The following is a 57,671-nucleotide window of genomic DNA, read 5'->3' as shown; positions in this document are numbered from 1 at the left end:
TTCGTGCTCGGCCTGCTGGTAGGCGTCGGCCACGCAGGCGCAGTGCTCGTCGACGAACCCCCGCACGTCGGCGGCGAGATGGACCAGGAGGTGGGCGTCCTCGGGCCGCTGGACCGTGACCTCGTCGACCAGGGCCTGCCAGATCAGGGCGCCGCCGAGCCGGAAGGCGTGCAGGACGGCGTCCAGCGGCAGTCCGTCCGCGGCGCGTTCGGCACCGATCCGGGCCGAGCAGGCGCGGGCGGCGGCGCGCGAGCGGGCCGGGTCGAGGAGCGAGTCGACGCTGTGCCGCAGCGAGCGCCGCACCTCCCGGCGCACTTCGGCGGGGTCGGTCTCGATCGCGGCGCGGTAGGCCGGCTCCCGCTCCGCCAGTTCCGCCACCAGCCGGTCGGTGAGCGCGGGGAGCCGGCCGAGCAACGGGAGCGCCGCGCGGCGCAGTACTCCCACCGCGGCGGGCGTGGTGACGGGCTTGGGGCGTACGAGATGCGCGGGCATCGGTCCTCCACGGTTCGGCTCGCGCCGGGGCGCGGCCGCTCCGCCCCGGGCCCGCAGAATGACATACCGTCCAGTCGGTCTCCAGCCCCCGGAAGGAAACGATGCGGTACGGGGATGTGGTGCGGAACCTTGCGGACACGCCCTAGGAGGCGGTGGCGGGCCGTTCCGCGTGATGGACGAGCCGGGCCAGTTCGACGCGGGAGCGGACGCCGAGCTGCGCGAAGACGTTGCGCAGGTGGTGGTCCACGGTGCGCGGGCTCACCGAGAGACGGCGGGCGACCTCGCGGTTGGTGTCGCCCTCGGCGACGCAGTGTGCGATGCGCAGCTGCTGCGGGGTCAACTCGGCCAGCTCGGAGGGGGGTTGACGGTTGCCGGACGCCTCGCCGGTGGCCCTCAGTTCGGCCGCGGTCTGCGCGGCCCAGACCGCGGCTCCGCACCGCTCGAAGGCGACCAGGGCGTCGCGCAGCAGCACCCGGGCACGGGCCGGTCTGCGGGTGCGGCGCAGCCACTTGCCGTACAGGGCGGCGGTGCGGGCCCGCTCGAAGTCGCCGCCGCCGGCCCGGTCGTGGCGGGCCAGGGCCTCGCCGAAGCGGTCGTCGCAGGGGTCGAGCAGGGCCTGGCAGCGGGCGAGCTGGGCCGGGGCCTGCGGGTCGTACCCGCGCTCGGTCCACACGGCGAACTCCGCGACGGCCTCGCGCGCCCCGCCGGGCTCGCCCGCCGACGCCGCCGCCTCCACGAGACAGGGCACGGCGAGCATCCGCACCGCGAAGTGACCGCGGCGCGGCCCGGGGCCGGTCAGCGGGGCGAGCCGGGCCGTCGCCTCGGCGGCCCGGCCGCGCGCCAGGTCGGCCCGGGCGAGCGCCCATTGGGCGAGCGTCGCGGTCTGGACGAGGCCGTGCCGGTCGGCGATGTGCTGGGCGGCCGAGGCGTGCCGGGCGACGGTTGCGGTGTCGCTGTCCAGGGAGGCGGCCAGGGCGAGGACGGCGTGCTGGCACGCCACGAGGTTGCGCTGTCCGCCGGCGCGGGCGGTGCGCAGCCCCTCCTCGGCGTGGGCCCGGGCGCGGGCGTGCCGCCCCGAGCGCAGTTCGCCGTACGCGAGCAGTTCCAGGGCGCGGGGCACCTCGGGCGCCGCGTCCCGGGCGCGGGCGGCGGCGAGGGCCCTGCTGCCGATCCGGCAGGCGGCCTCGACCTGTCCGGCGACGAGGGCGGCGGCCCCGGCGCGCAGCAGGGCGTCCGGCTCCCCCTCCGAGCCGGACGCGGCCTGTTCGACGACGCGGGTCAGGGCGGCCCGGCCGGCCAGGAACCGCTCGCCGAGCGAGGCGGACATGCCGAGGCGGTAGTCGAGGACGGCGCCGGGCCCCGGCGGGATCCCCTGGACGCCGACGACCTCCCGGTACCCCTCCGCGTCGCCGAGCGCCCAGGCCGCCTCCGCGGCGGCGAGCCGGGCGTCGAGGGCGGGTCCCGGGGTCCCGTGCGCGGCGGCGAGCAGCAGCGACTCGCGGGCGTCGGCCACGGGTCCGTCGCGCAGCGCCAGCAGCCCCTGGACCAGCGCGGCCTGTCCGCGCACCGGTCCCGGGGCCGTGGAAGCCGCGGCCCGGTCGAGGAGTGCGCGGGCCCGCGCCGGGCGGCCCGCGCGCCGGTAGCGGTCGGCCGCCGCGACCAGTCGGGCGGCCCGCGTCGCCGGGTCGGATGCGAGCCCGGCGGCGAGGGCGAGGGCCGTGGCCCGCTCCCCCGCGGGCGGGCCCGGCTCCCCCGCCGCGGCGGCTAGGCGGGCGCCGAGCCGCTCGTCCGGGTACGGCGTCGCGAGCACCCGGTGCAGGAGGCCCGCCGGCCGCTGCCGCTCCCCCGTGGCGGCTGCGGCCAGCAGACGGTGCGCGGCCCTGCGCCGGGCGGGCGGCTCCGCCGCGTACCGGGCGCGTGGGTCCGGCAGCCGCAGCCGTCCGTCGGCGTCGCGGGTCAGGCCCGCGCGTCCGGCGGCGTCGAGGTCGTGCGCGCCGAGCCCGGCGGCGGCCGCGGCCCGCAGCACGAGATGCGCGTCGGCGCCGGGGCCCTCGGGGTCGGCCTCGTACGCGGCGGCGGTCAGCAACAGCACGGTCATGCCGGTCACCCGGACCACGCTAGGCGGGAACCGTGCCGTGCGTGGTGCCGGTTGGGCCCGGACCCAACCGGCACCGGGGGACACTGTGTCCCCGCACAGCACGCGCGGAACGTCAGGACGTGTGCGGGCAGTTGCCCCGGTACTCCGCGATCGTGAGGCTCGCGCTCGGCAGCGGGCAGAGGAACTGCTCGTACCGGGTGTCGTTGTCGACGAAGCGCTTCAGCCACGAGATCGAGTACTTGGCGATCGTGGTGTTGGAGGAGTTCGGGGTGAAGTGGGTGGCGCCCCGCAGCTCCAGGTACGCCTTGTCGAGCGAGCTGGGCAGGCTGGTGTAGAACGGCTCGGAGTGGGTGGCGACCGGCGCGATCGTGTCACCGTCGGCGCCCACCACGAGCGTGGGGGTCTGGATCTCGGGCCAGGTCTTGTCCGTGTTCCAGCCGGTCAGCGGGATGGCGGCCTGGAGCGACGGCCTGCTCTTGGCGGCCTCCAGCGTGCCGCCACCGCCCATGGAATGCCCCATGACACCGAGCCGGGTGCTGTCGATCCGGCCGCGGACGGAGCTCGACTGGGTCAAGTAGTCGAGTGCCGCGAGGAGTTGGCGGCCCCGGCTGTCGGGCTGGTCGAGCGTGGTGTTGGTGTCGATGGTGAACACGACGAAGCCCTGCGAGGCCAGGCGCGGGCCGAGCCAGGCGATCGACGACTGGTACGCGGTGTAGCCGGGCGAGATCGCTACGGCGCCGAAGGTGCCGTCGGCCGTCGACGTCGGGTAGTAGATGGTGCCGCCGCCGAAGCCGCTGACGCTCAGGGAGGAGACGGTGGTCTGGGAGACCGCGTAGCTGCCGCGGGAGGCCTCGATGCTCGACTGGGTCGGGGCCGGGCCGCGTTCGTAGGGGTTGTCCGCGGCCTGGGCGGTCACGGCCTGGGAGGTGGCGAGGCCGCCGAGCGCGAGCAGTGCGGCCAGGCCCGTGCGGATGAGGCGGTTTCGGAGCTTGTGCACGACGTGTTCCTCTCGGGGAGGCGGCACCGTCGTCCCGAGGCGCCGCCAGTGTCATGGACAGCACCAAATTCCCGCGGGAACGCTCCGCTCCGCATCGGCGAAATCACCGGTCGCTCGCAGTCCGCGGCCCGGTTCCCCGCGCCCCTGGGCGAGCGGAGCTCGTTTCAGGGGCGCGGGGAACTGCGCGACCAGCCACGACGAGAGCCGCACCCGACAGCTCAGCGCACCGGGCAGCCCGCGTCCCGCAAGGAGGACTTGACCTCTCCGATGCGCAGGTCCCCGAAATGGAAGACGGACGCGGCCAGCACGGCGTCGGCGCCCGCCTCGACGGCCGGCGCGAAATGCTCCAGTCGCCCGGCGCCGCCCGACGCGATCACCGGCACGGACACATGCTTGCGGACGGCCTCGATCATCTCGAGGTCGTACCCGTCCTTGGTGCCGTCGGCGTCCATCGAGTTGAGCAGAATCTCCCCGGCCCCCAGCTCGGCGGCCCGGTGCGCCCACTCGACGGCGTCGATCCCGGCGGACCGCCGCCCGCCGTGCGTCGTCACCTCGAAGGCCCCGGCCCCGGTGCGCCGGGCGTCGACCGAGAGGACGAGCACCTGCCGGCCGAAGCGCTCGGCGATCTCCCGGATCAGCTCCGGCCGGGCGATGGCGGCCGTGTTGACGCCCACCTTGTCGGCCCCGGCGCGCAGCAACTTGTCCACGTCGTCGGCGGTGCGCACACCGCCGCCCACGGTGAGCGGGATGAAGACCTGCTCGGCGGTGCGGCGCACCACGTCGTAGGTGGTCTCCCGGTTGCCGGACGAGGCGGTGATGTCCAGGAACGTCAGCTCGTCGGCGCCCTCGGCGTCGTACACCTTCGCCATCTCGACGGGGTCGCCCGCGTCGCGCAGGTTCTGGAAGTTGACGCCCTTGACGACCCGCCCGTTGTCCACGTCGAGACAGGGGATGACGCGTACCGCGAGGCTCACTGTGCTTCTCCTGCCTGCGGGCGGAACGCCTCGACCTCGACCTCGACGACCAGCGACGGGTCGACGAAGCCGGAGATGATCAGCATCGACGCGACGGGGCGGACGGTGTCGAACAGCTCCTTGTGGGCCCGGCCGACCTCGTCCACGTCCCGCGCGTGGGTGAGGTACATGCGGGTGCGGACGATGTCGTCGCGGCCGAGCCCCAGCTCGCCCAGCGCCTCGATCGCCACGTTGAAGGCGTTCTTCGTCTGCTCGTACGGACCGCCCTCGGCGATCACGCCGTTGACGACGGAGGTGCAGCCGGCGACCAGGACGAGACCGTTGGGGAGTTCGACGGTGCGGGCGTACCCGAAGTCCTCCTCCCAGGGGGCCCCGGACTGGGTCCGGCGGACGGCGCCGCTCATGCGGAGACCGCCTCCAGCGCTTCCTCCAGCGTGAACGCCTTGGCGTACAGCGCCTTGCCGACGATGGAGCCCTCGACGCCGAGCGGCACCAGCTCGGCGATGGCCCGCAGGTCGTCGAGGGAGGAGACGCCGCCGGAGGCGACGACCGGGCGGTCCGTGGCCGCGCAGACGTTCTTCAGCAGCTCCAGGTTCGGGCCCTGGAGCGTGCCGTCCTTGGCGATGTCGGTGACGACGTAGCGCGCGCAGCCCTCGGCGTTGAGGCGCTCCAGCGTCTCGTAGAGGTCGCCGCCGTCGCGGGTCCAGCCGCGGCCGCGCAGCGTCGTGCCGCGCACGTCGAGGCCGACCGCGATCTTGTCGCCGTGCTCGGCGATGACCTTGGCGACCCACTCGGGGGTCTCCAGGGCGGCGGTGCCGAGGTTGACGCGGGTGCAGCCGGTGGCGAGGGCCGCGGCGAGCGTGTCGTCGTCGCGGATGCCGCCGGACAGCTCGACCTTGATGTCCATGGCCTGGCTGACCTCGCGGATCAGCGCGCGGTTGTCGCCGGTGCCGAACGCGGCGTCGAGGTCGACCAGGTGCAGCCACTCGGCGCCGGAGGACTGCCAGGCGAGGGCGGCCTCCAGCGGGGAGCCGTAGGAGGTCTCGGAGCCGGACTCGCCGTGGACGAGCCGGACGGCCTGCCCGTCGCGGACGTCGACGGCGGGGAGGAGTTCGAGCCTGTTCAAGGTGCTCACAGCGTTCCGATCCAGTTCTTCAGCAGCTGGGCTCCGGCGTCGCCGGACTTCTCGGGGTGGAACTGCGTCGCCCACAGCGCGCCGTTCTCGACGGCGGCCACGAAGGGCTCGCCGTGGGTCGACCAGGTCACCTTGGGGGCACGGATGTGGGGGTTCTTGACCTCCATGTCCCAGTGCTGGACGGCGTAACTGTGCACGAAGTAGAAGCGCTCGTCGCCGCCGACGCCCGCGAACAGCTCACTGTCCTCGGGAGCGTCGACGGTGTTCCACCCCATGTGCGGGACGACGTCGGCCTTCAGCGGTTCGACGACGCCGGGCCATTCGTCGAGGCCCTCGGCCTCGACGCCGTGCTCGATGCCGCGCGCGAACAGGATCTGCATGCCGACGCAGATGCCCATCACGGGCCGCCCGCCGGACAGCCGGCGCCCGACGATCCAGTCGCCGCGCGCCTCCTTCAGCCCGTTCATGCACGCGGCGAAGGCGCCCACGCCGGGGACGAGGAGGCCGTCGGCGTTCATGGCCTTGTCGTAGTCGCGGGTGATCTCGACGTCGGCGCCCGCGCGGGCGAGGGCGCGCTCGGCGGAGCGCACGTTCCCGAAGCCGTAGTCGAAGACGACAACTTTCTTCTCTGTCATGGCCGTCAGTTCCAGTAGTCGAGGCGCAGCACACCCGCGACCAGACACAGGGCGGCGCTGATCGACAGCAGCGTGATGAGGCTCTTGCCCATGCCCTGCTTGGTGAACGAGATGATGCCGCCGACCAGGAAGAGGCCGACGAGGATGAGGACGGTCGCGAGGCCGTTCATGGCTACAGGGCACCCTTCGTCGAGGGGAGGATGCCGGCCGCGCGCGGGTCCCGCTCGGAGGCGTAGCGCAGCGCGCGGGCGAGGGCCTTGAACTGGCACTCCACGATGTGGTGGGCGTTGCGCCCGTACGGGACGTGGACGTGCAGGGCGATCTGCGCCTGCGCGACGAAGGACTCCAGGATGTGCCGGGTCATCGTCGTGTCGTACTCGCCGATCATCGGCGCCATCTTCTCGGGCTCGGTGTGCACGAGGTAGGGGCGGCCGGAGAGGTCGACGGTGACCTGGGCGAGGGACTCGTCCAGCGGGACGGTGCAGTTGCCGAAGCGGTAGATGCCGACCTTGTCGCCGAGCGCCTGCTTGAAGGCGGCGCCGAGGGCGAGGGCGGTGTCCTCGATGGTGTGGTGCGAGTCGATGTGCAGGTCGCCCTCGGTCTTGACCGTGAGGTCGAAGAGGCCGTGGCGGCCGAGCTGGTCGAGCATGTGGTCGTAGAAGCCGACCCCGGTCGACACGTCGACCTTGCCGCTGCCGTCGAGGTCGATCTCGACGAGAACGGACGTCTCCTTGGTGGTGCGCTCTACGCGTCCTACCCGGCTCATGCGCCGAACTCCTTCTTCACTTCACGGGCCGCGTCCAGGAACGCGTCGTTCTCTTCGGGGGTGCCGACCGACATCCGCAGCCGTCCCGGCACTCCGTTGTCCCGGATCAGGACGCCGCGGTCGAGGATGAACTGCCAGACCGCGTGGGGGTCTTCGAACACGCCGAACTGGATGAAGTTGGCGTCGGCGACGGTGACGTCGAAGCCGAGCCCCCTCAGCTCGTCGACGACCCGGTCGCGCTCGGCCTTCAGCTGCTCCACGTACTGGAGCAGGGTGTCGGTGTACTCCAGGGCGGCGAGCGCCGTCGCCTGGTTCACGGCCGACAGGTGGTAGGGCAGGCGCACCAGCTGGACCGCGTCGACCACGGCCGGGTCGGCGGCGAGGTAGCCGAGGCGCAGGCCCGCGGCGCCGAACGCCTTCGACATGGTGCGCGAGATGACGAGGTTCGGGCGTCCCTCGATCAGTTCGAGCAGGGACGCGCCGTGGCTGAACTCGGTGTACGCCTCGTCGACGATCACCATCGCGTCCCGGCCGGCCGCCTCGTACAGCGCGAGGACGTCCTCGCGTGCCACGGCGTTGCCGGTGGGGTTGTTGGGGCTGGTGATGAAGACGACGCTGGGGCGGTGGGTGCGGATCGCCTCGACGGCGCCGGGCACGTCCAGCGAGAAGTCGTCCTTGCGCGGAGCGCTCACCCAGCCGGTGTTGGTGCCGCGGGCGAGCAGCGGGTGCATCGAGTACGAGGGCTCGAAGCCGAGCGCGGTGCGGCCGGGGCCGCCGAACGCCTGGAGGAGCTGCTGGAGCACCTCGTTCGACCCGTTGGCCGCCCAGACCTGCTCGAAGGCGACCGGGTGGCCTGTGGTGCGGGTCAGGTACCGGGCCAGCTCGGTGCGCAGCTCGACGGCGTCGCGGTCCGGGTAGCGGTTGAGGGTGCGGGCCGCGTCCGCGACCCGCTCCGCGATGCGCGCGACGAGCGGCTCGGGCAGCGGGTACGGGTTCTCGTTCGTGTTCAGCCGGACGGCGACGTCGAGCTGGGGCGCGCCGTAGGGGGACTTGCCGCGCAGTTCGTCGCGGACGGGAAGGTCGTCGATGGTCGTCACTTGTCCGTCGGCACCTTCCACCCGAAGCGGGCCTTGACGGCGGCGCCGTGCGCGGGCAGGTCCTCGGCCTCGGCCAGCGTCACCACGGTGTGGGCGACCTCGGCGAGGGCGTCCTTCGTGTAGTCGACGATGTGGATGCCGCGCAGGAAGGACTGGACGGACAGGCCGGAGGAGTGGCAGGCGCAGCCGCCGGTCGGCAGCACGTGGTTCGACCCCGCGGCGTAGTCCCCGAGGGAGACCGGCGCCCACGGGCCGACGAAGACCGCCCCCGCGTTCTTCACGCGCTGGGCGACGGCGGCGGCGTCCGCGGTCTGGATCTCCAGGTGCTCGGCGCCGTACGCGTCGACGACCTTGAGGCCGTCGTCGATCGAGTCCACGAGGACGATCGCGGACTGCTCGCCCTTGAGGGCGGGCAGGATCCGGTCCTCGACGTGCTTGGTCGCGGCGACCTGCGGCTCCAGCTCGCGCTCGACGGCGGCGGCCAGCTCCTCGCTGTCGGTGACGAGGACGGCGGCGGCCAGCGGGTCGTGCTCGGCCTGGCTGATCAGGTCGGAGGCGACGTGCGCCGGGTCGGCGGTGGCGTCGGCGAGGACCGCGATCTCGGTCGGACCGGCCTCGGCGTCGATGCCGATCCGGCCGGTGAAGTAGCGCTTGGCGGCGGCGACCCAGATGTTGCCCGGGCCGGTCACCATGTTCGCGGGCGGGCAGGACTCGGTGCCGTACGCGAACATCGCGACGGCGGTGGCGCCGCCGGCCGCGTACACCTCGTCGACGCCGAGCAGCGCGCAGGCCGCCAGGATCGTCGGGTGCGGCAGGCCGCCGAACTCCTTCTGCGGCGGCGAGGCGAGCGCGATCGACTCGACGCCGGCCTCCTGCGCCGGTACGGCGTTCATGATCACGGACGACGGGTAGACGGACCGGCCGCCCGGCGCGTACAGGCCGACGCGCTCGACCGGCACCCACTTCTCGGTGACCGAGCCACCGGGCACGACCTGCGTGGTGTGGCCGGTGCGGCGCTGCTCGCGGTGGACGATGCGGGCCCGGCGGATGGACTCCTCAAGGGCCGCGCGGACGGCCGGGTCGAGGTCGGCGAGGGCCTTGGCCAGGGCCTCGGCCGGCACGCGCACCGACTCCAGCGTCACTCCGTCGAACTTCTCCCCGTACTCGATCAGCGCCGCGTCGCCGCGATGATGCACGTCCTCGCAGATCGGACGCACCTTCTCCAGGGCGGCCGAGACGTCGAAGTCGGCTCGGGGCAGCAGCGAGCGCAGGGCCTGGCCCTCGGGGAGGGCGGCGCCGCGCAGATCGATTCGAGAGATCACGCACCAATTCTCTCAGACGCGCATCGGCCGCCGGTGGCCCGTATCAGTGACTGATACACGTGCGGTTTCAGCCGTTGTTCCGGGACCGGAGGATGACCTTCACCCCTGGCGTTCAAGCTGTCACCCAGCGGGCATGACCGGTCGTACACAACCCGTGGGTAGCAGATGCCGGCGGGGCGGACGGGACGGGCGGAGCGCGACGGCACATCGAGAACATCGTGGGCGTACGGGGAGGCAGGACAGGCGTGGTCGACGGGACGACGACCGGCGGCGGCAATGGCGACGTGCCGGACGGGCTGACCGCAGCGGAGGTCGGGATGTGGCAGGCGTTCCGCAACGGAAGCGTCTACGACCTGCGGACGGGCGGCAGGGCCGTCGACGATCCGCACGGCGGGCACCCGTGGGGCCCCGACCGCAGCGTGCGGGCGCGGATCGTGGCGTGGCTGCTGCTCGCCGGGCCGCCGGCCCTGGACGGCCGGGTGTCCTCGCTGAAGCTCCAGGGCGTGCAGATCACGGACGTGCTCGATCTCGCGGGCGGCACGATCGAGCCGTACGTGGAGCTGAAGGACTGCCGCTTCGAGAAGGAGGTGCTGCTACCCGAGGCGCACTTCACGACGCTCCGGCTGGTGAACTGCTCGGTGCCGCGCCTGGAGGCCGCCCGGGTGCACACCGAGGGCGATCTGCATCTGCCCCGCTCGCGGTTCCACACCGGAGTCCGGCTCACCGACGCGCACATCGGCACGGACCTGCTGCTCAATCAGGCGGTGGCGTTCCGCGACCGGACCGGCAAGTCGATAGCCGGGGACGGGATGTCGGTCGGCCAGGACCTCCAGGCCGAGATGCTGGAGACGCACGGCGAGCTGAGCCTGCGCGGCGCGACGGTGGGCGTCTCGCTGTCCCTGCGCGGCAGCCGGCTGAGCAACACGCAGGGGCGGCGCGCGCTGAACGCCCCGCAGCTGACGGTCGAGCGCACCCTGTACCTGACCCCCGCGGGGGTGGGCAATCCGTTCCAGGCCGGTGGCACCCCGGCCCAGGGCACCCGGGTGCAGCGGTTCGAGTGCGTGGGCGGCCTCCGCCTCGACGACGGGCGCTTCGGCGACGCCATCGACCTGGACGCGGCCCGCTTCACGCTCCGGCACGACCAGGAGGTGTCCCTGCGCCGGGTGCAGACCCCCGAGCTGCGCTTCACCGGGGAGCGGCCGGAGCGCGGCCTCGTCGTGCTGAACGGCGCGAAGGTCGTCAACCTGGTCGACAAGGCGACGAGCTGGCCGGTCGCGGGGCAGTTCCGGGTCTTCGGCCTCACGTACGAGAACCTGATCCCGATCGGCGCCTTCCCGCTGCGCCGCAGGCTGTGCTGGCTCTCCGACGCCACCCCCGAGTACCGGCCCGAGCCGTACGAGCAGCTCGCCACCATCCTGCGCAACAGCGGGGAGGACGCCGACGCCCGCGAGGTGCTGCTCGCCAAGCAGCGGCGCCGCCGCGAGACGCTGCCGGTGGCGGCCAAGGTGTGGGGCTACATCCAGGACTGGACGGTCGCCTACGGGTACCGGCCGGGCCGGGCCGCCGTCTGGATGGCCGTGCTGTGGGCGGTCAGCACGGTCGCCTTCAGCCGTGCCGACCATCCGCCCCTGCACAAGGGAGAGGGCCCGAACTGGGATCCGGCCCTCTTCGCGCTCGACCTCCTGCTCCCGGTGATCGACCTGGGCCAGGCGGCCAGCTGGCAGCTGGCCGGCGGCTGGCAGTGGCTGGCGGCCGTCCTGATCATGCTCGGCTGGATCCTGGCGACAACAGTCGCAGCAGGCGCCACCCGCCTCCTCCGCCGCAACTGACCCCTCACCCCCCCAGCGCGGGGCAAGCGCTCAATCGGGCCCGAGCCCCGCCCCACCCGCCCAGCAGACTCACAGCTCGACCCGTGACCCCGACCCCGCCCCAAACCGTTACCGCTCCACAAGCAACCATGACCCCCCAGAGCCCGTCATCCCAGGGCAGCAACCAGGCCCGCCAAAGAGGAGGACGCGGACATGCCCCTGCTCCGCGCCCTCATCCGCACAGCCCGCATGATCCGCCACACGGCCTCCCTGGCCGAAGGCCTCCCCCCGGACGACGACATCCTCCTCGACGCCCCCGACGACCGCCTCGCCACAGCCCTGGCCGCGGCGGGCCACAGAGACCACGGCCCGGCGGCAGAACTCCTCGCCCACACCCGCGAGGCCGCCGAGTGGGAGAACCGCGACCGGTACGTCCAGCGCCTCGCCGCCTTCGCCGCCGCCCGCCCCGAGTGGTTCACGGCCTGGCAGTCGGCCGCCCCGCACGACCCCGACCTGCTCCTGGTCAAGGCGGAGGTCGCGGTCGCCCGCGCCTTCGGCTCCCCGGCCCGCGCCGAACTGCTCCGCGACGTCACCCCGCTGATCCTGGCCGCGGCCGACGCCGACCGCCGCGACCCGGTCCCCTGGCGCCTCGCCCTGGACCACGCCCGCGGCGCGAACGCCTCGCACACCGTCTTCGAGGAGCTGTGGACCCAGGCGGTGCGCCGCGCCACGCACCACTACGGCTGCCATGTCGCGGCCCTGCAGTACCTGTCGGCCGCCTGGTACGGCTCGCACGCGGAGTGCTTCGACTTCGCCGAGCGCGCCGCCGAGGACGCGCTGCCCGGCTCCCTGCTCCAGGCCCTCCCGGCCCGCGCCGCCTTCGCCTACCTCACCGCGCAGTCCCCGCAGGGCATCCCGCGGGCCCGCCTGGACGCGGCGGCCGATCTCGCCGTCGGGCTCTCGGCCACGTACGACGGCGCGGACCCCTGGCCCGCCGAGGTGCGCAATCTGCTGGCCTGCGTCCTGATCCACCTCGAGCGCTGGCCGGACGCCCTGGACCAGCTGCGTCTCATCGGCCCGTACGCGACCTCGTTCCCCTGGGACCGGCTCTCCGACGACCCGCTGGGCGAGTTCCTGCACCTGCGCGACGGCGTCCGTCTGGAGGTCGCGGCGGCGCTCCCGCTGCTCGGCGGACCGCGGACCTCCGACGACCATTACTCTTGACCGTCGTGACCACCGTCCGGCTTCCGCTCTTCCCGCTCAACTCGGTGCTGTTCCCCGGGCTCGTGCTCCCGCTGAACATCTTCGAGGAGCGTTATCGCGCCCTGATGCGCGACCTGTTGAAGGACTCCCCTTCCGGGCCCGCCGACCCCGACGACCCCGACGCCGATCCGGCCGTCTCCGACGAGCCGCGCAACTTCGTGGTCGTGGCGATCCGCGACGGCCACGAGGTCGCGCCGAGCGCCGCCGGCATGCCGGACGACCTCACCACGAAGGAGGCCGGCGCGGGCCCCGCGGCCGGCTTCGGCGACGACCCGATCAGCTCCTTCCACTCCGTCGGCTGCATCGCCGACGCGGCGACGATCCGCGAGCGCGCCGACGGCAGCTTCGAGGTGCTGGCGACCGGCACCCAGCGCGTCGCGCTGCACTCGGTGGACGCCTCGGGCCCGTACCTCACCGCGGAGGTGGAGGTGCTGCCGGACGACGACGGCGCCGAGGCGGGAGCCCTGGCCGAGGGCGTGCTGCGGGCGTTCCGCTCGTACCAGAAGCGGCTCGCGGGCGCCCGGGAGCGGACCCTGACCACGGGCGCGGAGCTGCCGGACGAGCCGTCGGTGGTGTCGTACCTGGTCGCCGCCGCCGCGGTGCTCGACGTACCGACGCGGCAGCGGCTCCTGGAGGCAGGTGACGTGGCGACCCGGCTGCGCGAGGAGCTGAAGCTGCTGCGCGCCGAGACGGCGATCATCCGGCATCTGCCGTCGCTGCCCGCGACGGACCTCACCAGACAGGCGACCAGCCTCAACTGACCTGAAGGACACGGCACGTTGGCGAAGAAGTCCAAGAAGCAGCAGCAGTCCGGCGGTACTCCGGCGACGGTCGCGCTGACGGCCGCGGGCACCGCCTTCACCGTGCACTCCTACGAGCACGACCCGGCCCATCCCAGTTACGGCGAGGAGGCGGCCGAGGCGATGGGCGTCTCCCCCGACCGGGTCTTCAAGACGCTCGTCGCGGATGTCGACGGCCGGCTCACGGTCGCCGTCGTGCCGGTGGCGGGCCAGCTCGATCTGAAGGCACTCGCCGCGGCGGTCGGCGGCAAGCGGGCCGCGATGGCCGACCCGGCGCTCGCCGAGCGCACCACCGGTTACGTACGCGGCGGCATCTCCCCGCTGGGCCAGCGCAAGCAGCTGCCGACGGTCATCGACGCGTCGGCGGCGGAGCACCCGACCATCTGTGTCTCGGGGGGCCGCCGCGGCCTGGAGGTCGAGCTGGCGGCCGCGGACCTGGCGGCGCTCACCGGCGCGGTGCTCGCGCCCGTCGGGCGTGCGTGACCCCTCGACGGATCCCGTCGCTTCGGCTAAGCACCAAGGACATGTCGAAGAGGACGCGCAAGCGCAAGTGGCGGATCAAGAAGGGCAAGGCCAATCACGGGCGCCGGCCCGCCTGACGTTCAGCGCGCACGAAAAAAGGCCGGGGACGCCGTCGAGCGACAGCGTTCCCGGCCGGGCACGAGGTCCCTACATCGGGGAGCCCTGGGCCCCCGGGTCCGGCTCCGGGCCCCGCGGCGCGTAGTACTCCGCGTACGGGTCGGGGTCGCGCGGCCCGAAGAGCCCGGTGAGCGCGAGGTGGACGACCGTCGCGGCCAGCGGCCACGCCAGCAGCGCGCCCTTGGCCTTCAGTTCGAGGGGCGCGTCGAACACGACGCCCTTGCCGACCTCCTTGGCGTGGGCGGCGACGTCCCGGGCCGGTCCGAGCCAGATCCCGAACCGCCAGGCGATCACCCCGCCGAGCAACGCGCCCAGCGCGAGCGCCACGACGATCCCGATGCCGCCGCGCCGTCGCCACAGGAAGACGAGCGGGGCGGTCACGGCGCCGAACGCGAGCCCGAGCAGCGCGAACGTGCCGTCGATCCCGATGGCCTGCTCGCCCTCGCTGTCCTTGAGGTAGACGGCCGAGCTGTCGGAGACCAGCGGCACGCGCGGCGCGAGCCACAGCCAGAGCACGCCGAGGAGCAGCCCGACCAGGGCGACACCGACGAACACGACGACGGCCTCGCGCAGCTCGGCCTTCAGTCCGGGCCCGTCCTCACGGGCCGGGGACGGCGCGGGCGGCGGCAGATGGCCGGCCATCGGGTCCGGGGCCTGCCACGGGTTCCCGTGCCCGTTGTCGTCCGGGGGTTGATGCGGCGGCGGTGTCAGCGGTGCGGTCACCCTGCCATCGTGCCAGGCGTGTCGGCCGGGCGCGTCACCGGACGGCCGCCCGACGGTACGCCCAGGTCGCCACGGCCAGCGAGGCGACGCCGACGGCGGCGCAGACGCCCAGGTCGAGCAGGACGGTGGGCCAGTCGGGGTGGTCGCCGAAGGTGCGGGCGAAGGCCTCGACACCGTACGTGGACGGCAGCAGATCGCGGGCCCAGCGCACCGCGTCGGGCATCCGGTCGGCGGGCAGCACGCCGAGCAGCAGTGCCGCCGACATGCCCAACTGGCCGAGCAGGGTGGCGAGTTCCGGCCGGGGCGCGAGCAGTCCGAGCGCGGCGCCGAGCCCGGCGAGGGCGGCTCCGGCGAGCGGGATCACGGCGGCGAGCACCCACAGATGGGCGAGCGGCAGATCGAACATCGCGCAGCCGACGACCGCGGTGACCACGGTGCCCGGCACGGTGAACGACGCGTAGGCGCCGGCCGCGCCCAGGACCACGGAGGCGGGCGGCACCGGCAGCGTCGCGTAGTGGTCGAGTCCGCCGGCCGCGCGCAACTGGCCGAAGTACTGGGCCAGCAGGTTCAGCGCGACGAACGCCACGACCAGCACGGCGGACCCGGCGACCACGGCCTGGGCCTCGCGGCCGCCCTGGTCGACGACGCCGCGCATCAGGATCATGATGCCGATGGACTGGAAGGTCGCCACGAAGAGCAGCGGGATCCGGGCGACTCTGGCCCGGGAGAGCTGGGCGCGGTAGACGGCGGCGAGCGACGGCAGGAACCGGGCCCGCGGCGCGAGCCCCTCCTCGCCGTGGCCGGCTCCCGGGTCCGCGGTGACGGCCGGTTCGACGGTCCGCATCGCGTCGGCGGATACGACACTCATGCCTTCACCAGGCCCTTCACGCCGCTGCGGCTGCCGCCGAGCGCCAAGTACACGTCCTCCAGGCTCGGGGTGGCGAGCGTGAAGTCGTCGAGGAAGTCGAAGGCCGGGCCGCCGGTGACGGCGGCGACGGCGCGGCGGGCCTCGTCGGGGGCGAGCCGCAGCGACCAGCGCCGCCCGGACTCGACGGCGTGCTCGCGCAGCCGCGCGACCTCTGCCAGGTCCATCGGCGCCTTCTCCCGCCAGACCAGTTCGACCCGCACCTCGCCCGCGACGCGTTCCTTCAGCCCGGCGGGCGTGTCGCAGGCGATGACGCGACCCTGGTCCATCACGGCGACCCGGTCGAGGACCGTCTCGGCCTCGATGACATTGTGGGTGACGAGGAGCACGGTGGTGCCGCGCTCGGCGCGTCTGCGGTCCACGGCCGCCCAGACGGCCCGCCGGGCGACGGGGTCCATGCCGGTGGTCGGCTCGTCGAGCACGAGCAGCGGCCGTTCACCGACCAGGACGGCGGCGAAGCAGGCGAGCCGCCGCTGTCCGCCGGACAGCTTCTTGAGCGGCCGTCCGGCGATCGCGGTGATGCCGAGTTCGTCGAGGACGTCGTCGCGCGCGGCCCGGGCCTCCTTGAGGCTGAGCCCGCGCAGCCGTCCGGTGGTCTCGGCGGCGAGGGAGACGGTCAGCTCGTCGAGGGCGGTCGACTCCTGGCCGAGGTAGGCGAGGATCCGCGAGGCCCGCTCGGGATGGCGCACGATGTCGTGCCCGAGGATCCGCACGCTTCCGGCGTCCGGCCGCATGAGCCCGGTCAGCTGTCGTACGAGGGTGGACTTCCCGGCGCCGTTCGGCCCGAGGAGGCCGAAGATCTCGCCGCGCGCGATGTCGAGCCGGACCTCGTCGGTGGCCCGCACCTCGGGCGTCCCGGGCACTCCGCGCCGCCCGCGCGAGGGCGGATAGGTCTTCCGCAGCCCCCGCACCGAGCACACGACGGCACCCCTGTCATGCTCCAGGGCGGGCTCACCGGTGCGCGTACTCACGAGGAACGAGAGTACGGGGTCGGGGCCCGCACATTGCGCGCGGGTGCGGCAAAAAGCACCCTGAAGGGGCGCGGGACTGTGCCATCGGCGGCTCCGCCGCGGGGCGCGACCAGCCACGACGCACCCGCAGACGCCACTCGGCAACAACACCGCAGACGGCACGGCGAACCCGGCGATCAGTCCCCCGCGGCAGCGTGCTCGGCCCCGGTCCGCACATCGACCTCCCGCCAGAACCCGGCCCGGATCGCGTACCGGTCGTGCTCGTCGATCTGGTCGTCCTTGTGGGCGAGGAGCCCGAACCGCGCGGCGTACCGCAGCAGCTCCCCGTCGATGCGGTGCGGCACCCGGGGGTACATGGTCGACAGTTTCTGCAGCTGTGTCTGATCACCCAGCCGGCCCATCCACCGCCGGGCGAAGACCTGCCCCACCTCGTACGGATCGCCGCCGACCGTGGTGATGTCCTCCTCGCGGTCGGCCCAGCGCTGCTCGGCGGTGGTGAGCTGCGCCAGGGTCGGCAGGGACGCGGACTCGGGGGGCTCGCCGCCCCCGCCGGGCCGCTCGACCCAGCCCTTGTCGGAGGACCAGCGCAGCGTCGCGTTGGCCGGGGCGGGATGCGGGGCGGGCTGGGTGCCGGGCGCGCGCAGGGCGGCCAGGTCCTTCGGGGTGGGCACGCCCCTGCCGGTGCCGGAGCGGTCCTCCGGGTCGCTCCCGGGCCGCTCGGCGCGCTCGGCGGGGGCGTGCTGGACGGGCGGCGCGTCGGCGTCCCGGTCGGCGAGGCGGCCGGTGGCGGCGGGCGCGGACTCGGGCAGCGGCGCGGAGAGGATGGCGGCGATCTCGGGGCGCGGCGCGGGCGGCGGGGCGCAGATGCCGCTGAGTTCCTTGGCGCGGACGGCCTTGGTGATCCAGGTCCGGTCGAGCACCCGGCGTTCGTCGGCCTCGGCGACGAGGTCCTCGGACTGGTTGTAGTCGCCGTCGGCGGCCTGGACGGCCCAGAGGTGGACGGCGACGCCGTGCTCCTTGGCGGCCATCATGCCGGGCAGCAGATCGCCGTCGCCGGTGACCAGGACGACGTCGGAGCAGGCGCGGTTGCGCGCCAGCTCGGTCAGCTCGGCGTGCATCGCGGCGTCGACGCCCTTCTGCGCCCAGCGTCCGTCGCTGCGGGTCAGGGCGCCGAGCCGCACGGTGACCCGGGGCATCACGCGCAGCCTGCGGTGCTCGGGCTGCGGGACCCGGTCGGGGGCGCCGTCGAACCAGTAGATGCGCAGCAACTGGCGCTCGGTCTCGGACTCGGCGCGTTCGCGCAGCCCCTGGATGAGGGCGGCGTGGTCGACATGGATCCGGGACCGGGACGGCTCACCCGCGAGAAGACTCGCGGCAGCGCCCAGCAGATACCCGGCGTCCACCAGGACGATGCAACGGTCCACGCGGTCCACCCTCTTTCGCCGACACGCCCGTGCGTTCGCTTCGGGTTTCCTTCGAGTCTGCCCGACGGCGCGGGGCTTAACGGCCCGAACTCGATCTTCGGCGTGGCGGAAGGCGTGAAGGTGGCGCGAACAGGACCCGAACCCTCTGCTACGCACGGTAATAATCCGAAATGCGGTCTTGTTCCCCCTATGTGAGTCTGAAACCGGCCCTGGCCCCTAGTTCCCCCGCAGGAGGCAATCACCATGGCCAAGAACCGCAAGCAGAACCGCAATCAGCAGCAGAAGTCGGCAGAGCCGCAGGAGCAGGCCCGGTCGTCCGCCATGGAGGCCGAGGCGAAGTCGGCCATCCAGGCCACACCGGGGGATGTGGCCCGCAAGCACCGCGAGCGCCGCTTCGGGCACAACTGACGTACGCCGCGACACGGTCGCGGCACGGCGAGGGCCGCACCCGGATGTCCGGGTGCGGCCCTCGCGCCGTGTCCGCCGCCCTGGGGGTCAGCCCGCCAGGCAGGACGGGCCGAGCAGCACCTTCAGGTCGCCGTAGAGCGCCGGGTCCGGCTTGACCCGGTGCCGGTCGAGCCGGAGGACCGTGGTCTTGCGCGGGCCCTGGAGCTTGATCCGCACCTCGCTGTCGCCCCGGTGGTTGGAGAGGATCTCGCCGAGGCGGCTGACCATCGGCGGGGTCACCTTCAGGGCGGGGATGGTGAGGATCACCGGTGCGTTCGTCCCCGCGTTCGACAGGTCGGGGACCTGCATCTCCATGGCGACCAGGCGCGGCACGTCCTCGCGCTTGTCGAGGCGGCCCTTGACGAAGACGACCGCGTCCTCGACGAGCTGGGTGGAGACCAGCTGGTAGGTGGCCGGGAAGAACATGCACTCGATGGAGCCGGCGAGGTCCTCGACGGTCGCGATCGCCCAGGCGTTGCCCTGCTTGGTCATCTTGCGCTGGAGGCCCGAGATGATGCCGCCGACCGTGACGACCGCGCCGTCGCCGAAGTCACCGCCGGTGAGCTGCCCGATGCCCGCGTCCGCCTTGTCGGACAGCACGTGCTCCAGGCCGAAGAGCGGGTGGTCGGAGACGTACAGGCCGAGCATCTCGCGCTCCTGGGCGAGCAGGTACGTCTTGTCCCACTCGTCGGTGGAGAACTCGACGTCGAGCCCGAAGCCCGGGGCGTCGCTCTCCTCGTCGGCGCCGCCGAAGAGGTCGAACTGCCCTTCCGCTTCCTTCCTCTTGACCGCCACGACGTTGTCGATCATCGGCTCGTACTGCGCGGTGAGGCCCTTGCGGGTGTGCCCCATCTCGTCGAAGGCACCCGCCTTGATGAGCGATTCGGTCGTCCTCTTGTTGCACGCGGCGGCCTCGACCTTGTCGAGGTAGTCGGGGAACGAGGAGTACTTCCCCTTGGCCTTGCGGGAGCGGATGATCGCGTCCACGACGTTCGTCCCGACGTTGCGGACCGCCTCCAGGCCGAAGAGGATCACGTCGTCGCCCTGGGCGGCGAAGTTGTGGACCGACTCGTTCACGTTCGGCGGGAGGACCTTGATCTTCATGCGCCGGCACTCGTTGAGATAGACGGCCGACTTGTCCTTGTCGTCCTTCACCGAGGTGAGCAGCGCCGCCATGTACTCGGCCGGGTAGTTCGCCTTCAGGTACGCGGTCCAGTAGGTGACCAGGCCGTACGCGGAGGAGTGCGCCTTGTTGAACGCGTAGCCGGCGAACGGCACCAGGACGTCCCACAGGGCCTGGATCGCCGCGTCGCTGAAGCCGTTCTTCCGGGCGCCCTCCTGGAAGATGGTGAAGTTCTTCGCCAGTTCCTCGGGCTTCTTCTTGCCCATCACGCGGCGCAGGATGTCGGCCTCGCCGAGCGAGTACCCGGCGACGATCTGGGCGGCCTTCTGCACCTGCTCCTGGTACACGATGAGGCCGTAGGTGAGGCCCAGCGTCTCCTTCAGGGGCTCTTCGAGCTCCGGGTGGATCGGCGTGATCTCCTGCCGGGCGTTCTTTCGCTCCGCGTAGTTCGTGTGCGAGTTCATGCCCATCGGGCCCGGCCGGTACAGGGCCGAGACGGCGGAGATGTCCTCGAAGTTGTCGGGCTGCATCTGGCGGAGCAGCGAGCGCATCGGGCCGCCGTCGAACTGGAAGACGCCGAGCGTGTCACCGCGGCAGAGCAGTTCGTACGTCTTGGGGTCGTCCAGGGGCACGGACAGAAGCTCCAGCTTCTTGCCCTTGTTGGCCTCCACCATCTTCACGGCGTCGTCCATGATCGTCAGGTTCCTGAGGCCCAGGAAGTCCATCTTGATCAGGCCGAGCGACTCGCACTGCGGGTAGTCCCACTGCGTGATGGTCACGCCGTCGGTGTGCCGGGTCCACAGCGGGGCGTGGTCGACGATCGGCTCGCTGGACATGATGACGCCGGCGGCGTGCACGCCCATCTGGCGGACCAGGCCCTCGACGCCCTTGGCGGTGTCGATGACCTTCTTGACGTCCGGCTCGTTCTCGTACATCCCCCGGATCTCGCCCGCCTCGCTGTAGCGCGGGTGCGTGGGGTTGGTGATGCCGTCGAGGTCGATGCCCTTGCCGAGGACGTCGGCGGGCATCGCCTTGGTGAGGCGGTCGCCCATCGCGTACGGGTAGCCGAGGACGCGCGCGGAGTCCTTGATCGCGTTCTTGGCCTTGATCTTGCCGTAGGTGCCGATCATGGCGACCTTGTCGGCGCCGTACTTCTCGGTCACGTACCTGATCACTTCGACGCGCCTGCGCTCGTCGAAGTCGATGTCGACGTCGGGCATGGAGACGCGCTCGGGGTTGAGGAACCGCTCGAAGATCAGTCCGTGCTCGATCGGGTCGAGGTCGGTGATGCCCATGGCGTACGAGACGATCGAGCCGGCCGCGGAGCCTCGGCCGGGGCCCACCGCGATGCCGTTGTTCTTGGCCCACATGATGAAGTCGGCGACCACGAGGAAGTAGCCCGGGAACCCCATCTGGATGATGATGTCCATCTCGTAGTCGGCCTGCTTCTGCCGGTCCTCGGGGACGCCACCGGGGAAGCGGCGGTTCATGCCGCGCCGCACTTCCTCCTTGAACCACGTGGTGTTGGTGTAGCCCTCTTCCGGAATGTCGAACTTCGGCATGAGGTCGCGCTTGTCGAACATGCCGGTCGTGTCGATCTGCTCGGCGACCAGCAGGGTGTTGCGGCAGCCCTCCTGCCAGGCGTCCGAGGAGTCGATGGCGTACATCTCGTCGGTCGACTTCAGGTAGTAACCCGTGCCGTCGAACCGGAAGCGGTCCGGGTCCGAGAGGTTCTTGCCGGTCTGGATGCAGAGCAGGGCGTCGTGGGCGACGGACTCGTGCGCGTACGTGTAGTGCGAGTCGTTCGTCACCAGGGGCGGGATGCCGAGCTTCTTGCCGATCTCCAGCAGGCCGTCGCGGACCCGGCGCTCGATCTCGATGCCGTGGTCCATCAGCTCCAGGAAGTACCGGTCCTTGCCGAAGATGTCCTGGTACTCGGAGGCCGCCTTCAGCGCCTCGTCGAACTGGCCGAGGCGCAGCCGGGTCTGCAGCTCACCCGAGGGGCAGCCGGTGGAGGCGATCAGGCCCTCGCTCCACTGGGAGAGGGTCTCCTTGTCCATGCGCGGCCACTTCTGCAGCCAGCCCTCGGCGTACGCGTCCGAGGAGAGCTTGAACAGGTTGTGCAGGCCCTTGCTGTTCGCCGCCCAGATCGTCTTGTGCGTGTAACCGCCCGAACCGGAGATGTCGTCGCGCTTCTGGTGCGGCTGGCCCCACTTGATCTTCCGCTTGTTGCGCCGCGACTCCGGGGCGACGTACGCCTCGATGCCGATGATCGGCGTGACGCCCGCCTTCTGGGCGGAGTGGAAGAAGTCGTACGCCCCGTGCAGGTTGCCGTGGTCGGACATCGCGATGTGCGTCATGCCCATCTCGTTGCACGCGTTGAACATGTCCTTCAGCCGCGCGGCACCGTCCAGCAGCGAGTACTGGGTGTGGACGTGCAGGTGCGTGAAGGGCGGCTTGGACACGGTGTGGGCCTCCTACGGCGAACGCGCGGCGACGGTCTGGGGACAGCTTGGAAGTCTACGACCGGTCTCTGACAATCGTCGGGCACTCCCGAGTACGGTCGGGCGTTGGACAGGTCAGAACACCTGCCCTGCGTGTCACACAGCTCACGCACCATCTGCACCAGGAGGCACCCCGCGATGTCGGACCAGCAGCCCACCGCTGAAGAGCGCGGGGAGCAGATCCTCGCCGTCTTCGACACCGCGTTCGGCGAGCTGCTCGCCGCGGACCCCGCCGCCTTCCGGGTCAAGTTCCGCAAGATGGCCGCCTCGGCCTTCGCCTTCTACCGCGGGACGGCCTGCCTGTTCTACCAGGACCTGGAGCGTGAGCAGCACGGCGGCCCGTACCTGGACGACCGCACCAGCCGGGTGTGGATCCACGGCGACCTGCACGCGGAGAACTTCGGCACGTACATGGATGCGAACGGCCGGCTGGTCTTCAATGTGAACGACTTCGACGAGGCGTACGTCGGCCCCTTCACCTGGGACCTCAAGCGCTTCGCCGCCTCGGTGGCCCTGATCGGCTACGCGAAGGCGTTCAGCGACGAGCAGATCACCGCCCTGGTGCGCACGTACGCGGCGGCCTACCGCGAGCGGGTCCACTCCCTGGCCACCGGCGCGAAGAACGACGAGGTGCCGCCCTTCACCCTGGACACGGCCGAGGGCCCGCTGCTCGGCGCGCTGCGCGACGCCCGCGCGCGGACCCGCTTCGAGCTGCTCGACTCCATGACGGAGATCCGCGACTTCGAGCGCCGCTTCGCCCCCGGCGGCGGCTCCATCGAGCTAGACGCGGCGACGCGCTACAAGGTGCTGGCGGCCTTCGACGGCTATCTGGAGACGCTGCCGGAGTCGTCGCTGACCCGCCCGGACTCGTACCGGGTGAAGGACGTGGTCGGGCGCCGCGGCATCGGGATCGGGTCGGCGGGCCTGCCCTCGTACAACATCCTCCTGGAGGGCAACAGCGACGCCCTGGAGAACGATGTGGTGATCTACGTGAAGCAGGCCCAGACCCCGGCCGTCTCGCGCCACATCACGGACCCGGCGATCCGGGACTACTTCCAGCACGAGGGGCACCGCACGGTCATCTCGCAGCGCGCGCTCCAGGCCCACGCGGACCCGTGGCTCGGCTGGACGGAGCTGAACGGCTCGGGCCAGCTGGTCGCCGAGGTCTCCCCGTACGCGGTGGACCTGGACTGGTCGGACATCGACGACCCGGAGGAGATCGACGCGGTCGTCGCCGACCTCGGCCGGGCCACGGCGACGATGCACGCGGCGGCCGACGACCAGTCCGGCGAGTCGCTGGTGCCGTTCTCCACGGAGCGCGCGATCGACGCGGCGATCGCCGCCGACGAGGACGGTTTCGCGGACCTCCTGGTCGACTTCGCGCACCTCTACGGCGCTCGCGCGCGGGAGGACCACCAGATCTTCGTGGACCTGTTCCGCAACGGCCGGATTCCCGGTCTCTGACGCACAGCCACCCTTTAGGCATCGTTTACCGTCGGCCATGACACACTCCTCGGCGATGGACGACATATCCGGGACCCAGCTCAGAGCCGTGCGCGCGGCGCTCTTCACGGCCGTGGCCGTGACGCTGTCCGCCGCGTCGCACGTGCTGCTGTCCCGGGCCCCGCTGCCGCTGACCACGGTCGGCGCGATCGCCGCCGCCGTGTTCGTGATCGCGTACGCGCTCGCCGGACGTGAGCGCGGCTTCGGGCGGATCGCGGCGCTGCTCGTCCCGCTCGAGCTGGCCGCGGACACGGTCTTCACCACCGGGCAGCACGTCTGTTACGGCGCGGCGGGCGGCCCGGTCGCGGGTCCCCTGCGCTCCTTCGGCTTCGACCTGCTGTGCGCGGGCAACGTGGGCACGCCCCTGGCCCGGATGACCGGCGGCGGCACCGACAGAACCATCGGCCTGCTCGCGCACCCCGGTCCTGCGGCCTCCTGGCTGCTGCTCGGCGCGCACGTCACGGTCGGGCTGCTCGCGGCCCTGTGGCTGCGCCGCGGTGAGCAGGCGCTGGCCCAGCTGCTGCGCGCGCTGGCCGCGTTCGCGTTCCGGCCGCTGATCGTCGCGTGGGCCACGGTCACCGCCCGGGTCGAGCCGGTGTCCGCCGGGCCCCGTCCGGCCACCGCCGTGCCGGCCGCCCGCGTCCGGATCTGGGTGCACTCCGTGGGGCGGCGCGGACCGCCGTGCGCGGCCCTGTAGCCCTCGCGCGAGCGAGAGCCACCACCGCTGCACGACAGTCCCCCGCATGAGTTCTTAAAGAGTCGACGGAGTACCCATCATGAGCAAGCGCAACAGCCAGCAGGCGAAGACGGCGGCCCGCGAGCGGCTGCGGATCGAGCGCGAGAAGCAGGCGAAGAAGGCGAAGGCGAAGCGGCAGGCGATCGTCGCGGGTTCCATCGTGGGTGTCCTCGCGATAGCCGGCGGCATCGGCTACTTCGCGGTGCAGGCCATGAAGCCCTCCCACTGGGAGACGGCGCTGGACGCGAAGAGCACCGCCGTCGTGGCGCCCAAGAACACCACCGGTACCGACGGCACGACCGTGGTGATCGGCAAGGACAGCGCGAAGAAGACCTTGAAGCTCTACGAGGACTCGCGCTGCCCGGTCTGCGCGTCGTTCGAGCAGACGGTCGGCTCGACCGTCCACAAGGACGTCGAGGACGGCAAGTTCAAGATCCAGTACATCGGCGCCACCTTCATCGACGGTGACGGCAGCGGCAAGATCGGCTCCAACGGCGAGGGCTCCAAGAACGCGCTGAGCGCGCTCGGCGCGGCCCTGAACGTCAGCCAGGACGCCTTCCTCGACTACAAGACCGCCCTGTACTCGAAGAAGTACCACCCGGACGAGACCAAGGACGAGTTCAAGAGCGACGACTACCTGATCAAGGTCGCGAACACCGTGGACGCCCTGAAGGACAACAAGGCGTTCCAGAAGGATGTCAAGGACGGCACCTACGACAACTGGGCCATGAAGATGTCCAAGACGTTCGACTCGAACAAGGACGAGGTCACCGGCACCCCGTCCCTCGTCATGGACGGCAAGAAGCTCGTGGGCTCCGACGGCCAGAACGCGCCCATGTCCGTGGCGGAGTTCAACACGGCGATCGAGAAGGCTCTCGCGGGCTGATCCGGCCGGAGCTCACCTGACGCACCGCTGAAGGGCGGGCGAACTCTTCGGAGTTCGCCCGCCCTTGGCGCGTACCGGTCAGTAGTGTGCTGCCCCGTGACCAGTCGACTCGCAGCAGAATCCTCAACTCCGCGCCGCCGCACGGTGGTCAAGGCCGCGGCCGCCGGCGCCGTCCTCGCCGCCCCGCTGCTCGCGGCCCCCGCCGCCGGGGCCGTCGAGGCGCCCGCCTTCCTGCACGGCGTGGCCTCGGGCGACCCGCTCCCCGACGGCGTCCTGCTGTGGACGCGGGTGACGCCGACCGCGGAGGCCGTGCCCGGCTCCGGCAAGGGGCCCGACACCCGGGTGGGCTGGGAGATCGCCGAGGACCGGGCGTTCCGTACGGTGGTGGGCCGCGGCACGACGACCGCGAGCGCCGCGTCCGACCACACCGTGAAGGCGGATGTAAGGGGCTTGCGCCCGGCGAGCGCCTATTACTTCCGCTTCTTCGCGGGCGACGCGTACTCGCCCGTCGGCCGGACCCGCACCGCGCCCGCCGCCGACGCCCGCGAGGAGCTGCGCTTCGGCGTCGTCTCGTGCGCGAACTGGGAGGCGGGCTGGTTCTCCGCCTACCGTCACCTGGCCGCCCGCGCCGACCTGGACGCGGTTCTGCACCTCGGCGACTACCTCTACGAGTACAGGACGGGCGAGTACCCGGCGGCGAAGTACACCGTGCGGCCGCACCAGCCGGCGCACGAGATCGTCTCGCTCGCCGACTACCGGATCCGGCACGGCGCGCACAAGACCGACGACGACGTCCGGGCGATGCACGCGGCGCATCCGCTGGTGGCCATCTGGGACGACCACGAGTTCGCCAACGACGCCTGGTCGGGCGGCGCCGAGAACCACTCTCCCGCCACCGAGGGCGCCTGGGCGGCCCGCCGGGACGCCGCCAAGCAGGCGTACTTCGAGTGGATGCCGGTGCGCCCGTCGATCGCGGGGACCGTCTACCGGCGGCTGCGCTTCGGCGCCCTGGCCGATCTGCACCTGCTGGACCTGAGATCGTTCCGCTCGCAGCAGGCGAGCGTCGGCAGCGGCGCCGTGGACGACGCCGGCCGCACGATCACCGGCCGCGCCCAGCTCGACTGGCTGAAGTCCGGGCTCGCCGCGTCCGACGCGCAGTGGAAGCTGGTCGGCACCTCGGTGATGATCTCGCCGGTCGCCTTCGGCTCGCTGCCCGCCCGTCTCCTCGCGCCGCTCGCCGAGTTGCTCGGGCTGCCCGAGGAGGGCCTGGCGATCAACGTCGACCAGTGGGACGGCTACACGCACGACCGCAAGGAGCTGATCTCCCACCTGCGCGAGCGCGGCATCGAGGACACCGTCTTCCTGACCGGCGACATCCACATGGCGTGGGCCAACGACGTCCCCGTGACCGCGGGCACCTACCCGCTCTCGCCGTCCGCCGCGACGGAGTTCGTGGTCACGTCGGTGACGTCGGACAACCTCGACGACATCCTGCACGTGGCGCCCGACACCCTCTCCACGGTGGCCGAGACCGCCGTCAAGGCGGCCAACCGGCACGTGAAGTGGCTGGACATGGACTCCCACGGCTACGGCGTCCTGGACGTCACCGCCGAACGGGCGCAGATGGACTACTACGTGATCTCGGACCGGACCGACAAGAACGCCACGTCCGCCTGGGAACGCTCGTACCGCACGCGCACCGGCACCCAGCGGGCCGAGCGCGCGGACGCACCCGTGAAGTGACCTCCGGCCGGGCCGCCTAGAGCGAGTCCAGGAAGCCGAGCGCCACCCGCCAGGTGGCCTCGGCGGCCTCCTCGTCGTAGTCCGGAAGACCGGGGTCGGTGTAGAGGTGGCCGGCCCCGGGATAGCGGTAGATCTCGACGTCGGCGCCCGTGCGGCCCATCTGGAGGTACCAGGTGTTCAGCCAGTCGTCCGTCTCGAAGGCGTCCGGCGAGGCGACGTGCAGCTGGACCGGCAGCTCGTCCACCGACGCGGTCTCCGCGATGTCCGACGTGCCGTGCATGAGCAGCAGCCCGCGGGCCTTCTCGTCGCCGAGGGCGAGGGTCTGCGCGACCGAGGCGCCCAGCGAGAAGCCCGCGTAGACCAGGCCGCGGTCGGAGTAGGGCGCGGCCGCGAGGACGGCACGCTTGAGCAGCTCGTCCTTGCCGATCTCCTCGTTGAACTCCATGCCCTCCTCGACGGTGTCGAAGGTGCGGCCCTCGAAGAGATCCGGGGTCCACACCTCGTGACCGGCGGCGCGCAGCCGGTCGGCCGCGTCCTTCACGGCGGGCCGCAGACCGAACGTCGAGTGGAACAGCATGATGTTCATGGTTTCCATGGTGCCAGGAACGTCACAGGTTAGGCGTGCCGGATCCCGGTTACGGTCCAGGGCATGGAGATGGAGAACGTATTGCGCCCGGTGATCGTGATCGGCGGCTCGGTCCTCATCACCCTTCTCGTCGGGTGGGCCGTGGACCGGCTGCTGCAGCGGGCCGACCGACGCCACCACGAGACACCCCTCTGGGGCCTGCTGCGCCGCTGCCGGCTGCCCCTCCAGTTCGTGCTCTGCGCGGCGCTGCTGCGCGGCTCGTACGACCAGACGAAGCTCGCGAAGGAGCACACCGCGGGGATCGGCCAGACCCTCAGTCTGGTGCTCATCGGCGCCACGGCCTGGCTGATCATCCGGGTCGCCGCGGTGATCGTCGAGTCCTCCTACGCCCGCTACGCCGCCGCCCACCGCGATCCCGCCCGGGTCCGCCGGGTGCGCACCCAGGTCGCCCTCATCCAGCGCGTCGTCACGGCCGTCGTCGGCGTGGTGGCGGTCGCGGCGATGCTGCTGACCTTCCCCGCGTTCCGCGCTGCGGGCGCCTCGCTGCTCGCCTCGGCCGGCATCCTCGGCATCGTCGCCGGTGTCGCCGCCCAGTCCACGCTCGGCAACCTCTTCGCCGGGCTGCAGATCGCCTTCGGCGACATGGTCCGTATAGGGGACACGGTCGTGGTGGACGGCGAGTGGGGCACGGTCGAGGAGATCACCCTCACCTTCCTCGCGGTCCGCACCTGGGACGAGCGCCGGATCACCATGCCGGTGTCGTACTTCACGTCGAAGCCGTTCGAGAACTGGTCGCGCGGCGGCGCCCAGATGACCGGCACCGTCTTCTTCCACCTCGACCACAGCGCGCCCCTGCACGAGATGCGCGAGCAGCTGCGCGACATCCTCGGCGAGTGCGCCGCCTGGGACGGTCGCGACTGGGGGCTGGCCGTCACCGACACCACGCCCTCCACGATGCAGGTCCGCGCCCTGGTCACGGCCAAGGACGCCGACGACATCTGGACGGTCCGGGTCACGGTCCGCGAGCAGATGCTGCGCTGGCTGACCGACAAGCACCCGTACGCGCTGCCCCGCATCAACACGGCGACGGCGCTGCTCGCCCCCGACGAGGCGATGGCGGCCTACTCGGAGCACGTCCTCACCCGCGACGGCCGGGCCCCACGCACCGGCCGCGGCTGACCTCCGGCCGACCTGGCCGCAAAGTTCCCCGCGCCCTTTTTTCAGCTCGTCTTCCACCCGCGCCCCGGCGGCCTCTTCCCGCGCAGTTCCCCGCGCCCCTGAGGCATGCGCTGACGCGCAGCCTCCCCCTGAGGCTGCGGCTGCCTGCCGACGTGTCTCAGGTGCCGCACGGGGCGCGCCTCTCCGCCGAGGTACCGCACCGGGCGCGCCTCTCTGATGAGATGCCGCACGAAGTGCGCATCTCAGGGGCGCGGGGAACTGCGCGAGAAGCGGCCACCGGCCCGCACGTGAACGACAACCCGACCGCGCGCCCCCTCCCACACACCAGCCCCGCTAGCGCAGACTCCGGACATCCAGCTGCCGCAGCACCCGATCGACGACCTCAGGATTGGCCCCGGGTTCGCTGCGCGCGGCCAGCACCTCGTGACGGGCCGCCGACATCATCTCGGCCTGAATCCGCCGAACCCGCTTGATCCGCTTGTAGCGCTTGGCCTGCGACTCCCGCCGCTCCTCGGCCCCCATCTCGGGATTGATGCGCAGCCCGATGTCGTACGCCCGCCGCAGCATCTGCTCCTGCACCTCGGCCGGCAGCTCCTCGACCTCCTCGATCTCCTTGTACCGGCGCTTGGCGGCCTTCGCGGCGCGCAGCGCCAGCTCCTTCTCGTACTCCTGCTCGGCCTCGGTGTCGGCCCGCACGTTCAGCTTCGTCACCAGCCAGGGCAGGCTCAGCCCCTGGAGCACGAGGGTCGCCATGATGACGCCGAAGGCGATGAAGACGATCTCGTCGCGGTCGGGGAAGGCCGAGCCGTCGTCCATCGTCAGCGGGATGGCGAGGGCCAGCGCCACCGACGCCACGCCGCGCATCCCCGACCACCACATGACGACGGTCTCCCGCCAGCTCACCGGGATGTCCTCGTCGAAGTCGCGGCGCGCGTGCATCCGTCGGGTCACCCAGGTCATGGGTGCCAGCCACAGCAGCCGTACGACGATGACGACCCCGACGACCGCGGCCGACCAGCCCAGCATCTCGCCCCAGCGGCCCTGCGCGGTCCTGATGACGTTGTGCACCTCCAGGCCGATGAGCCCGAAGGCGACCCCGGTGACGAGGGTGTCGACGACGTCCCAGAAGGCGCGGCCGGTGAGCCGGGTGAGCACGTCGTCGGCGTCGAAGGCGTGCTCGGCGAGGAAGATCGCCGTGGTCAGGACGGCGAGCACGCCCGAGCCCTTCAGCTCCTCGGCGAGGACGTAGGAGGCGTACGGGATGAGGAGGGTCATGCCGATCTGGAGCGTGGCGTCGCCGAGGTAGGACATCAGCTTGTTGGCCGCCCAGCCGAGCCCGAACCCGACGACGATCGCGACGACCGCGGACAGCACGAGGTCGAAGGCGGCCCGCGGCAGGGAGAAGGTGCCGCTGACGGCGGCGGCGATGGCGACGTGGTAGAGCACGATCGCCGTCACGTCGTTGAACAGCCCCTCGCCCTCCAGGATCGACACCATCCTTCGGGGCAGCCCGAGTTGGCCCGCGACGGCGGTCGCGGCGACCGGGTCGGGCGGCGCCACCAGCGCCCCGAGCGCGACCGCCGCGGCGAGCGACAGACCGGGCACCACGGCGTTCGCGACGAAGGCGACGGCGGCCGTGGTGACGAAGACGAGGGCGACGGCGAGCAGGAAGATGGGCCGCTTGTTGGCGGCGAACTGCCGCCAGGACGTGCGGTGCACGGCCGCGTAGAGCAGCGGCGGCAGGACGAGGGGCAGGATCAGGTCGGGGTCGATGTCGACGTTCGGCACGGCCCGGATCAGGGCGAGGACGATGCCGAGCAGGGTCATCAGGATCGGCGCGGGCAGCTTGAGCCGGTCGCCGAGCGGCACGCTCAGGACGGCCCCGAGCAGCAGCACGAACAGCAGGGCCAATTGATCCACGGATGCTCCGACCTGGCTCGACGATCATGTACCGCCGTCCAGGGTGCCACGCGATCCCGGGCAAAACGCCCCGACGACGGCGCGGAACACCCCGATTCGGGCGCCGGCGTCCACCGGCGTACGACCGCGGCCGCCCGGTCCGGAGCGGGACCGGGCGGTGTCGGGTCAGCGGATCGTCTTGCGCATCGCCAGGTGCGGGATCCCGGCGTCGGGGAACTCCGGCCCGTACGCCTCGTACCCGAGCCGCTCGTAGAAGCCCAACGCATGGGTCTGGGCGTGCAGATCGACGGCCGCGAGCCCGCGGTCCCGGGCGGCGTCCTCGATGGCGCCGACCAGGGCGGCGCCCACGCCGCGACCCCGCGCGACCTTGGCCACGGCGAGGCGGCCGAGGGCGCCGACGTCCTCGGCCCCGCCGTTCTTCACCGCGGCGGCGGCGCCGGTCAGCAGCCGACCGGTGCCGAGCGCGGTCCCGTCCTCGTCGACGGCCAGCACGTGCACGGCGTCCGTGTCGTACGCGTCGTACTCCAGCTCCTGCGGCACGCCCTGCTCGGTGACGAAGACGTCCCTGCGGACGGCGAAGCAGGCGGCCCGGTCCGCGTCCGCCTCGGCGACCCGGACCACGTACCCGGTGCTCACGCGCTCTCCGCCCGGACCCGGTCCAGCGCCGTCTGGAGGTCGTCGGGGTACTCGCTCGAGAACTCGACCCACTGCCCGTCCGACGGGTGCTCGAACCCGAGGCGCACCGCGTGCAGCCACTGCCGGGTGAGCCCGAGCCGCTTGGCGATCGTGGGGTCGGCGCCGTAGGTGAGGTCGCCGACGCAGGGGTGCCGGTGCGCGGACATGTGCACGCGGATCTGGTGGGTGCGGCCCGTCTCCAGCTTGATGTCGAGCAGGGAGGCGGCGCGGAACGCCTCGATGAGGTCGTAGTGCGTGACGGACGGCTTGCCCTCGGCCGTGACCGCCCACTTGTAGTCATGGTTCGGATGCCGCCCGATCGGGGCGTCGATCGTGCCGCTCATCGGGTCCGGGTGGCCCTGCACCAGCGCGTGGTAGCGCTTGTCCGGGACGCGCTCCTTGAACTGGCGCTTCAGCGACGTGTACGCCCGCTCGGACTTGGCGACGACCATCAGCCCGGAGGTGCCGACGTCGAGCCGGTGCACGATGCCCTGGCGCTCGGCGGCGCCCGAGGTCGAGATCCGGTACCCGGCGGCGGCGAGGCCGCCGATCACGGTGGTGCCGGTCCAGCCGGGGCTGGGGTGGGCGGCGACGCCCACCGGCTTCACGATGACGACGATGTCGTCGTCGTCGTGCACGATCTCCATGCCCTCGACGGGCTCGGCGACGATCTGCACCGGAGCGGGCGCCTGCGGCATCTCCACTTCCAGCCAGGCCCCGCCGTGCACCCGCTCGGACTTGCCCACAACCGAGCCGTCGACCATGACCTTGCCGGCGGCGGCGAGCTCGGCGGCCTTGGTGCGGGAGAAGCCGAACATGCGGGAGATGGCGGCGTCGACGCGCTCGCCCTCCAGGCCGTCGGGCACGGGCAGGGTTCGGATCTCGGGAATCGTGCTCACGCATCGAGTATGCAGGAGGGCACCGACAGCCCCGTACCGCAGCCCTGTCACCAGGGCCCCGGCTCAGTCCTTGTGGACGGTGCCGTCGGGGTCGATCCCGCGGAAGGACAGCAGCACGATCAGGATGCCGCCGCACACGATCGCGGAGTCGGCCAGATTGAAGACCGGGTAGTGCTTCGGCGCGATGAAGTCGACGACGGCGCCCTCGAACACACCGGGTGCCCGGAAGATCCGGTCGGTGAGATTGCCGAGCGCCCCGCCGAGCAGCAGCCCGAGCGCGATCGCCCACGGCGTGCTGTAGAGCTTCTTCGCGAGCCGCACGATGACGACGATCACCGCGGCCGCGATCACCGTGAAGACGATCGTGAAGGCCTCGCCCATGCCCCAGGCGGCGCCGGGGTTGCGGATCACTTCCAGCTGCAGCCAGTCGCCGAGGACCCGGATGGAGTCCTGGTGCTCCAGCTTCGCGACCACGATGAGCTTGCTCACGAGGTCCAGGGCGTACGCGAGCGCGGCCACGGCGAGCAGCACGACGAGCCGCCGCCTGCCCTTGGGCCGCTCGGCGGCGGCGGCCTGCTCGGGCTCGACCGCCCCCGTCTCAGAGGAATCCGGCGTACCGATGACGCGCTCCGCTTCTGCCACGTGAGTCCCTCAACCTAGTACCTGACTGGGGACGAGCGTACGGCACACGTGTGCGGCCGTACGAGGACGGTACGGCCACGACTCGGCTGCTTCTTCGACTGTGCGACGCGCCGACGCTCAGGAGCGCCGCTCCTGCTTCTGCTTGCACTCCACGCACAGGGTCGCCCGCGGGAAGGCCTGCATCCGCGCCTTGCCGATGGGGTTCCCGCAGTTCTCGCAGAGTCCGTAGGTGCCGGCGTCGAGCCGCTCCAGCGCCCGCTCGGTCTGGAGCAGCATCTCGCGCGCGTTGGCCGCCAACGCCATCTCGTGCTCGCGCGTGATGTTCTTCGTGCCCGTGTCGGCGTCGTCGTCGCCCGCTCCGTCCCCGGAGTCCCGCATCAGGCCGGCGAGGCCCTCCTCGGCCGTGTGGATCTCGCTGCCGAGCCGCAGCACCTCGCTCTGCAGCTCGGCGCGCGCCTCCGCGACCTCGTCCGGGGTCCAGGGGTCCTCGCCGGGCCGGACGGCCAGCTCGCCGGGTTCGGCGGCGGCCACCCGCGCCTTGGGAACCGCTTCGGGCTTCTTCGCCGCCGTGGCCGTCCCCTGAGTCTTCTTCGCAACCACTGTCGTGGCTCCCGTCGTCTTCGCGGCCTCGGCCGCGTCCTCGGCCGCGGAGGCGACCGTCTTCTTCGCCGCGCTCTTGCGCCCGGTGGCCTTCTTGGCGGTACCGGGCTTCGCCGTGCTCGCGGTGCCGTCCCCGGCACCCGCCTTGCCGCTCGTTCGGTGCGCGGCCGCCGACTCCTCGGCGGCGACGTCGGCCGCCGGGGCCTTCGCGGTCTTCTTCGCCGCGCTCGTGGTGCTCTTCGCGGCCTTCTTGGCGGGCGCGGCGCTCTTCGTGCTCCTGGCAGACGCGCTCTTCGCCGCCTTGGCCGCCTTCTTGGGTGCCGCGGCGTCCCCGGCCGGCTCCGCCCGGGCGCTCTTCTTGCCCCCCACGTCCTTCCCGGCACCGCCGGAGGCAGTGGCACGGGCCGCCCCGCCGGAGGCACCCGCACCCGTCGATCTGTCGGACGCCGACTGCTGAACGGCGGTCTTTTTCGCCACCATGGCCGCGGCCCCTTCACATATTGTGATCTTGCTCGCGAATCGTGCTGGGACGATAAATCGACTCCGGGCCCGCGGCAACGGGACATCCGCCCCGGCCCACCCCCTCCGCGACGGTCCGGCGACCGCCGCGCGACGAACCTGCAAGCGTTGTGCCCAGCTCCCCGCCTGGTAATCCGCCGGTCTCCCGCCCGCGCCGCGCCCGCCGACCGGCCCGCCGGGACCGGTCCGCGCGCGTGTCGCCATTCGGGTCACCGGGCCCGGACGGCGCGGCCCGCCGCCGGCCCCGGGAAAACCGGTCGGCCGCCCCGTCCCCGGCGCCGTACACTGGGCGCAGCGAGAAGCATGGATGGGGACGAGTAGCGGCGTACGCAGCCAGGAGCGACCCGGGGCCGGTGGAAGCCCGGGGGCGAGCGCGACGCGAAGATCACCCCGGAGCCGCCGGAAGAACGCCCAGGACGACGTCCACGGGCCGCTAGACCCGGCATCGCGACCCCAATGAGGGGGCTCGCCGGAGCGCACCACGCCCCGGAGGGCCAAGGAGGGTGGTACCGCGGGAGCGCGCCGCACACGGCGTACGTCGCACGGAAGTGGCGGCAGGCTCTCGTCCCTTCGACGGAAGAAGGCAGATCCGCCGGAGGAAGACTGATGACGCAGTACCGCCAGGTGCCCGCCCAGGTCGACCTGCCCGCCCTCGAGCACGCGGTGCTCGACTTCTGGGACGAGCAGAAGATCTTCGCCAAGAGCCTGGAGCAGTCCGAAGGGCGCCCCGAGTGGGTGTTCTACGAGGGCCCGCCCACGGCCAACGGCATGCCGGGTGCCCACCACATCGAGGCCCGCGTCTTCAAGGACGTCTTTCCCCGCTTCCGCACCATGCGCGGCTACCACGTGGCGCGCAAGGCGGGCTGGGACTGCCACGGTCTCCCCGTCGAGCTGGCGGTGGAGAAGGAGCTCGGCTTCACCGGCAAGAAGGACATCGAGGCGTACGGCATCGCCGAGTTCAACGCCAAGTGCCGCGAGTCCGTGACCCGGCACACCGACGCCTTCTCCGACCTGACGACCCGCATGGGCTACTGGGTCGACCTCGACGACGCGTACCGCACGATGGACCCCGCCTACGTCGAGTCGGTGTGGTGGTCCCTGAAGCAGATCTTCGACAAGGGCCTGCTGGTCCAGGACCACCGTGTCGCCCCCTGGTGCCCGCGCTGCGGCACGGGTCTGTCGGACCACGAGCTGGCGCAGGGCTACGAGACGGTCGTCGACCCCTCGGTCTATGTCCGTTTCCCCCTCACCTCCGGTCCCCTGGCCGGTCAGGCCGCGCTGCTGGTCTGGACGACGACCCCGTGGACGCTGGTGTCCAACACGGCGGTCGCCGCGCACCCCGAGGTCCGCTACGTCGTGGCGACCGACGGCACCGAGAAGGTGGTCGTCGCCGAGCCGCTCGTCGAGAAGGCGCTCGGCGAGGGCTGGGAGACGACCGGCGAGTCCTTCACCGGCGCCGAGATGGAGCGCTGGAAGTACCAACGCCCGTTCGAGCTGGTCGAGTTCCCGGCCGAGGCCCACTATGTGGTCAACGCCGAGTACGTGACGACCGAGGACGGTACGGGTCTGGTCCACCAGTCCCCCGCGTTCGGTGAGGACGACCTCAAGGTCTGCCGCGCGTACGGCCTCCCGGTCGTGAACCCGGTGCTGCCCGACGGCACCTTCACCCCCGATCTCCCCCTCGTGGGCGGCGTCTTCTTCAAGAAGGCGGACGAAGCGCTGACCGAGGACCTCAAGAACCGCGGCCTGCTCTTCCGGCACCTGCCGTACGAGCACAGCTACCCGCACTGCTGGCGCTGCCACACCGCGCTCCTCTACTACGCGCAGCCGTCCTGGTACATCCGCACCACGGCCGTCAAGGACCGCCTCCTCCAGGAGAACGAGAAGACCAACTGGTTCCCGGAGACGGTCAAGCACGGCCGCTTCGGCGACTGGCTGACCAACAACATCGACTGGGCGCTCTCCCGCAACCGCTACTGGGGCACCCCGCTGCCGATCTGGCGCTGCGAGGAGGGCCACCTCACCTGCGTCGGCTCGCGCGCGGAGCTGTCCGAGCTGTCCGGCACCGACCAGTCGCAGCTCGACCCGCACCGCCCGTACATCGACGACGTCACCTTCTCCTGCACCCACGAGGGCTGCTCGGCGACGGCGACGCGCGTGCCGGAGGTCATCGACGCCTGGTACGACTCGGGCTCGATGCCGTTCGCCCAGTGGGGCTACCCGTACCAGAACAAGGAACTGTTCGAGTCCCGCTACCCGGCGCAGTTCATCTCCGAGGCCATCGACCAGACCCGCGGCTGGTTCTACACCCTCATGGCGATCGGCACCCTGGTCTTCGACAAGTCGTCGTACGAGAACGTGGTGTGCCTCGGCCACATCCTCGCCGAGGACGGCCGCAAGATGTCCAAGCACCTGGGGAACACGCTGGACCCGATCCCGCTGATGGACCGGCACGGCGCGGACGCGGTGCGCTGGTTCATGGCGGCCGGCGGCTCCCCCTGGGCGGCCCGCCGGGTCGGCCACGGCACCATCCAGGAGGTCGTCCGCAAGACGCTCCTCACGTACTGGAACACGGTCGCCTTCCAGGCCCTGTACGCCCGTACGTCCGAGTGGGCGCCGAGCGAGGCGGACCCGGCCCCGGCCGACCGCACCGTCCTGGACCGCTGGCTGCTGTCCGAGCTGCACCAGCTCACCGACGAGGTCACCAAGGCCCTGGAGGCGTACGACACCCAGCGCGCCGGCAAGCTGCTGTCCGCGTTCGTCGACGACCTGTCGAACTGGTACGTGCGCCGCTCGCGCCGCCGCTTCTGGCAGGGCGACAAGGCCGCGCTGCGCACCCTGCACGAGGTGGTCGTCACGGTCACCCAGCTGATGGCGCCGCTCACGCCGTTCATCGCCGAGCGGGTCTGGCAGGACCTGGTCGTCCCGGTCACCCCGGGCGCCCCGGAGTCCGTGCACCTGTCCTCGTGGCCGGAGGCCGACCTGTCGGCGATCGACCCGGAGCTGTCCGTCCAGATGGCGCTGGTGCGCCGCCTGGTGGAGCTGGGCCGCGCCACGCGCGCGGAGTCGGGCGTCAAGACGCGTCAGCCGCTGTCCCGCGCGCTGGTGGCCGCCTCCGGCTTCGAGGCCCTCTCCCCCGAGCTGCACGCGCAGATCACGGAGGAGCTGAACGTCTCGTCGCTGGCCACGCTCTCCGAGGTGGGCGGCAGCCTGGTCGACACGACCGCCAAGGCAAACTTCCGGGCGCTCGGCAAGCGCTTCGGCAAGCGCGTCCAGGACGTCGCCAAGGCCGTGGCCGACGCGGACGCGGCGGCGCTCTCCCTCGCCCTGCGCGAGGGCACGGCCTCGGTGGAGGTCGACGGCGAGAAGGTCGATCTGGCCCCCGACGAGGTCATCATCACCGAGACCCCGCGCGAGGGCTGGTCGGTGGCCTCCGACTCGGGCGCCACGGTCGCCCTCGACCTGGAGCTCACCGAGGAGCTGCGCCAGGCGGGCCTGGCCCGTGACGCGATCCGCCTGATCCAGGAGGCCCGCAAGAACAGCGGCCTGGACGTCGCGGACCGGATCGCCCTGCGCTGGACGTCGACGGACCCGGCGGTGATCTCGGCGCTGTCCGAGCACTCCGGCCTGATCGCCGACGAGGTCCTGGCGACGGACTTCGCCCAGGGCGAGGCGGACGCCGCGTACGGCGACCCGTTCACGGACGAGGGCCTGAGCCTGGAGTTCCGCCTCCGCAAGGCGTAGTACCCGATCCGGAGGGGCCCGATGAATCCATCGGGCCCCTCCGGCATGTGCGGCCCCGGTCAAGCCCCTCCGGCGATTGAGGAGCGGGGCCCGGGGCGGAGCCCCGAGACGGCACCCCGTGGTCCCCGGAAAGCCGACTTCACCGGCACACCGGTACCCCCGCTCCAGCGAACCGCAAAGACCTCGGCCCGGATCGCAGAAACGATCCGGGCCGAGGCCTGAATGAACGCCGACGCCTCTAGGGCGCTACAGCCGGGGTCAGTTGTCGTCCTCGTCGATGAGGAAACCGCGCATCGGCGACGGAGCCTGTCCCATCGGCTGCGGGCCCTGGGGCCGCACCGGAGCCATCGGCTGCGTCATGGCGGGCGACATCTGCTGCTGGCCGCCGTACGACGGGCCACCGGCGGACGGGTTGCCACCCATGGTCTGGTTGCCACCGTAGGAGGGGGCACCGGCACCGGCGGGAGCCATCGACGGCGCCGGGGACGGCGGCAGCGAGGCGGTGGCCGGGGTGCGCGGCGGAGCCAGCGAGTCGTCGGACTGGGACTCCAGCTGACGCAGCTGGGACTCCAGGTACGACTTCAGACGCGTGCGGTACTCGCGCTCGAAGCCGCGCAGGTCCTCGACCTTGCGCTCCAGCGTGGCGCGGGCGGACTCCAGGGAGCCCATCGCGACGCGGTGCTTCTCCTGCGCGTCCCGCTCCAGGGCGTCGGCCTTGGCACGGGCGTCACGCTCGAGACCCTCGGCGCGGCTGCGGGCCTCGCCGACGATCTTGTTGGCCTCGGAGCGGGCCTCGGCGATCGCCTGGTCGGCGGTCTGCTGAGCCAGCGAGAGGACACGGGCGGCGCTGTCGCCACCGGGGCCCTGACCGGGCTGCGGCATCTGCGGAGGACCGCCCATCGGACCGCCACCACCCATGGGGCCGCCCATCGGGCCGCCGAGCTGCGGCTGCTGGCCCATCGGACCCTGACCCATCGGACCCTGGCCCATCGGGCCGGGACCCTGCGGGCCGCCCTGCGGACCGTGGCCACCCGGACCGGCCGGAAGCTGCGGGGCACCGCTCGGCAGCTGCGGCGGACCACCCATGGGGCCGCCCATCTGCTGCTGCGGCGGGCCCGATATCCCGGCGGGCACCGGGGCGCCCGGGCCCCGCATGCCCTGCGGGGGACCCTGCTGGTCCTGCGGACCACCGGGACCGTCGGGACCACCGGGGCCGCCGGGACCCTTGCGCATACCGCCCTGCTGCTGGTTCTGCGCGGCCGCGCGCGTCGCAGCGGCCAGCTTGGCGCGCAGGTCCTCGTTCTCACGCAGGAGACGGGTCAGTTCGGCTTCGACCTCATCGAGGAAGGCATCGACCTCGTCCTCGTCATAGCCTTCTCGGAGGCGGACGGTCGTGAACTGCTTGTTCCGCACGTCCTCGGGGGTCAGCGGCATCTCTTCACCTCAACGTTGTCGTCGGCATTCGGCAAGACCGTAGTTGACATCGCGCTCACAGCCCGCTCACGACAGTGATCAGGATATAGACGATGATCATCAGTACGAAGAAGGACAGGTCGAGCGCCACGCCCCCGAGACGCAGCGGCGGGATGACCCGCCGCAGAAGCTTGAGCGGTGGATCAGTGACAGTGTAGGTGGCCTCCAGAACGACCACCATCGCCTTGCCGGGTTGCCACGAGCGGGCGAACTGGAAGACATAGTCCATGACCAGCCGGAAGATCAGCACGATGAGGAAACACATCAGCGCGATGTAGACCACATCCAAAACCACGCCCATGTCGGTGGTTCCCTCTCCCCTGTATCTCGTGCCTCATGACTAGTACCTAGCTAGTCGTTGAACTAGTGCTGCGTCTCAGCTCTGGTTGAAGAACCCGCCCTCTGCGATGCGGGCCTTGTCCTCCGCCGTGACATCGACGTTAGCAGGCGACAACAGGAACACCTTCTGCGTCACCCGCTCGATGCTTCCGTGAAGACCGAAGACGAGACCGGCGGCAAAGTCGACAAGTCGCTTCGCGTCGGTGTCGTCCATCTCCGTCAGATTCATGATCACCGGAGTGCCCTCGCGGAAGTGTTCCCCGATGGTACGGGCCTCGTTGTAGGTCCGGGGGTGCAACGTGGTGATGCGGTAGGGCTCCCGCTCGGACACGACCTTGGGCATGATCACCGGTGCGTTCTTCTCCAGGCTCTGACGTTCAGGTGTGATGGATGCCACGGGGGCGATTCGTGCCGGACGTCCCGATTCAGCGCCGAGCGAAGCCGAAGGACGGACCGGCTCCCGCTGCGCGGGCGGCTGTACCACTCGTACCGGTTCGTCCTCTTCGATCACTGAACGCGCGCTGTGTGACTGATGCGGCGGCTCGTGCCGCCGGCGGTCACGCTCGGGCTCCGGATCGAGTTCGGGTTCGAAGTCGTCGTCGGGGTCGAACCCCCGGCCGTCGTAGCCATCGTCCTCCACGAGGCCGAGGTAGACCGCCATCTTGCGCATCGCGCCGGCCATGCTCTGAGTCCTCCGCTCTGTGGTGGATCGACTGACGTCAACCAAGTGCCCGCGATCCACGTGGCCTCCCCGCCCATCAGCGAGAATGACCATATTTTCTGCTGTGGTACGACTTCTTGGCGACGTTACCCGAGCCTCGGCCGGACACCGAGGACCGCCGTACCGACGCGCACATGTGTCGCTCCGGCCGCCACGGCCTGCTCGAGATCCGAACTCATCCCTGCCGAGACCATGTTCGCAGCCGGATGGGCCGCGCGCAGGGCAGTCGACAAATCCATGAGGCGCTCGAACGCCGCCTGTTGCCGGCCCGCGTAGTCCCCGGTGAGCGGCGCGACGGTCATCAGTCCGTCGAGCCGCAGCCCCGGCGCCTCGGCCACACGCGCCGCCAACTCCTGCACTCCGCCCACTCCCACGCCACCGCGCTCCCCCCGGCCGTCCTCGTCGGCGTCGAGGGCGACCTGGATCAGGCAGCCCAGCTCCCGCTCGACGCGCACCGCCTCCTTGGACAGCGCCGTGACCAGCTTCGCCCGGTCGACGGACTGCACCAGACCGGCGTAACCCACCACGGACCGCACCTTGTTGGTCTGCAACTGACCGACGAAGTGCCAGGTGAGAGGGAGGTCCGCGCACTCGGCCGCCTTGGGGGCGGCGTCCTGGTCGCGGTTCTCGGCCACGTGCCGCACACCGAGTCCGGACAGGATCCGGACGTCGCTCGCGGGGTAGGTCTTGGTGACCACGATGAGAGTGACGTCGTCGCGCTTGCGCCCGGCGGCGGCGCAGGCGGCGGCGATACGTTCCTCCACCCGGGCCAGGTTCGCGGCGAGTTCGTCCTTACGTCCCTGAAGGTCCGTCATGTCGTTTCAGTCCAGCCAGACATAGCTCGCGAGGCGCCCGGTGGTGCGCTCGCGGCGGTACGAGAAGTGGTCGTGCGACTCCAGCGTGCACACCGTCGACGCGCGCCGGTCGCTCACCCCGAGTCTTTCGAGTTGCGCGTGCACACCGGCGGTCACGTCGACGGCCGGAGTGCCCCAACTGGTCTCGGCGTACGCCGCCGGTTCGATCTCGGCGACCTCCGCGCGTATCCCGTCCGGGACCTCGTAGCAGCGTCCGCAGACCGCGGGCCCGGTGCGGGCGACGATCCGGCCCGGCTCCGCGCCGAGCTTCACCATCGCCCCGACCGCGGCGGGCACGACCCCCGCGACCATCCCGGGACGTCCCGCGTGTGCGGCGGCAACGACTCCGGCGACCGGATCGGCGAGCAGCACCGGGGTGCAGTCCGCGGTGAGCACGGCCAGGGCGAGGCCGGACCGCGCGGTGACCAGGGCGTCGACGCTCGGCACGTCGGCGTCCGTGGCCCAGGGCCCGTCCACCACCGCGACGTCGGGCCCGTGCACCTGGTTCATCCAGACGACCCGGGCCGGTTCGAGGCCGAGCTCCCGGGCGGCCAGCTCCCGGTTGCGGAGCACGGCGTCGCGGTCGTCGCCGACCGCCCCGCCGAGATTGAGCTCCTCGTACGGAGCGGCGCTCACCCCGCCCCACCGGTCGGTGAAGGCGAAGTGCGCGCCGCTTGCCGAGGACGCCGAGGGAACGGCGTCGAGCTGTCCTATCACTTCAGTGGTCCGAGCTTCCCGAGATCACTTCAGGAAGTCCGGGACGTCCAGCTCCTCGGCCTGGCTGTCCGGGTAGGACGGCCGGGGCACGTGGGGCGGGGCGACCGGCGTCGACGGGGCCTCGTTCACCGGGGCGGGCGTCTCGGCCGGCTCCGGCTTGAGCTCCTCGCGCGGCGTGACGCTGCCGAGGCTGCCGAAGGTCGGACGCGAGGGCTCGGGGGCCGACGCGGCACGGGCCGCCGCGGCCGGATCCTCGCGCTTGACCGACGACGAGCTGATGACGTTCTCCCGCTTGGCCGGCGGCTGTCCGCCGTCGAAGCCGGCGGCGATCACCGTGACCCGCACCTCGTCGCCGAGGGCGTCGTCGATGACGGCACCGAAGATGATGTTCGCCTCGGGGTGCGCGGCCTCGCTGACCAGCTGCGCGGCCTCGTTGATCTCGAAGAGACCGAGGTCCGAGCCGCCGGAGATGGAGAGCAGCACACCGCGGGCGCCGTCGATGGACGCCTCCAGGAGCGGCGAGGAGATCGCCATCTCGGCCGCCGCCACCGCACGGTCGTCGCCGCGGGCCGAGCCGATGCCCATGAGGGCGGAACCGGCTTCGGACATCACGGACTTGACGTCGGCGAAGTCGAGGTTGATCAGACCCGGGGTGGTGATCAGGTCGGTGATGCCCTGGACACCGGAGAGCAGGACCTGGTCCGCCGACTTGAACGCGTCGAGGACGGAGACCTGCCGGTCCGAGATGGACAGGAGCCGGTCGTTCGGAATGACGATGAGGGTGTCGACCTCTTCGCGGAGCTCGGCGATGCCGTCCTCCGCCTGGTTCGCCCGGCGCCGTCCCTCGAAGGTGAACGGGCGGGTGACCACGCCGATCGTGAGGGCGCCCAGCGAGCGTGCGATGTTGGCCACGACGGGTGCGCCGCCGGTGCCCGTGCCGCCACCTTCACCGGCGGTGACGAAGACCATGTCGGCCCCCTTGAGGACCTCCTCGATCTCCTCGCGGTGGTCCTCGGCCGCCTTGCGGCCGACGGCCGGATTGGCTCCGGCGCCGAGTCCGCGGGTGAGTTCACGGCCGACGTCGAGCTTGACGTCCGCGTCGCTCATCAACAGGGCTTGCGCGTCGGTGTTGATGGCGATGAACTCGACGCCCTTGAGACCGACCTCGATCATCCGGTTGATGGCATTGACACCACCGCCGCCGACACCGATGACTTTGATGACTGCGAGGTAGTTCTGCGGTGCTGCCACGTCGAAGGCCTCTCGCCTCGAGTTACGTGTCGTCGCTCGCCTTCTGCGCTGCGACGACTGATGCCGAATTGGGGCGGTCCGGACTACTAGTTGACTACTAGTCGGCTGCCGACCCGAACCCTAACGCTGAAGTTTAGGGTTACCAGTGTGTCTGTTCCCTGGACTCTTCCGAACCTGACACTAAGTCGACAAGTGGCGCCCGTTCAACGAACACGCCGAACCTCCCGTTTTTCTTTTCACCCTATGTGATCAGCCGTAGCGCTGCCCAACCAGGGTGCTGGCCTGCGCAGATGTGCGTCAACTCCCCACTGACGCAGGGGCGGTGGGAACACTCACGTCGAAGTGCCGTGCCTTCGGAGCGGCTTTCATGAGAGCGGTGAGAGCGTGTACCTTCTGCGCACTCTTCTCGCCGCTTCCCCAGACAACGATCCGCCCGCCGGTGAGTTCCAGCGAGATGTCGTCGTAGGAACGGACCTTGACGGTCCGGGTGTCGCGCGCCACCGCGGCGGGCAACCGGCCCGCGACCCGGACCGCTTCCCGGGTCAGCCGCTCGGGGCCGAAGCGGCGCAGGCTGGCCGCCGCGCCCTTCTGATCGGGCGTCAATTCCAGTCGGGGAACGCCCTTCGGGGCCTTGTCGACCGTCGCGAAACGCACGCCTTCATGGTCGACTTCGACGAACTTGCCCGAATTTCGCTCCTCGGCGGCAATCAGAACCGGCTTACGTTCCGTCACTTTCAGCCCGATTCCGTGCGGCCAGGAACGCACCACATCAACCGCGTCAATTCGGGGCAATTTCTGCCGCAGCCGGTCCGCAATGACATCCGTGTCGACGGAAATCAGCGGGGCCCCGACAGGAACGGCGGCCGCGTCGCGCACCTGGGCGGGTGTCAGGACCCCGGTTCCGGAGATCGTGACGCGCTCCACGCGCAGCCATTGCGAGCCGTAGAGCGACCAGGTGCCGCCCGCCCCGATCAGGACGAGCAGCACTCCGGCCACGATGAGCGTGCGGACGCTCGGACGGCGGAAGCGGGGCGGAGGCGGGCCGGCCTCGTGCGCCTCGGCGTCCTCTCGGTCCGTCACAGCCGATCCGGCCACGCTCGCTCCTTCTACGTCACTGGTGACGCGAGTTGATCGCCTCGTACACCATTCCGACGAGCAGATCGTCGGCATCCCTGCGGCCGAACTCCGATGCGGCGCGGGACATCTCGAACAGCCGGTGCGGATCGGCGAGCACGGGCAGCACGTTGCCCTGGATCCACTCCGGGGTCAGCTCCGCGTCGTCGACCAGCACGCCGCCGCCGGCCTTGACCACCGGCTGGGCGTTGAGCCGCTGTTCGCCGTTGCCGATGGGCAGCGGGACGTAGGCGGCCGGGAGCCCGACGGCGGAGAGTTCGGCGACGGTCATCGCGCCCGCGCGGCAGAGCATCATGTCGGCCGCGGCGTACGCGAGGTCCATCCGGTCCACGTACGGTACCGGGATATAGGGGGGCATACCCGGCATCTGCTGAACCTGCGGCAGTTCGTTCTTCGGACCGACCACGTGCAGGATCTGGATGCCGGACTGCTGGAGCAGCGGGGCGACGCGCTGGACGACCTCGTTCAGCCTGCGTGCGCCCTGCGAGCCGCCGGAGACCAGCAGCGTCGGCAGGTTCGGGTCGAGGCCGAACGCGGCGCGGGCCTCGGGGCGCACGGCGGCCCGGTCCAGCATGGCGATGGTGCGGCGCAGCGGGATGCCGATGTAGCGGGAGTTGCGCAGCTTGCTGTCCGGGCTGGAGACGGCGACCTGGGCCGCGTACCGCGAACCGATCTTGTTGGCCAGACCCGGCCGGGCGTTGGCCTCGTGCACGATGATCGGCACGCCGAGCCGCTTGGCGGCCAGGTAGCCGGGCAGCGCCACATAGCCGCCGAAGCCGACCACCGCGTCCGCCTTGGTCCGCTCCATGATCTGCTCGGCGGCCTTGATGGTGCCGCGCAGCCGCCCGGGGACGGTGATCAGCTCAGGGGTGGGCTTGCGGGGCAGCGGTACGGCGGGGATCAGCGCCAGTTCGTAGCCACGCTCGGGTACGAGCCGCGTCTCGAGGCCCCTCTCCGTGCCGAGGGCCGTGATGCCCACGGTCGGGTCCTGCCTGCGCAGGGCGTCCGCGAGGGCGAGCGCCGGCTCGATGTGGCCGGCGGTCCCCCCACCGGCGAGTACGACATGCACCGAAATTCACCGCTCTCCGGACGTACGCGCCGAGGCGCGCCGTCGCATCGTGTTCCATCTCATCCCACGCTCCCCCGAGGTTCGCCGCATGGCGAGGGCCGCCCGCGCCGCCGGCTCGTCCCGCGCGAACGCGATCAGAAGTCCCACGGCGAACATGGTCGGCAGCAGTGCGGAACCTCCGTACGAGAACAGCGGGAGCGGGACACCGGCGATCGGCAGCAGGCCGAGCACCGCACCGATGTTGACCACGGCCTGCGCCGTGATCCAGGTCGTCACGCCACCCGCGGCGTATCGAACGAAGGGGTCCTCCGTGCGTCCGGCCACGCGGATACCCGCATAGCCTAGAGCCGCGAAGAGGGCGAGCACCGACAGCGTCCCTGCCAGGCCCAGTTCCTCACCGGTGATGGCAAAGATGAAGTCGGTGTGCGCTTCGGGAAGTTGACCCCATTTTTCCACACTGGCGCCCAGGCCGGAACCGAAGAATCCGCCGGAGGCCAGGGCGTAGATCCCGTGCAGGCCCTGCCAGCACATGTCGTCGGGGCCCGCGTCGGCCCGGCCCAGACAGGCGAGGCGCGCCATCCGGTTCGGGCTGGTCTTGATGAGCATGACGCCGATGGCGCCCGCGACGGTGAGCACCCCGACGAAGAGCCGGGTGGGCGCTCCGGCCATCCAGAGAAGGCCGAAAAGGATGGCTGTGAGGAGGATCGCGGTGCCCATGTCGCCGCCGAGCATGATGAGGCCGAGCAGCAGGAAGGCGACCGGGACCAGCGGCACCAGCATGTGCTTCCACTGGTTCAGCAGCCGCTTGTCGTGCTTGCGGGCCAGCAGGTCGGCGCCCCAGAGGATCAGCGCCAGCTTGCCGAACTCGCTGGGCTGGAGCATGAAGGGGCCGCCGAGCGAGATCCAGTTCTGGTTGCCGTTGATCGACACCCCTATCCCCGGCACCTGCACGAGGGCCATCAGGAAGACGCTGACGGCGAGGATGGGATAGGCGAGCGCGCGGTGCAGCTTCACCGGCATCCGCATCGCGAGCACCAGCAGGATCGAGCCGAGGACGGCGGCGATGAACTGCTTGCGGAAGAAGTAGGAACCGGTCAGGCCCATCTGCAGGGCCGTGATCATCGACGCCGAGTACACCATCACCAGGCCGAGGCCCGTGATGAGCAGCGCGGAGCCGAGGATCAGGTAGTAGGCGGTGAGCGGCCGGTCCCAGGCGCGGCGCGCCTGGGCGTACAGGCGGCGCAGCGGATTGGCGCGGGCCCGGTAGACCTTGCTCGTCCTGCGCGGCGGAGCGGCGGGGCGCTTGGTGGCGCTACCGGCCATCACGGACCCCCGTTCCGCAATCGGTCTGCGCTGCCACGTCCCCTCCCGAAGGGTGCCCGGCGTCACCGGGCACCCGCGGGTCCCCTCAGACGCTGGTGGCGCCGAGTTCGCGGACTGCTTCCGCGAACGCCTCGCCACGCTTGTTGTAGTTGGTGAACATGTCCATCGACGCACAGGCCGGAGCCATCAGCACGGTGTCCCCCGGGCGGGCGAGCCGTGCTGCCTCCTGGACCGCCGCCGACATCGCCCCAGTGTCGGTCCGGTCGAGGTCGACGACGGGTACTTCCGGCGCGTGTCGCTCCAGGGCTTCACGGATCAGGCCACGGTCGGCACCGATCAGGACGGCGCCCCGCAGCCGCTTCGCGGCGCCCGCGACCAGCTCGTCGAAGGTGGCTCCCTTGGCGAGCCCGCCCGCGATCCACACGATGGACTCGTACGACGCCAACGATGCCTGAGCGGCATGGGTGTTGGTGGCCTTGGAGTCGTCGATGTAGGCGACCTCGTCCACATCGGCGACGTGCGCGATGCGGTGCGCGTCCGGGGTGAAGTTGCGCAGCCCGTCGCGTACGGCGGCGGGCTCGACGCCGAACGCGCGGGCGAGGGCGGCCGCCGCGAGGGCGTTGGCGATGTTGTGCGGGGCCGGCGGGTTCACGTCGGAGATCTCGGCGAGCTCCTGCGCGTTCTTCTGCCGGTCGTCGACGAAGGCGCGGTCGACCAGGATGCCGTCCACGACGCCGAGTTCGGAGGGGCCGGGCGTACCGAGGGTGAACCCGATGGCGCGGCAGCCCTCTTCGACGTCGGCCTCGCGGACCAGGTTCTCGGTGGTCCTGTCCGCGACGTTGTAGACGCAGGCGACCTGATTGCCCTCGTAGATACGGCCCTTGTCGGCGGCGTACGCCTCCATGGAGCCGTGCCAGTCGAGGTGGTCGGGCGCCAGGTTCAGGACGGCGCCGGAGTGGGCGCGCAGCGAGGGCGCCCAGTGCAGCTGGTAGGAGGACAGCTCCACGGCGAACACGTCGTAGGCGTCGTCGCCCTGGAGGACGACGTCGATGATCGGCGTGCCGATGTTGCCGACGGCGGCCGTGCGCAGGCCCGCGGCCTCCAGGATCGACGCGAGCATCTGCGTGGTCGTCGTCTTGCCGTTGGTGCCGGTGATGGCCAGCCAGGGCGCGGCGTCCGGGCCGCGCAGCCGCCAGGCGATCTCGACGTCGCCGACGACGTCGACGCCGGCCGCCGCGGCCTCCGCGAACAGGGGCGACGAGGGCTTCCAGCCGGGCGAGGTGACGACGAGGTCGGTGCCCTCGGGCAGCGTGGTCGAATCGCCGAGCTGTACGGCGATACCCGCCTCCCGGAGGAGAGCGGCCTTCTCGTGGTGGGCGGGGCTGTCGCCGCCGTCCACCACGGTCACCGACGCGCCGAGGCCGGCCAGGGCGCGGGCAGCGCTGACGCCGCTCACGCCGAGACCGGCGACGGTGATGTTCTTGCCGTCCCATGTGTCCTGGGGCGTGGTCACTTCTTGGCTGCCCATCCCGCGTAGAAGAGGCCGAGTCCGACGATCACGCACATGCCCTGGATGATCCAGAACCGGACCACGACAAGGACTTCGGACCACCCCTTGAGTTCGAAGTGGTGTTGCAGTGGCGCCATGCGGAAGACCCGCTTGCCGGTCATCTTGAAGGAGCCGACCTGGATGACCACGGACATGGTGATCATCACGAACAGGCCGCCCAGCAGGGCGATCAGCAGCTCGGTGCGCGAGCAGATCGCGAGACCCGCGAGGGCGCCGCCGAGGGCGAGCGAACCGGTGTCACCCATGAAGATCTTGGCCGGTGAGGTGTTCCACCACAGGAAGCCGAAGCAAGAACCCATGAGGGCCGATGCGACGACCGCCAGGTCGAGTGGGTCTCTCACTTCGAAACAGGCGCCCGGGTTGGTGAGGGTCTGCGCGTTGGCGCAGGACTCCTGGAACTGCCAGACACCGATGAAGGTGTAGGCGCCGAAGACCATCACGGAGGCGCCGGTGGCGAGTCCGTCGAGGCCGTCGGTCAGGTTCACGCCGTTCGACATCGCGAGGATCATGAACAGCGCCCAGACCACGAAGAGCACCGGGCCGATCGTCCAGCCGAAGTCCTCGACGAAGGAGAGCTTGGTGGAGGCCGGGGTGTTGCCGCGGACGTCCGCGAAGTTGATGGCGAGCAGCGCGAAGGCGATGCCGACGATCAGCTGTCCGGCCATCTTCGCCTTGGCCCGCAGACCGAGCGAACGCCGCTTGACGATCTTGATGTAGTCGTCCAGGAAGCCGACCAGGCCCATGCCCGCCATCAGGCCGAGGACGAGCAGGCCCGACAGGGTCGGGGCGGCGCCGGTGATCAGCTTGCTGACGAAGTACGCGATGAGGGTCGCCAGGATGAAGGCGATACCACCCATGGTCGGCGTACCGCGCTTGCTGGCGTGCTCGCGCGGGCCGTCGTCACGGATGTACTGGCCGTAGCCCTTGCGCGCAAGGAGCTTGATGAGCAACGGCGTCCCGGCCAGGGTCAGGAAGAGACCGATGACACCCGAGAAGAGAATCTGCTTCATCATCGGGCATCAGCCCCGCCCTGTACGTCGTCCAGCAGCGCCTGTGCGACGGTCTCCAGGCCCACCGACCTGGACGCCTTCACGAGCACGACGTCTCCCGGGCGCAGCTCGCTGCGCAACAGGTCGATCGCCGCCTGTGCGTCGGACACGTGCACCGACTCCTCACCCCACGAACCCTCGTTATAGGCGCCCAGTCGCAGCCAGGACGCTTCCCTGCCCCCGACTGCCACGAGCTTGCTGACGTTGAGCCGGACGGCGAGCCGTCCGACCGCGTCGTGCTCGGCCAGCGCGTCGTCCCCGAGCTCGGCCATCTGCCCGAGCACCGCCCACGTACGGCCCCCCTTGCCCATGGCCACCAAGGCGCGGAGAGCCGCGCGCATGGACTCGGGGTTCGCGTTGTAGGCGTCGTTGACGATCGTGACGCCGTCCGGGCGCTCGGTGACCTCCATCCGCCAGCGGGACAGGGTGCCCGCCTCGGAGAGCGCGAGGGCGATCTCCTCGACGGACATGCCAAGGTCGTGGGCGACGGCGGCCGCAGCGAGCGCGTTCGACACGTGGTGCTCACCGTACAGCCGCAAGGTCACTTCGCTGCACCCGGAGGGTGTGTGAAGGCTGAAGGAGGGGCGGCCGTTCTCCGTGAGACGGACATTCTCGGCACGAATGTCGGCTTCGGCGGCCTCTCCGAAGAAGAGCACCTTCGCCTTCGTGCGCGAGGCCATCGCCCTCACGAGCGGATCGTCGGCGTTCAGGATGGCGGTGCCGTCGGCGGGCAGGGCCTCGACCAGTTCACCCTTTGCCTGCGCGATCTGCTCGCGGCCGCCGAACTCGCCGATGTGCGCGGTCCCGACATTGAGGACGAGGCCGACCTTCGGGGGCGTCAGGTCCGTCAGGTAGCGGATGTGGCCGATGCCGCGGGCGCCCATCTCCAGGACGAGGAACTGCGTCTCGTCGGTGGCGGAGAGGGCGGTGAGCGGCAGCCCGATCTCGTTGTTGAGCGAGCCGGGCGTGAAGACCGTGGGGGCCTTGCTCCGCAACACCTGGGCGATCAGGTCCTTGGTGCTGGTCTTGCCGGCCGAGCCGGTCAGCGCGACGAGCGTGGCGCCGAGCCGGGCGACGACGTGCCGGGCGAGAGCGCCGAGCGCCGCCGTGACGTCGTCGACGACGATGGCGGGCACTCCGACCGGCCGGGTGGCCAGGACCGCGACGGCGCCTTTGGCGACCACGTCGGCGGCGTAGTCGTGGCCGTCCACGCGTTCACCGGCGAAGGCGGCGAACAGGCTGCCGGACTCCACCTCACGGGAGTCCCTGACCACCGGTCCGGTGACCCGGACCTGCGGATCCGGTATGTCGTACGTCTGCCCGCCGACGACTGTGGCGATCTCGGCGAGGGAGAGGGCGATCACAACTTCATCCCTGGGTTTGCTCGATGGCTTCGCGAAGCACCAGGCGGTCGTCGAAGGGACGCACCACCCCGGCGATGTCCTGTCCCTGCTCGTGGCCCTTGCCGGCGACGAGCACCGTGTCGCCGGGCTCGGCACGCGCGACGGCGGCACGGATGGCGGCCGCCCGGTCCTCGAAGACGGCGACGTCCCCGCGCTCGTGGGCCGGCACGTCGGCGGCGCCGGCGAGCATCGTCGCGAGGATCGCGAGGGGGTCCTCGGAGCGGGGGTTGTCGGAGGTGAGGATGGCCGTGTCGGCGAACCGCGCGGCGGCGGCGCCCATCGGCATCCGCTTGGTCCTGTCCCGGTCGCCGCCGCAGCCGAGCACGATGTGCAGCTTGTTCTCGGTGACCTTGCGCAGCGCCTTGAGGACGGACTCGACGGCGTCGGTCTTGTGCGCGTAGTCGACGACGGCGAGGTAGTCCTGACCGGCGTCCACGCGCTCCAGGCGGCCGGGGACGCCCGGCACGGCGGCGACGCCGTCGGCCGCGGTCTGCGGGTCGATCCCGGCGACGGCGAGGGTGACGATCGCGGCGAGGGTGTTCGCGACGTTGAAGGGGCCGGGCAGCGGCGCCTCGGCGGTGATCCGCTCGCCCTTGGGGCCGACGACGGTCAGCGTCGAGCCGAGCTGGCCGACCTCGACGTCCTCGGCGCGCCAGTCGGCGTCGGGGTGACCCTCGGCGGAGAAGGAGACGACCGGATACCCCGAGGACGCGGACTCGTCGATGAGGCGACGGCCGTACTCGTCGTCGTAGTTCACGACGCCCTGTTTGCTGCGCGCACGCGTGAACAGCTGCGCCTTCGCCTGGAAGTAGTCCTCCATGTCCCGGTGGAACTCCATGTGCTCCGGGCTGAGGTTGTTGAAGACGGCGACGTCGAAGACGCAGCCGTCGACCCGGCCGAGCACGAGGGCGTGGCTGGAGACCTCCATGGCGACGGCGTCGACGCCGCGCTCGCGCATGACGGCGAACAGCGCCTGGAGATCGGTGGCTTCGGGGGTGGTCCGCTCGGACTTGATCCGCTCGTCGCCGATGCGCATCTCGACCGTGCCGATGAGCCCGGTGGAGCGGACCTTCTTCAGTCCGCCCTCGACCAGGTACGCGGTCGTGGTCTTCCCGGACGTGCCGGTGATGCCGATCTGCAGCAGGTCGCGGCCGGGGTGGCCGTAGATGGTGGCGGCCAGCTCGCCCATGCGTCCGCGCGGATTCTCGACGACCAGCGCGGCGAGCCCGGCGGCGGTGACGCGCTCGGCGCCCGCCGGGTCGGTGAGCGCGGCGACGGCGCCGAGCGTCGCGGCCTGCGCGGCGAAGTCGGCGCCGTGGGCGCGGGCTCCGGGCAGGGCCGCGTACAGATCGCCGGGGCGAACGGCACGGGAGTCATGGGTGATGCCGGTGACCTCGACCGTGGCCTGGGGTGCGGCGACGCCCAGCTGACCGGCCAGTTCCGCGAGGGGTGCGGCGGTGACGGCGGCCGGTCGCGGCGGCCCGGGATATGTCACGGGTGCGCCCTTCTGGGTGGTTTGGGACTGATCAGCGTGTGGCACGGCGGTGAGCGTACCGGGCCCGGCCCGCCCTGAGCGAAGCGAGGGGCGTGGCGCGGGCTGGTTCCCCGGATCGGGGGTGATGGTTGTCACGGGGTCTTCAGGCTGTCTTCACTGGGTGGAGTGATCATGGTCACGGCAGGTCCGGCCGGTTCCGATCGTCATGGCTTGAAAGAGACGGGCAGCTTCGCGGACTTGGCGCCCGTGGGCGGGACTTGGAGGGTCTTGAGGGCGAACTCCATGACCTTCTTGTAGATGGGACCGCAGATCTGGCCGCCGAAGTAGCTGCCCTTCGTGGCGTTCTGGATGGCGCAGTAGACGGTGACGCGCGGCTTGTCGGCGGGCGCGAACCCGGCGAACGACGACGTGTAGCCCTTGTAGCGGCCGGTGGCCGGATCCACACGGTTGGCCGTGCCCGTCTTGCCCGCGACGCGGTAGCCGGGGATCCGGGCCGCGGTGCCGGTGCCCTCGACGTCGTCGACGACGGACTCCAGCATCTGCGCGACCGTCCGTGCCGTCTTCGCGCTGACGACGCGGGTCTGCTTCGGCTTGGGCGCGGCGACGAACTTGCCGTCGGCGCCGGTGGAGCCGCGCACCAGGGTGGGCTCGACCCGTACGCCGCCGTTGGCGATCGTCGAGTAGACGGAGGCCGCCTGCATCGCGTTGATGGAGAAGCCCTGGCCGAACGGGATCGTGTACTGCTGCGACGTCGACCACTTGTCCGCGGGCGCGAGGATGCCGGGCGTCTCGCCGGGGAAACCGAGCCCGCTCGCCGAGCCGATGCCGAACTTGCGCAGGTACGAGGAGAGCGTCCGGTTGGCCTCGGGCTGCGTCTTGCCGAGCTGGCCGGTGGCGAGGATGGTGCCGATGTTGCTGGACTTGGCGAGCACGCCGTTGAGCGTGAGGTGCCAGGTCTCGTGGTCGACGTCGTCCTGGAAGAGGCGGTCGCCGCGGTGCAGCCGGTTGGGCACTGTGACATGGGTCAGCGGCGTCGCCGCGTTCTCCTCGAGCACCGCCGCCATCGACATCACCTTGGCGGTGGAGCCGGGCTCGTAGGCGTCCTGGAGCGCGGCGTTGCCGAGCGCCGCCGAGTTCGCCTTCGAGAGGTCGTTGGGGTCGAAGCCGGGCGCGTTGGCCATGGCCAGGACCTCGCCGGTCTGCGTGTCCTGCACTATCACGTAGCCGCGGTCGGCCCCGGACTTCTTGACCTGCTCGGTGATCGCGTCCTGCGCGGCCCACTGGATGTCCCGGTCGATGGTCAGCTCGACGTTGGACCCGGAGACCGCGGGCTGCTCGGTGCTGCCGGCCGTCGGCACCTGGCGGCCGCCGGACTGCGCGTACCGGATCTTGCCGTCCTTGCCCGACAGCTGCTTGTTGAGCTGCTGTTCGACCCCGCCGCCGCCCTTGCCGTCGGCGTTGACCCAGCCCAGTATCCCGGCGGCGAGGTCGCCGTTCGGATACACGCGCTTGCTGCTGGGGTCGGCGAGGACGCCGGAGAGCACGCTCGCCTCCCGGCCCTCGGCGTTGGCCTTGTCGTTCAGGGTGGACCTGAGGTCCTTGATCTGCTTCCAGACCTGCGGCGTCTGGCGCGCGGCCAGCCGCACGTAGCGGGTCTTCTCGGTCTTCAGCCGCTTGGTCAGGGTGGCGGTGTCGACCCCGACGATCGGCGAGAGGAGCGCGGCCGCCTGCTCGGGGGCGTCGGCCACCTTCGTGACCTTCTTGGTGAACATCGTCGGGTCGGCCGTGATGTCGTACGCGTCCACGCTCGTGGCCAGCGCGACACCGCCGCGGTCGGTGATCTGCCCGCGCTCGGCGGCGATCGTGTGGCTGACGTAGCGGTTCAGCTCGGCCTTGGCCGCGTACGCGCTCGCGTCGACGCCCTGCACCTGGAGGAGCCGCACGGTGAAGACCATGAGGACGAGCGTGAGGCCCAGGCTCACCATCCGCAGGCGGGGCCGTGGGCTGCCCAGGCGCAGTGGGGTGGAGCCCTTGGGCCCGCCGGGGCGCGGGCGCCGTGCGGCGGGGCGCGCGCCGGGGGCGGAGCGCCGCTGGGCTCCGGGCCTGGCGGTCCTGACCGGGCGCGCGGGTCCCGGGACGCGACGGCGCGGAGGCTGCCTGTCGGTCATGACGTCACCTGCCGGAGCTGGAAGGGGCGGGGGCGGTGGGCGTGGGAGGCGGCACGGACGAGGTGCCCGGTGCCGGCTGCCCGGACTGCTGGGCCGCGGCGGAGGCACTGGGAGTCGGGCTGCCGGACGGGGTGGCGCTCGCGGCGGGGGACGTGGGCTCGGCCTCGGGCGGGCGGGGCGGCTGCTGCCGGACCGGCTCGGGCAGCGAGGCCGGGCTCGGCAGGCCGCGGACGGTGCCGTCGGGGTTCAGGAACGCGGGGTCGCCGCCGGGGACCATGCCGAGTTCACGGGCGCGGCGCTGGAGGGCGTCGGGCGCGGAGTAGGAGTCGACCTCGCGCTGGAGCTCCTGCTCGTCGTCGGTCAGCTCGGTGGTCTGCTTCCTGAGCTTGGTGAGCTTGAACGATCCTTCGTTGAGCGAGGAGTTCAGCATCAGCAGCGTGATGAGCCCGCCGCCGAGCAGCAGCACGACGAGGAGGACGAACGGGGTGCGGGCGGCCTGCGAGCCGCCGGAGGGCGCGACGGGGAGGAAGCGCGCAAGCCGCGCCGCTCGTCCGCGTGGTCCCCCGGAGGGGCCGCCGGAACTCCGGGAGCCCTTGGCTCCTTTGGAGTTCTTGGTTCCTTGCGCGTCATTTCTGGCGCTCATGACCACCCCTCCACGCGCGCGTGTCTCACTCGACCGTCATCCGTTCACGTCCTCGCGGATCCGCTGCGCACCCCGCAGCCGTGCCGGGGCGGCCCGGCGGTTCTCGGCGACCTCTTCCTCCGTGGGGAGTTCGGCGCCGCGCGTGAGCAGTTGCAGGCGGGGCTGGTACTGCTCGGGGACGACGGGCAGTCCGGGCGGCGCCGTGGTGGCCGCGCCGGCCGAGAGGACCTGCTTGACCAGGCGGTCCTCGAGCGACTGGTAGGACAGCACGGCGATCCGTCCGCCGACGGCCAGGGCCTTCACCGCGGCCGGGATCGCCCGCTCCAGGACGCTCAGCTCGCCGTTGACCTCGATGCGCAGGGCCTGGAAGGTGCGCTTGGCCGGGTTGCCGCCGGTGCGCTTGGCGGCCTGCGGCAGCGCGTCCCTGATCAGCTCGACGAGCCGCGCGCTGTTGCTGAACGGCTCCTTCTCGCGCTCGCGCACGACGGCCGAGACGATCCGCTTGGCCTGCTTCTCCTCGCCGTACTGGCGCAGGATGCGCACCAGTTCGCCCGCCGGGTAGGTGTTGAGGACCTCCGCGGCGCTCATCCCCGTCGTCTGGTCCATGCGCATGTCGAGCGGCGCGTCCTGCGCGTAGGCGAAGCCGCGGTCGGCCTCGTCGAGCTGCATGGAGGAGACCCCGAGGTCGAACAGGACGCCCTGGACGCGCGGGATGTCCAAACGGTCCAGGACCTCGGGCAGTTCGTCGTAGACGGCGTGCACCAGCGTGGCCCGGTCCCCGAAGGGGGCCAGCCGCTCACCCGACAGGCGCAGCGCCTCCTTGTCCCGGTCCAGCGCGACGAGACGGCAGGCGGGGAACGTGGAGAGCAGGGCCTCGCTGTGGCCGCCGAGGCCGAGCGTGCAGTCGACGACGACCGCGCCCGGCTGCGCCAGCGCGGGGGCCAACATGTCCAGGCAGCGCTGGAGCATGACCGGGACGTGTCGCTGACTCAAGAGGCCCTCTCAGGTCCGGCGGGCCGGCGCGGACGCACTGCCGGGTCCCCGCCCGCTCGTGAAGGGGATGGTGGTCCGTCGGCGCCGGGGAAGTGACGCCGGCCGACCGGAGCGGGAGGAGGCCGAGCCGTACGTGCGCGCCGCGCACGCGGGGAGCGTCCGGCAGCGCCGGGATCTCCGTGTTGCTTCGTTAATGGGGTTCGGCGTCACTTTAGTCCACGGTGACCCTCGGTCAATCAACCGGCCTGCGCGTCGCGGACCGCTTCCCGAGGAAGCCGTAACTCCGTCGAATTCACCTGTTCGGAGGAGGCGCGCACGCCCTGTGGGTTAGCTCACAACAAGGCTCGATGATGTTCTTTGTCCCCTCTCACAGCAGGCCACGCACCAGGGCGCCCAGTAACGTCGACTCCATGACGACTTCCGCATCCCTCCCCTCCGAAGGCGCCATATCGGCCGACGGCACCGTGACGGACCGCCTGGTCGAGGCGAACGGGCAGTACGCCGAGGCGTTCACCGACCCCGGCATGGACGCGCGCCCCGTGTTGCGCGTCGCGGTGGTGGCGTGCATGGACGCGCGCCTCGACCTGCACAAGGCCCTCGGCCTCCAGCTGGGCGACTGCCACACGATCCGCAACGCGGGCGGCGTGGTGACCGACGACGTGATCCGCTCGCTCACCATCAGCCAGCGCGCCCTCGGCACCCGCAGCGTGGTCCTCATCCACCACACGACGTGCGGCCTCGAGTCGCTGACCGAGGAGTTCCGCCACGAGCTGGAGCTGGAGGTCGGCCAGCGCCCGAGCTGGGCCGTCGAGGGCTTCCGCGATGTCGACCAGGACGTGCGGCAGTCGATAGAGAAGGTGCGCACCTCGCCCTTCCTTCTGCACACCGACGACATTCGCGGTTTCGTGTTCGACGTGAAGACCGGGCGGCTGCGGGAAATCACCCCGGCCTGAGCGGGCGAAGGAGCGGACGGCCGGTCGGCCGTCCGCTCAAAAGGTCGTAAGCCCCGACATATCGCGGCCAGTTATCCACAGGCGAGTGACACGAACCGGTAACGGCAACAAGAATGCGGGGGTGACACCTCGCGCGAGGGCCGGAACTCTTCGCGCGTGGTGTCCGTGTTTCGGGGTGGGCCGGTCCGCGTCACAGAGCGTCGGCCCGGAAAGTACGGGCCGAGGAGGGCCGGGTGACGACCTATGACGATCGAGCGAGCCTCACTGATCTGACCACCACTGCGGAGCGGGTCCGCAGGTCGGTGGAGGGTGTGATCGAGGGCAAGCCGGAGGTCGTACGGCTTTCGCTGACGGTGCTCCTCGCCGAGGGGCACCTGCTCATCGAGGATGTACCGGGCGTCGGCAAGACGATGCTCGCCAAGGCGCTCGCGCGGTCCATCGACTGCTCGGTGCGCCGCATCCAGTTCACTCCCGACCTGCTGCCGTCGGACATCACCGGTGTGTCGATCTTCGACCAGCAGCGGCGGGACTTCGAGTTCAAGCCGGGCGCGATCTTCGCCCAGATCGTGATCGGCGACGAGATCAACCGCGCGTCGCCGAAGACCCAGTCCGCGCTCCTGGAGTCCATGGAGGAGCGCCAGGTCACCATCGACGGCAAGACCTACGAACTGCCCAGCCCCTTCATGGTGGTGGCGACGCAGAACCCGGTCGAGATGGAGGGCACCTATCCGCTGCCCGAGG

Annotated in this window: 51 protein-coding genes (2 of these 51 running past the window's edge); 13 read left to right on the top strand and 38 right to left on the bottom strand. The window is 71.4% G+C overall.

The genetic code is table 11. The annotated features are described in order from the left end of the window. The 11 genes from ABZ930_RS17505 to hisD all read right to left on the bottom strand — a co-directional run. Window positions 1–492 carry the beginning of a helix-turn-helix domain-containing protein gene (locus ABZ930_RS17505; RefSeq protein ID WP_361548520.1) on the bottom strand. 717 nt of this gene lie to the left of the window's left edge, so the window shows 492 of its 1,209 coding nt (coding positions 1–492); the start codon lies at window positions 490–492; the stop codon falls past the left edge of the window. Window positions 493–634: 142 nt separating this feature from the next. Continuing rightward, complete coding sequence (locus ABZ930_RS17500) at window positions 635–2,590, bottom strand: LuxR C-terminal-related transcriptional regulator (protein WP_361548596.1); 1,956 nt, start codon at window positions 2,588–2,590, stop codon at window positions 635–637. Window positions 2,591–2,702: 112 nt separating this feature from the next. Further along, window positions 2,703–3,551, bottom strand: a complete 849-nt coding sequence (locus ABZ930_RS17495) for an alpha/beta hydrolase (protein ID WP_361548593.1) — start codon at window positions 3,549–3,551, stop codon at window positions 2,703–2,705. 254 nt (window positions 3,552–3,805) lie between these two features. After that, window positions 3,806–4,561, bottom strand: a complete 756-nt coding sequence (hisF, locus tag ABZ930_RS17490; RefSeq protein ID WP_361548517.1) for an imidazole glycerol phosphate synthase subunit HisF — start codon at window positions 4,559–4,561, stop codon at window positions 3,806–3,808. Then, window positions 4,558–4,965 carry a RidA family protein gene (locus ABZ930_RS17485; RefSeq protein ID WP_361548514.1) on the bottom strand — a complete coding sequence of 136 codons (408 nt, stop codon included), beginning with the start codon at window positions 4,963–4,965 and terminating at the stop codon, window positions 4,558–4,560. The genes hisF and ABZ930_RS17485 overlap by 4 nt, the downstream gene beginning before the upstream one ends. Beyond that, window positions 4,962–5,687 (bottom strand): bifunctional 1-(5-phosphoribosyl)-5-((5-phosphoribosylamino)methylideneamino)imidazole-4-carboxamide isomerase/phosphoribosylanthranilate isomerase PriA, encoded by a 726-nt coding sequence (gene priA / locus ABZ930_RS17480; protein WP_361548590.1) that lies wholly within the window; start codon window positions 5,685–5,687, stop codon window positions 4,962–4,964. The genes ABZ930_RS17485 and priA overlap by 4 nt, the downstream gene beginning before the upstream one ends. 5 nt (window positions 5,688–5,692) lie before the next feature. Next, the gene (gene hisH, locus ABZ930_RS17475; protein ID WP_361548511.1) at window positions 5,693–6,331 is read right to left on the bottom strand and encodes an imidazole glycerol phosphate synthase subunit HisH; all 639 of its coding nucleotides are present in this window, start codon (window positions 6,329–6,331) and stop codon (window positions 5,693–5,695) included. Window positions 6,332–6,336: 5 nt separating this feature from the next. Then, entirely contained in the window at window positions 6,337–6,501 is a 165-nt protein-coding gene (locus ABZ930_RS17470; protein WP_361548508.1) for a hypothetical protein, read from the bottom strand. A 2-nt stretch (window positions 6,502–6,503) separates the two neighbouring features. Then, complete coding sequence (gene hisB, locus ABZ930_RS17465; RefSeq protein ID WP_351443705.1) at window positions 6,504–7,097, bottom strand: imidazoleglycerol-phosphate dehydratase HisB; 594 nt, start codon at window positions 7,095–7,097, stop codon at window positions 6,504–6,506. Continuing rightward, entirely contained in the window at window positions 7,094–8,194 is a 1,101-nt protein-coding gene (locus ABZ930_RS17460) for a histidinol-phosphate transaminase (RefSeq protein WP_361548505.1), read from the bottom strand. Before ABZ930_RS17460 ends, hisB begins: the two co-directional genes overlap by 4 nt. Continuing rightward, entirely contained in the window at window positions 8,191–9,516 is a 1,326-nt protein-coding gene (gene hisD / locus ABZ930_RS17455; protein ID WP_361548502.1) for a histidinol dehydrogenase, read from the bottom strand. Before hisD ends, ABZ930_RS17460 begins: the two co-directional genes overlap by 4 nt. Window positions 9,517–9,833: 317 nt before the next feature. Here hisD and ABZ930_RS17450 point away from each other — a divergent pair, with 317 nt between their 5' ends. From ABZ930_RS17450 to ybaK, 4 genes are all read left to right on the top strand, one after another. Further along, window positions 9,834–11,345, top strand: coding sequence for an oxidoreductase (locus ABZ930_RS17450; protein WP_361548587.1), 1,512 nt, complete (start codon window positions 9,834–9,836; stop codon window positions 11,343–11,345). Window positions 11,346–11,537: 192 nt separating this feature from the next. Continuing rightward, a complete protein-coding gene (locus tag ABZ930_RS17445; protein WP_361548499.1) occupies window positions 11,538–12,548 on the top strand; it encodes a hypothetical protein in 1,011 nt (336 codons plus the stop codon). Window positions 12,549–12,553: 5 nt separating this feature from the next. After that, a complete protein-coding gene (locus ABZ930_RS17440) occupies window positions 12,554–13,348 on the top strand; it encodes an LON peptidase substrate-binding domain-containing protein (protein WP_361548496.1) in 795 nt (264 codons plus the stop codon). Window positions 13,349–13,366: 18 nt separating this feature from the next. Then, a complete protein-coding gene (ybaK, locus tag ABZ930_RS17435; RefSeq protein ID WP_361548493.1) occupies window positions 13,367–13,870 on the top strand; it encodes a Cys-tRNA(Pro) deacylase in 504 nt (167 codons plus the stop codon). A 186-nt stretch (window positions 13,871–14,056) separates the two neighbouring features. On the opposite strand, the gene ABZ930_RS17430 is transcribed toward ybaK, so the two are convergent. The 4 genes from ABZ930_RS17430 to ABZ930_RS17415 all read right to left on the bottom strand — a co-directional run bounded on the left by ABZ930_RS17430 (window position 14,057) and on the right by ABZ930_RS17415 (window position 18,069). After that, window positions 14,057–14,749: a DUF2567 domain-containing protein gene (locus ABZ930_RS17430; protein WP_361548490.1), complete on the bottom strand. Its 693-nt coding sequence runs from the start codon at window positions 14,747–14,749 to the stop codon at window positions 14,057–14,059. A gap of 34 nt (window positions 14,750–14,783) precedes the next feature. Next, window positions 14,784–15,617, bottom strand: coding sequence for an ABC transporter permease (locus tag ABZ930_RS17425; RefSeq protein ID WP_361548488.1), 834 nt, complete (start codon window positions 15,615–15,617; stop codon window positions 14,784–14,786). After that, entirely contained in the window at window positions 15,614–16,594 is a 981-nt protein-coding gene (locus ABZ930_RS17420; RefSeq protein ID WP_361548584.1) for an ABC transporter ATP-binding protein, read from the bottom strand. Before ABZ930_RS17420 ends, ABZ930_RS17425 begins: the two co-directional genes overlap by 4 nt. A gap of 227 nt (window positions 16,595–16,821) precedes the next feature. After that, entirely contained in the window at window positions 16,822–18,069 is a 1,248-nt protein-coding gene (locus ABZ930_RS17415) for an NYN domain-containing protein (RefSeq protein ID WP_361548485.1), read from the bottom strand. Between the two features lie 243 nt (window positions 18,070–18,312). On the opposite strand from ABZ930_RS17415, the gene ABZ930_RS17410 reads away from it, so the two are divergent. Further along, window positions 18,313–18,477 carry a hypothetical protein gene (locus tag ABZ930_RS17410; RefSeq protein WP_361548482.1) on the top strand — a complete coding sequence of 55 codons (165 nt, stop codon included), beginning with the start codon at window positions 18,313–18,315 and terminating at the stop codon, window positions 18,475–18,477. 87 nt (window positions 18,478–18,564) lie between these two features. On the opposite strand, the gene dnaE is transcribed toward ABZ930_RS17410, so the two are convergent. After that, window positions 18,565–22,104 carry a DNA polymerase III subunit alpha gene (dnaE, locus tag ABZ930_RS17405; RefSeq protein ID WP_361548479.1) on the bottom strand — a complete coding sequence of 1,180 codons (3,540 nt, stop codon included), beginning with the start codon at window positions 22,102–22,104 and terminating at the stop codon, window positions 18,565–18,567. 177 nt (window positions 22,105–22,281) lie between these two features. Here dnaE and ABZ930_RS17400 point away from each other — a divergent pair, with 177 nt between their 5' ends. From ABZ930_RS17400 to ABZ930_RS17385, 4 genes are all read left to right on the top strand, one after another. After that, the gene (locus ABZ930_RS17400) at window positions 22,282–23,607 is read left to right on the top strand and encodes a DUF2252 domain-containing protein (RefSeq protein WP_361548476.1); all 1,326 of its coding nucleotides are present in this window, start codon (window positions 22,282–22,284) and stop codon (window positions 23,605–23,607) included. A gap of 37 nt (window positions 23,608–23,644) precedes the next feature. Next, a complete protein-coding gene (locus ABZ930_RS17395; protein ID WP_361548473.1) occupies window positions 23,645–24,343 on the top strand; it encodes a hypothetical protein in 699 nt (232 codons plus the stop codon). 79 nt (window positions 24,344–24,422) lie between these two features. Continuing rightward, a complete protein-coding gene (locus ABZ930_RS17390; protein WP_361548470.1) occupies window positions 24,423–25,268 on the top strand; it encodes a thioredoxin domain-containing protein in 846 nt (281 codons plus the stop codon). A 96-nt stretch (window positions 25,269–25,364) separates the two neighbouring features. Beyond that, the gene (locus tag ABZ930_RS17385) at window positions 25,365–27,011 is read left to right on the top strand and encodes an alkaline phosphatase D family protein (RefSeq protein ID WP_361548467.1); all 1,647 of its coding nucleotides are present in this window, start codon (window positions 25,365–25,367) and stop codon (window positions 27,009–27,011) included. Between the two features lie 16 nt (window positions 27,012–27,027). Here the strand turns inward: ABZ930_RS17385 and ABZ930_RS17380 are convergent, their stop codons facing one another. Then, complete coding sequence (locus ABZ930_RS17380) at window positions 27,028–27,597, bottom strand: dienelactone hydrolase family protein (RefSeq protein ID WP_361548464.1); 570 nt, start codon at window positions 27,595–27,597, stop codon at window positions 27,028–27,030. Window positions 27,598–27,666: 69 nt separating this feature from the next. Between ABZ930_RS17380 and ABZ930_RS17375 the strand changes: the two genes are divergently transcribed. After that, entirely contained in the window at window positions 27,667–28,776 is a 1,110-nt protein-coding gene (locus ABZ930_RS17375; RefSeq protein WP_361548581.1) for a mechanosensitive ion channel domain-containing protein, read from the top strand. Window positions 28,777–29,109: 333 nt separating this feature from the next. On the opposite strand, the gene ABZ930_RS17370 is transcribed toward ABZ930_RS17375, so the two are convergent. The 5 genes from ABZ930_RS17370 to ABZ930_RS17350 all read right to left on the bottom strand — a co-directional run bounded on the left by ABZ930_RS17370 (window position 29,110) and on the right by ABZ930_RS17350 (window position 33,992). Next, the gene (locus tag ABZ930_RS17370) at window positions 29,110–30,696 is read right to left on the bottom strand and encodes a Na+/H+ antiporter (protein WP_361548461.1); all 1,587 of its coding nucleotides are present in this window, start codon (window positions 30,694–30,696) and stop codon (window positions 29,110–29,112) included. Window positions 30,697–30,861: 165 nt separating this feature from the next. Further along, complete coding sequence (locus tag ABZ930_RS17365; RefSeq protein WP_361548458.1) at window positions 30,862–31,332, bottom strand: GNAT family N-acetyltransferase; 471 nt, start codon at window positions 31,330–31,332, stop codon at window positions 30,862–30,864. Then, window positions 31,329–32,270: an RluA family pseudouridine synthase gene (locus ABZ930_RS17360; RefSeq protein WP_361548455.1), complete on the bottom strand. Its 942-nt coding sequence runs from the start codon at window positions 32,268–32,270 to the stop codon at window positions 31,329–31,331. Before ABZ930_RS17360 ends, ABZ930_RS17365 begins: the two co-directional genes overlap by 4 nt. Before the next feature lie 63 nt (window positions 32,271–32,333). Next, complete coding sequence (lspA, locus tag ABZ930_RS17355; RefSeq protein ID WP_353942044.1) at window positions 32,334–32,912, bottom strand: signal peptidase II; 579 nt, start codon at window positions 32,910–32,912, stop codon at window positions 32,334–32,336. Between the two features lie 117 nt (window positions 32,913–33,029). Continuing rightward, window positions 33,030–33,992, bottom strand: a complete 963-nt coding sequence (locus ABZ930_RS17350; protein WP_361548451.1) for a TraR/DksA C4-type zinc finger protein — start codon at window positions 33,990–33,992, stop codon at window positions 33,030–33,032. 645 nt (window positions 33,993–34,637) lie between these two features. Between ABZ930_RS17350 and ileS the strand changes: the two genes are divergently transcribed. Then, window positions 34,638–37,775 (top strand): isoleucine--tRNA ligase, encoded by a 3,138-nt coding sequence (gene ileS / locus ABZ930_RS17345; protein ID WP_361548448.1) that lies wholly within the window; start codon window positions 34,638–34,640, stop codon window positions 37,773–37,775. A gap of 258 nt (window positions 37,776–38,033) precedes the next feature. Here the strand turns inward: ileS and ABZ930_RS17340 are convergent, their stop codons facing one another. The 16 genes from ABZ930_RS17340 to rsmH all read right to left on the bottom strand — a co-directional run bounded on the left by ABZ930_RS17340 (window position 38,034) and on the right by rsmH (window position 55,977). Continuing rightward, window positions 38,034–39,209, bottom strand: coding sequence for a DivIVA domain-containing protein (locus tag ABZ930_RS17340; protein WP_361548445.1), 1,176 nt, complete (start codon window positions 39,207–39,209; stop codon window positions 38,034–38,036). Window positions 39,210–39,264: 55 nt separating this feature from the next. Next, the gene (locus ABZ930_RS17335; protein WP_324768338.1) at window positions 39,265–39,549 is read right to left on the bottom strand and encodes a YggT family protein; all 285 of its coding nucleotides are present in this window, start codon (window positions 39,547–39,549) and stop codon (window positions 39,265–39,267) included. Between the two features lie 75 nt (window positions 39,550–39,624). Beyond that, on the bottom strand, window positions 39,625–40,269 hold the full coding sequence (gene sepF / locus ABZ930_RS17330) for a cell division protein SepF (protein WP_361548442.1): 645 nt from the start codon (window positions 40,267–40,269) through the stop codon (window positions 39,625–39,627). A 125-nt stretch (window positions 40,270–40,394) separates the two neighbouring features. After that, window positions 40,395–41,123 carry a YggS family pyridoxal phosphate-dependent enzyme gene (locus ABZ930_RS17325; RefSeq protein WP_361548439.1) on the bottom strand — a complete coding sequence of 243 codons (729 nt, stop codon included), beginning with the start codon at window positions 41,121–41,123 and terminating at the stop codon, window positions 40,395–40,397. A gap of 6 nt (window positions 41,124–41,129) precedes the next feature. Further along, window positions 41,130–41,879 carry a peptidoglycan editing factor PgeF gene (gene pgeF / locus ABZ930_RS17320; RefSeq protein WP_361548436.1) on the bottom strand — a complete coding sequence of 250 codons (750 nt, stop codon included), beginning with the start codon at window positions 41,877–41,879 and terminating at the stop codon, window positions 41,130–41,132. Between the two features lie 24 nt (window positions 41,880–41,903). Beyond that, complete coding sequence (gene ftsZ, locus ABZ930_RS17315; protein ID WP_361548431.1) at window positions 41,904–43,130, bottom strand: cell division protein FtsZ; 1,227 nt, start codon at window positions 43,128–43,130, stop codon at window positions 41,904–41,906. A 297-nt stretch (window positions 43,131–43,427) separates the two neighbouring features. After that, on the bottom strand, window positions 43,428–44,225 hold the full coding sequence (locus tag ABZ930_RS17310; protein WP_361548429.1) for an FtsQ-type POTRA domain-containing protein: 798 nt from the start codon (window positions 44,223–44,225) through the stop codon (window positions 43,428–43,430). 16 nt (window positions 44,226–44,241) lie between these two features. After that, window positions 44,242–45,333, bottom strand: a complete 1,092-nt coding sequence (murG, locus tag ABZ930_RS17305; protein WP_361548426.1) for an undecaprenyldiphospho-muramoylpentapeptide beta-N-acetylglucosaminyltransferase — start codon at window positions 45,331–45,333, stop codon at window positions 44,242–44,244. Between the two features lie 6 nt (window positions 45,334–45,339). Next, window positions 45,340–46,656 carry a putative lipid II flippase FtsW gene (ftsW, locus tag ABZ930_RS17300; RefSeq protein ID WP_361548423.1) on the bottom strand — a complete coding sequence of 439 codons (1,317 nt, stop codon included), beginning with the start codon at window positions 46,654–46,656 and terminating at the stop codon, window positions 45,340–45,342. Between the two features lie 85 nt (window positions 46,657–46,741). Beyond that, complete coding sequence (gene murD / locus ABZ930_RS17295; protein WP_361548420.1) at window positions 46,742–48,184, bottom strand: UDP-N-acetylmuramoyl-L-alanine--D-glutamate ligase; 1,443 nt, start codon at window positions 48,182–48,184, stop codon at window positions 46,742–46,744. Further along, window positions 48,166–49,239: a phospho-N-acetylmuramoyl-pentapeptide-transferase gene (gene mraY / locus ABZ930_RS17290; RefSeq protein ID WP_361548417.1), complete on the bottom strand. Its 1,074-nt coding sequence runs from the start codon at window positions 49,237–49,239 to the stop codon at window positions 48,166–48,168. Before mraY ends, murD begins: the two co-directional genes overlap by 19 nt. Beyond that, complete coding sequence (gene murF / locus ABZ930_RS17285; protein ID WP_361548414.1) at window positions 49,236–50,639, bottom strand: UDP-N-acetylmuramoyl-tripeptide--D-alanyl-D-alanine ligase; 1,404 nt, start codon at window positions 50,637–50,639, stop codon at window positions 49,236–49,238. The genes mraY and murF overlap by 4 nt, the downstream gene beginning before the upstream one ends. A 4-nt stretch (window positions 50,640–50,643) precedes the next feature. Next, on the bottom strand, window positions 50,644–52,308 hold the full coding sequence (locus ABZ930_RS17280) for a UDP-N-acetylmuramoyl-L-alanyl-D-glutamate--2,6-diaminopimelate ligase (protein WP_361548411.1): 1,665 nt from the start codon (window positions 52,306–52,308) through the stop codon (window positions 50,644–50,646). 68 nt (window positions 52,309–52,376) lie between these two features. Then, complete coding sequence (locus ABZ930_RS17275; RefSeq protein ID WP_361548408.1) at window positions 52,377–54,341, bottom strand: penicillin-binding protein 2; 1,965 nt, start codon at window positions 54,339–54,341, stop codon at window positions 52,377–52,379. A 4-nt stretch (window positions 54,342–54,345) separates the two neighbouring features. Next, window positions 54,346–54,984 carry a septum formation initiator family protein gene (locus tag ABZ930_RS17270; RefSeq protein WP_361548406.1) on the bottom strand — a complete coding sequence of 213 codons (639 nt, stop codon included), beginning with the start codon at window positions 54,982–54,984 and terminating at the stop codon, window positions 54,346–54,348. A 36-nt stretch (window positions 54,985–55,020) separates the two neighbouring features. Continuing rightward, window positions 55,021–55,977 carry a 16S rRNA (cytosine(1402)-N(4))-methyltransferase RsmH gene (gene rsmH / locus ABZ930_RS17265; RefSeq protein WP_351443742.1) on the bottom strand — a complete coding sequence of 319 codons (957 nt, stop codon included), beginning with the start codon at window positions 55,975–55,977 and terminating at the stop codon, window positions 55,021–55,023. A gap of 410 nt (window positions 55,978–56,387) precedes the next feature. On the opposite strand from rsmH, the gene ABZ930_RS17260 reads away from it, so the two are divergent. Next, complete coding sequence (locus tag ABZ930_RS17260) at window positions 56,388–56,930, top strand: carbonic anhydrase (protein ID WP_361548403.1); 543 nt, start codon at window positions 56,388–56,390, stop codon at window positions 56,928–56,930. A gap of 233 nt (window positions 56,931–57,163) precedes the next feature. Continuing rightward, on the top strand, window positions 57,164–57,671 hold the 5' portion of the coding sequence (locus ABZ930_RS17255) for a MoxR family ATPase (RefSeq protein ID WP_361548400.1). 539 nt of this gene lie beyond the right edge of the window; 508 of the gene's 1,047 nt are visible here — the first part of the coding sequence; the start codon lies at window positions 57,164–57,166; its stop codon lies beyond the right edge, outside the window.

This window comes from Streptomyces sp. NPDC046716, from assembly GCF_040645755.1.
Taxonomy (GTDB): Bacteria; Actinomycetota; Actinomycetes; order Streptomycetales; family Streptomycetaceae; genus Streptomyces.
The sequence above is the reverse complement of the archived record's forward strand: the minus strand, read 5'-3'. Positions and strand labels throughout refer to the sequence as shown.

Coding starts and splice junctions, on each gene's coding strand:
- ABZ930_RS17500 (WP_361548596.1), bottom strand. CDS start 2,590: ATGACCGTGCTGTTGCTGACCGCCGCCGCGTACGAGGCCGACCCCGAG.
- ABZ930_RS17485 (WP_361548514.1), bottom strand. CDS start 4,965: ATGAGCGGCGCCGTCCGCCGGACCCAGTCCGGGGCCCCCTGGGAGGAG.
- hisH (WP_361548511.1), bottom strand. CDS start 6,331: ATGACAGAGAAGAAAGTTGTCGTCTTCGACTACGGCTTCGGGAACGTG.
- ABZ930_RS17470 (WP_361548508.1), bottom strand. CDS start 6,501: ATGAACGGCCTCGCGACCGTCCTCATCCTCGTCGGCCTCTTCCTGGTC.
- hisB (WP_351443705.1), bottom strand. CDS start 7,097: ATGAGCCGGGTAGGACGCGTAGAGCGCACCACCAAGGAGACGTCCGTT.
- ABZ930_RS17450 (WP_361548587.1), top strand. CDS start 9,834: ATGTGGCAGGCGTTCCGCAACGGAAGCGTCTACGACCTGCGGACGGGC.
- ABZ930_RS17445 (WP_361548499.1), top strand. CDS start 11,538: ATGCCCCTGCTCCGCGCCCTCATCCGCACAGCCCGCATGATCCGCCAC.
- ABZ930_RS17425 (WP_361548488.1), bottom strand. CDS start 15,617: ATGAGTGTCGTATCCGCCGACGCGATGCGGACCGTCGAACCGGCCGTC.
- ABZ930_RS17410 (WP_361548482.1), top strand. CDS start 18,313: ATGGCCAAGAACCGCAAGCAGAACCGCAATCAGCAGCAGAAGTCGGCA.
- ABZ930_RS17400 (WP_361548476.1), top strand. CDS start 22,282: ATGTCGGACCAGCAGCCCACCGCTGAAGAGCGCGGGGAGCAGATCCTC.
- ABZ930_RS17395 (WP_361548473.1), top strand. CDS start 23,645: ATGACACACTCCTCGGCGATGGACGACATATCCGGGACCCAGCTCAGA.
- ABZ930_RS17390 (WP_361548470.1), top strand. CDS start 24,423: ATGAGCAAGCGCAACAGCCAGCAGGCGAAGACGGCGGCCCGCGAGCGG.
- ABZ930_RS17380 (WP_361548464.1), bottom strand. CDS start 27,597: ATGAACATCATGCTGTTCCACTCGACGTTCGGTCTGCGGCCCGCCGTG.
- ABZ930_RS17375 (WP_361548581.1), top strand. CDS start 27,667: ATGGAGAACGTATTGCGCCCGGTGATCGTGATCGGCGGCTCGGTCCTC.
- ABZ930_RS17350 (WP_361548451.1), bottom strand. CDS start 33,992: ATGGTGGCGAAAAAGACCGCCGTTCAGCAGTCGGCGTCCGACAGATCG.
- ileS (WP_361548448.1), top strand. CDS start 34,638: ATGACGCAGTACCGCCAGGTGCCCGCCCAGGTCGACCTGCCCGCCCTC.
- ABZ930_RS17340 (WP_361548445.1), bottom strand. CDS start 39,209: ATGCCGCTGACCCCCGAGGACGTGCGGAACAAGCAGTTCACGACCGTC.
- ABZ930_RS17335 (WP_324768338.1), bottom strand. CDS start 39,549: ATGGGCGTGGTTTTGGATGTGGTCTACATCGCGCTGATGTGTTTCCTC.
- sepF (WP_361548442.1), bottom strand. CDS start 40,269: ATGGCCGGCGCGATGCGCAAGATGGCGGTCTACCTCGGCCTCGTGGAG.
- ABZ930_RS17325 (WP_361548439.1), bottom strand. CDS start 41,123: ATGACGGACCTTCAGGGACGTAAGGACGAACTCGCCGCGAACCTGGCC.
- ftsW (WP_361548423.1), bottom strand. CDS start 46,656: ATGGCCGGTAGCGCCACCAAGCGCCCCGCCGCTCCGCCGCGCAGGACG.
- murD (WP_361548420.1), bottom strand. CDS start 48,184: ATGGGCAGCCAAGAAGTGACCACGCCCCAGGACACATGGGACGGCAAG.
- mraY (WP_361548417.1), bottom strand. CDS start 49,239: ATGATGAAGCAGATTCTCTTCTCGGGTGTCATCGGTCTCTTCCTGACC.
- ABZ930_RS17275 (WP_361548408.1), bottom strand. CDS start 54,341: ATGACCGACAGGCAGCCTCCGCGCCGTCGCGTCCCGGGACCCGCGCGC.
- ABZ930_RS17270 (WP_361548406.1), bottom strand. CDS start 54,984: ATGAGCGCCAGAAATGACGCGCAAGGAACCAAGAACTCCAAAGGAGCC.
- ABZ930_RS17260 (WP_361548403.1), top strand. CDS start 56,388: ATGACGACTTCCGCATCCCTCCCCTCCGAAGGCGCCATATCGGCCGAC.